At 59.6% G+C, this 57,671-nt stretch carries 44 protein-coding genes and 1 pseudogene (1 of these 45 running past the window's edge); 24 read left to right on the forward strand and 21 right to left on the reverse strand.

Annotated elements, in window-relative coordinates; all coding sequences use genetic code 11:
• The 3 genes and pseudogenes from ABIB66_RS40335 to istA form a co-directional block, all read left to right on the forward strand.
• Positions 1-1,056 (forward strand): thioesterase domain-containing protein (locus tag ABIB66_RS40335; protein ID WP_354259267.1); only part of this gene is annotated, 1,056 nt, incomplete at its 5' end.
• Positions 1,057-1,342: 286 nt separating this feature from the next.
• Positions 1,343-1,798: pseudogene (locus ABIB66_RS40340) on the forward strand (IS110 family transposase); the annotation flags it as partial.
• A 111-nt stretch (positions 1,799-1,909) separates the two neighbouring features.
• Positions 1,910-2,626, forward strand: a complete 717-nt coding sequence (gene istA, locus ABIB66_RS40345; RefSeq protein ID WP_502918360.1) for an IS21 family transposase — start codon at positions 1,910-1,912, stop codon at positions 2,624-2,626.
• Between the two features lie 325 nt (positions 2,627-2,951).
• Here istA and ABIB66_RS40350 read toward each other — a convergent pair whose 3' ends face one another.
• The 8 genes from ABIB66_RS40350 to ABIB66_RS40385 all read right to left on the reverse strand — a co-directional run bounded on the left by ABIB66_RS40350 (position 2,952) and on the right by ABIB66_RS40385 (position 11,084).
• Positions 2,952-3,569, reverse strand: a complete 618-nt coding sequence (locus tag ABIB66_RS40350) for a shikimate dehydrogenase family protein (protein ID WP_354259270.1) — start codon at positions 3,567-3,569, stop codon at positions 2,952-2,954.
• Between the two features lie 268 nt (positions 3,570-3,837).
• The gene (locus ABIB66_RS40355) at positions 3,838-4,299 is read right to left on the reverse strand and encodes a nuclear transport factor 2 family protein (RefSeq protein WP_354259273.1); all 462 of its coding nucleotides are present in this window, start codon (positions 4,297-4,299) and stop codon (positions 3,838-3,840) included.
• Positions 4,300-4,303: 4 nt separating this feature from the next.
• Complete coding sequence (locus tag ABIB66_RS40360) at positions 4,304-5,032, reverse strand: RraA family protein (RefSeq protein WP_354259276.1); 729 nt, start codon at positions 5,030-5,032, stop codon at positions 4,304-4,306.
• A gap of 35 nt (positions 5,033-5,067) precedes the next feature.
• Positions 5,068-6,213, reverse strand: a complete 1,146-nt coding sequence (locus tag ABIB66_RS40365; protein ID WP_354259279.1) for an NAD-dependent epimerase/dehydratase family protein — start codon at positions 6,211-6,213, stop codon at positions 5,068-5,070.
• A gap of 22 nt (positions 6,214-6,235) precedes the next feature.
• Entirely contained in the window at positions 6,236-7,222 is a 987-nt protein-coding gene (locus ABIB66_RS40370) for a mandelate racemase/muconate lactonizing enzyme family protein (RefSeq protein ID WP_354259282.1), read from the reverse strand.
• 138 nt (positions 7,223-7,360) lie between these two features.
• The gene (locus tag ABIB66_RS40375; protein WP_354259285.1) at positions 7,361-9,016 is read right to left on the reverse strand and encodes an IclR family transcriptional regulator domain-containing protein; all 1,656 of its coding nucleotides are present in this window, start codon (positions 9,014-9,016) and stop codon (positions 7,361-7,363) included.
• Positions 9,017-9,543: 527 nt separating this feature from the next.
• On the reverse strand, positions 9,544-9,960 hold the full coding sequence (locus tag ABIB66_RS40380; RefSeq protein WP_354259288.1) for a hypothetical protein: 417 nt from the start codon (positions 9,958-9,960) through the stop codon (positions 9,544-9,546).
• A gap of 557 nt (positions 9,961-10,517) precedes the next feature.
• Complete coding sequence (locus tag ABIB66_RS40385; RefSeq protein ID WP_354259291.1) at positions 10,518-11,084, reverse strand: flavin reductase family protein; 567 nt, start codon at positions 11,082-11,084, stop codon at positions 10,518-10,520.
• A 1,132-nt stretch (positions 11,085-12,216) separates the two neighbouring features.
• On the opposite strand from ABIB66_RS40385, the gene sfnG reads away from it, so the two are divergent.
• From sfnG to ABIB66_RS40420, 7 genes are all read left to right on the forward strand, one after another.
• Entirely contained in the window at positions 12,217-13,323 is a 1,107-nt protein-coding gene (sfnG, locus tag ABIB66_RS40390) for a dimethylsulfone monooxygenase SfnG (RefSeq protein ID WP_354259294.1), read from the forward strand.
• Between the two features lie 170 nt (positions 13,324-13,493).
• A complete protein-coding gene (locus ABIB66_RS40395) occupies positions 13,494-14,267 on the forward strand; it encodes an ABC transporter ATP-binding protein (RefSeq protein ID WP_354259297.1) in 774 nt (257 codons plus the stop codon).
• On the forward strand, positions 14,267-15,157 hold the full coding sequence (locus ABIB66_RS40400) for a branched-chain amino acid ABC transporter permease (RefSeq protein ID WP_354259301.1): 891 nt from the start codon (positions 14,267-14,269) through the stop codon (positions 15,155-15,157). Before ABIB66_RS40395 ends, ABIB66_RS40400 begins: the two co-directional genes overlap by 1 nt.
• 3 nt (positions 15,158-15,160) lie before the next feature.
• Positions 15,161-16,210: a branched-chain amino acid ABC transporter permease gene (locus tag ABIB66_RS40405; RefSeq protein WP_354259303.1), complete on the forward strand. Its 1,050-nt coding sequence runs from the start codon at positions 15,161-15,163 to the stop codon at positions 16,208-16,210.
• 27 nt (positions 16,211-16,237) lie between these two features.
• Entirely contained in the window at positions 16,238-17,569 is a 1,332-nt protein-coding gene (locus tag ABIB66_RS40410; RefSeq protein WP_354259306.1) for an ABC transporter substrate-binding protein, read from the forward strand.
• A 67-nt stretch (positions 17,570-17,636) separates the two neighbouring features.
• Positions 17,637-18,431 carry an ABC transporter ATP-binding protein gene (locus ABIB66_RS40415; protein ID WP_354259309.1) on the forward strand — a complete coding sequence of 265 codons (795 nt, stop codon included), beginning with the start codon at positions 17,637-17,639 and terminating at the stop codon, positions 18,429-18,431.
• A gap of 21 nt (positions 18,432-18,452) precedes the next feature.
• Positions 18,453-19,649, forward strand: a complete 1,197-nt coding sequence (locus ABIB66_RS40420; RefSeq protein ID WP_354259312.1) for an acyl-CoA dehydrogenase family protein — start codon at positions 18,453-18,455, stop codon at positions 19,647-19,649.
• A gap of 93 nt (positions 19,650-19,742) precedes the next feature.
• Here the strand turns inward: ABIB66_RS40420 and ABIB66_RS40425 are convergent, their stop codons facing one another.
• Both ABIB66_RS40425 and ABIB66_RS40430 read right to left on the reverse strand, forming a co-directional pair.
• A complete protein-coding gene (locus ABIB66_RS40425) occupies positions 19,743-19,934 on the reverse strand; it encodes a hypothetical protein (protein WP_354259315.1) in 192 nt (63 codons plus the stop codon).
• 165 nt (positions 19,935-20,099) lie between these two features.
• The gene (locus ABIB66_RS40430; RefSeq protein ID WP_354259318.1) at positions 20,100-20,345 is read right to left on the reverse strand and encodes a hypothetical protein; all 246 of its coding nucleotides are present in this window, start codon (positions 20,343-20,345) and stop codon (positions 20,100-20,102) included.
• A 366-nt stretch (positions 20,346-20,711) separates the two neighbouring features.
• Here ABIB66_RS40430 and ABIB66_RS40435 point away from each other — a divergent pair, with 366 nt between their 5' ends.
• The 6 genes from ABIB66_RS40435 to ABIB66_RS40460 all read left to right on the forward strand — a co-directional run bounded on the left by ABIB66_RS40435 (position 20,712) and on the right by ABIB66_RS40460 (position 25,877).
• Positions 20,712-21,401 carry an ABC transporter permease subunit gene (locus ABIB66_RS40435; RefSeq protein WP_354259321.1) on the forward strand — a complete coding sequence of 230 codons (690 nt, stop codon included), beginning with the start codon at positions 20,712-20,714 and terminating at the stop codon, positions 21,399-21,401.
• On the forward strand, positions 21,398-22,126 hold the full coding sequence (locus ABIB66_RS40440) for an ABC transporter ATP-binding protein (protein WP_354259324.1): 729 nt from the start codon (positions 21,398-21,400) through the stop codon (positions 22,124-22,126). The genes ABIB66_RS40435 and ABIB66_RS40440 overlap by 4 nt, the downstream gene beginning before the upstream one ends.
• Before the next feature lie 17 nt (positions 22,127-22,143).
• Positions 22,144-23,226, forward strand: a complete 1,083-nt coding sequence (locus ABIB66_RS40445) for an ABC transporter substrate-binding protein (RefSeq protein WP_354259326.1) — start codon at positions 22,144-22,146, stop codon at positions 23,224-23,226.
• Positions 23,227-23,258: 32 nt separating this feature from the next.
• Positions 23,259-23,687, forward strand: a complete 429-nt coding sequence (locus tag ABIB66_RS40450; RefSeq protein WP_354259329.1) for an OsmC family protein — start codon at positions 23,259-23,261, stop codon at positions 23,685-23,687.
• Positions 23,688-23,690: 3 nt separating this feature from the next.
• On the forward strand, positions 23,691-25,022 hold the full coding sequence (locus ABIB66_RS40455) for an LLM class flavin-dependent oxidoreductase (RefSeq protein ID WP_354259332.1): 1,332 nt from the start codon (positions 23,691-23,693) through the stop codon (positions 25,020-25,022).
• Between the two features lie 231 nt (positions 25,023-25,253).
• Entirely contained in the window at positions 25,254-25,877 is a 624-nt protein-coding gene (locus tag ABIB66_RS40460; protein ID WP_354259335.1) for an NUDIX hydrolase, read from the forward strand.
• Positions 25,878-26,362: 485 nt separating this feature from the next.
• Here the strand turns inward: ABIB66_RS40460 and ABIB66_RS40465 are convergent, their stop codons facing one another.
• From ABIB66_RS40465 to ABIB66_RS40475, 3 genes are all read right to left on the reverse strand, one after another.
• Positions 26,363-30,769, reverse strand: coding sequence for a HEAT repeat domain-containing protein (locus ABIB66_RS40465; protein ID WP_354259338.1), 4,407 nt, complete (start codon positions 30,767-30,769; stop codon positions 26,363-26,365).
• A gap of 68 nt (positions 30,770-30,837) precedes the next feature.
• The gene (locus ABIB66_RS40470; RefSeq protein ID WP_354259341.1) at positions 30,838-31,518 is read right to left on the reverse strand and encodes a hypothetical protein; all 681 of its coding nucleotides are present in this window, start codon (positions 31,516-31,518) and stop codon (positions 30,838-30,840) included.
• Between the two features lie 121 nt (positions 31,519-31,639).
• Positions 31,640-31,987 carry a hypothetical protein gene (locus ABIB66_RS40475; RefSeq protein ID WP_354259344.1) on the reverse strand — a complete coding sequence of 116 codons (348 nt, stop codon included), beginning with the start codon at positions 31,985-31,987 and terminating at the stop codon, positions 31,640-31,642.
• Positions 31,988-33,084: 1,097 nt separating this feature from the next.
• Between ABIB66_RS40475 and dpdE the strand changes: the two genes are divergently transcribed.
• Genes dpdE through dpdD form a run of 8 tightly spaced genes read left to right on the forward strand, consistent with a single transcriptional unit; the run spans position 33,085 to position 50,950 of the window.
• On the forward strand, positions 33,085-36,342 hold the full coding sequence (gene dpdE, locus ABIB66_RS40480) for a protein DpdE (RefSeq protein WP_354259347.1): 3,258 nt from the start codon (positions 33,085-33,087) through the stop codon (positions 36,340-36,342).
• Entirely contained in the window at positions 36,329-38,896 is a 2,568-nt protein-coding gene (dpdF, locus tag ABIB66_RS40485) for a protein DpdF (protein WP_354259426.1), read from the forward strand. The genes dpdE and dpdF overlap by 14 nt, the downstream gene beginning before the upstream one ends.
• Positions 38,893-39,795 carry a protein DpdG gene (gene dpdG / locus ABIB66_RS40490; RefSeq protein WP_354259350.1) on the forward strand — a complete coding sequence of 301 codons (903 nt, stop codon included), beginning with the start codon at positions 38,893-38,895 and terminating at the stop codon, positions 39,793-39,795. The genes dpdF and dpdG overlap by 4 nt, the downstream gene beginning before the upstream one ends.
• A complete protein-coding gene (gene dpdH / locus ABIB66_RS40495) occupies positions 39,795-42,896 on the forward strand; it encodes a protein DpdH (protein WP_354259353.1) in 3,102 nt (1,033 codons plus the stop codon). The genes dpdG and dpdH overlap by 1 nt, the downstream gene beginning before the upstream one ends.
• Entirely contained in the window at positions 42,893-43,621 is a 729-nt protein-coding gene (locus tag ABIB66_RS40500; protein ID WP_354259356.1) for a hypothetical protein, read from the forward strand. The genes dpdH and ABIB66_RS40500 overlap by 4 nt, the downstream gene beginning before the upstream one ends.
• Entirely contained in the window at positions 43,621-48,168 is a 4,548-nt protein-coding gene (dpdJ, locus tag ABIB66_RS40505) for a protein DpdJ (protein ID WP_354259359.1), read from the forward strand. The genes ABIB66_RS40500 and dpdJ overlap by 1 nt, the downstream gene beginning before the upstream one ends.
• Positions 48,165-48,704, forward strand: coding sequence for a phospholipase D-like domain-containing protein DpdK (gene dpdK / locus ABIB66_RS40510; RefSeq protein WP_354259362.1), 540 nt, complete (start codon positions 48,165-48,167; stop codon positions 48,702-48,704). Before dpdJ ends, dpdK begins: the two co-directional genes overlap by 4 nt.
• Positions 48,701-50,950 carry a protein DpdD gene (gene dpdD / locus ABIB66_RS40515; protein WP_354259365.1) on the forward strand — a complete coding sequence of 750 codons (2,250 nt, stop codon included), beginning with the start codon at positions 48,701-48,703 and terminating at the stop codon, positions 50,948-50,950. Before dpdK ends, dpdD begins: the two co-directional genes overlap by 4 nt.
• On the opposite strand, the gene queD is transcribed toward dpdD, so the two are convergent.
• The 8 genes in view from queD to ABIB66_RS40555 are tightly spaced (at most 57 nt apart) and all read right to left on the reverse strand, a layout consistent with a single transcriptional unit that may run on beyond the window.
• A complete protein-coding gene (gene queD / locus ABIB66_RS40520) occupies positions 50,951-51,376 on the reverse strand; it encodes a 6-carboxytetrahydropterin synthase QueD (RefSeq protein ID WP_354259368.1) in 426 nt (141 codons plus the stop codon).
• 57 nt (positions 51,377-51,433) lie between these two features.
• Positions 51,434-52,144 carry a 7-cyano-7-deazaguanine synthase QueC gene (gene queC, locus ABIB66_RS40525; protein ID WP_085394565.1) on the reverse strand — a complete coding sequence of 237 codons (711 nt, stop codon included), beginning with the start codon at positions 52,142-52,144 and terminating at the stop codon, positions 51,434-51,436.
• A complete protein-coding gene (locus ABIB66_RS40530; RefSeq protein WP_162496278.1) occupies positions 52,141-52,515 on the reverse strand; it encodes a 6-pyruvoyl trahydropterin synthase family protein in 375 nt (124 codons plus the stop codon). Before ABIB66_RS40530 ends, queC begins: the two co-directional genes overlap by 4 nt.
• A complete protein-coding gene (queE, locus tag ABIB66_RS40535; protein WP_354259372.1) occupies positions 52,512-53,144 on the reverse strand; it encodes a 7-carboxy-7-deazaguanine synthase in 633 nt (210 codons plus the stop codon). The genes ABIB66_RS40530 and queE overlap by 4 nt, the downstream gene beginning before the upstream one ends.
• A 4-nt stretch (positions 53,145-53,148) precedes the next feature.
• Entirely contained in the window at positions 53,149-54,234 is a 1,086-nt protein-coding gene (gene dbpB / locus ABIB66_RS40540) for a DGQHR domain-containing protein DpdB (protein WP_354259375.1), read from the reverse strand.
• Positions 54,231-55,520 (reverse strand): tRNA-guanine transglycosylase DpdA, encoded by a 1,290-nt coding sequence (gene dpdA / locus ABIB66_RS40545; RefSeq protein ID WP_354259378.1) that lies wholly within the window; start codon positions 55,518-55,520, stop codon positions 54,231-54,233. Before dpdA ends, dbpB (ABIB66_RS40540) begins: the two co-directional genes overlap by 4 nt.
• The gene (gene dbpB / locus ABIB66_RS40550; protein ID WP_354259381.1) at positions 55,520-56,662 is read right to left on the reverse strand and encodes a DGQHR domain-containing protein DpdB; all 1,143 of its coding nucleotides are present in this window, start codon (positions 56,660-56,662) and stop codon (positions 55,520-55,522) included. Before dbpB (ABIB66_RS40550) ends, dpdA begins: the two co-directional genes overlap by 1 nt.
• Positions 56,662-57,671: the 3' portion of a hypothetical protein gene (locus ABIB66_RS40555; RefSeq protein WP_354259384.1), read on the reverse strand. It continues 64 nt past the right edge of the window; 1,010 of the gene's 1,074 nt are visible here — the last part of the coding sequence; its start codon lies off the right edge, out of view; its stop codon occupies positions 56,662-56,664. Before ABIB66_RS40555 ends, dbpB (ABIB66_RS40550) begins: the two co-directional genes overlap by 1 nt.

Below are 57,671 nucleotides of genomic sequence, written 5' to 3' on the forward strand. Positions count from 1 at the left end.
GTCGAGACGGCGCTGGCGCGGATCTGGGCCGAGCTTCTCGGTGTCGAGCGCATCGGGCGCCACGACCACTTCTTCGAACTGGGCGGCCACTCGCTGCTGGTCGTGCAGGTGCTCAGTCGAGCATTAAATCTTGGGCTGAGTTTTAGCGCCACCGACCTCTTCCAAGCCCCTGTTCTGAAGGAACTTGCATTGAAGATTCATTTGGAGCCGCAGCCCAGTAGCCCGGCAGTGATTTCCGCTCGACCGACCGGATCGCAGCCACCGCTCTTCTTTGTCCCCACAGGTTTTGGAGATTGTTCGTATGTCCTCGGTTTGGCGGCAGAAATGGATGCAGACTGCTCCGTCTACGCTCTGCCATGGCCGCCCTTCGATGACGTTTGTCCACCGACTCTTGAGGCGATGGCCGCGGAGGTGATCCTTGCGATTAAACAGATCCAGCCACGGGGCCCATACCGCTTTGCTGGATACTCATCAGGTGCAATCCTGGCTTATGCAATTGCCGAGCAATTACTGAGTATCGACCAAGTTGTGTCATTCATGGCGTTCATCGATGTTAGTCTACCTGCAGATTCTTCAAACGCATCACTTATCAATTTGGCGCGAGAATTTGTTTTGGAGCGTTGTGGAATCTTGCGCGATGAATACGGCGAGGTTTTGGAACGCTACACTGAACAATGTTCCATTTCTGAGTTGCTTGAAAAGGCGCAAAAAATAGGAGCATTACCTCCAGATCACGATCTCCCCAGTGACGTTTCGATGTATCAAAGGGCCGCGAAATTTCACCAGGCGCTACAATCGTATCGCGTTCCGTCGCTCCCGATTGAGATACATCAGTTTTATGCCAGTGAGCCTCTCATCAGTCGTTGGGTACCACCTGACAAACAACTATATCGCGGGGCAAACTTGCCAAAGGAGGGTTGGGACCCGGTCTTGAATGCGGGGGCCATTCATGCGGTACCGGTTCCAGGCAACCACGCGACAATGGTGAGCAATCCAGAAAACCGCCAAGTTCTGGCTCGAGCCATTTCAACGGCCTTAATCGAGACTCTTAAATAGACCCAAAGAACTTTCTCCGAAAGGTTCTGGGTTCGAAGGTCAGTCTCGAGCCCCAAATACCCACAAGTCGGGAAGCGGCTCGGCGGTCCAAGTTGGGAAGCGGTCCGTATGTGGACCGCCCGCCCGCTCTGATCGACGCCGAAGTGTTCGAAGAGCTCAACGGCGCACGAGAGCAACACCGTAAGACCGTATGTCCGCCTCTGCCGATGAGGTGGCTCGCCCTACACTGCGCGTCCGAGGGTTGCTCGGGCGAACCGAGCCGATCCTCATCACAGGAGGATGAGCCGTGGCAGATTATAGGGAAGCATTCGTCGGAATCGATGTGGCCAAGCTGAGAAATTCCGTCGCGATTGCGGATGCAGGCCGGGAGGGGGAGGTTCGGTTCTTCGGCGAGGTTGATGCTTCGGCCACCAACATGCGCCGCGTCTTAGGGTAGATCGCGAGCCGGTTTGGCCGTGCACATTTCTGCTACGAAGCCGGCCCGACCGGGTATGGTCTTTATCGCCTGATCCGGTCGCTCGGCCACCAATGCACGGTGGTGGCGCCATCGCTGATTCCAAGGAAGCCGGGCGATCGTGTGAAGACGAACCGCCGGGACGCCGTTTCTCTCGCGCGGCTGCTACGCGCCGGCGAGCTGACGGCTGTGTGGGTTCCCGATGAAGGTCACGAAGCGATGCGCGACCTCGTTCGCGCCCGATCGGCAGCGGTTGAGACGCTGCGGATCCACCGGCAGCAGGTGAGCGTGCGTGTTCCAGCCGATCGTGATCACGGATTCCAGGCCATCGTGATCACTCATTCCAGAGCATCGTGATCACCGTTTCCAGCCGATCGTGATCGTTATTTCCACGCGATCATGATCGGATGGGAGGAGTATTGCGATGCGAACTCCGACGGCTTCAGTTATTCATGGTTCTGCGAACGCTACAAGGAATGGGCCGGCCGCCTCAAGCCGACCCTGCGCCAGGTCCATGTCGCCGGCGAGAAGCTGTTCGTCGACTATTCCGGCCATACGATGGAGGTAGTTGACGGGCTCAGCGGCGAAGTGCGCAGCACGCAGGTCTTCGTCGCCGTACTCGGCGCCTCGAACTACACCTACGCCGAAGCCAGCCTCAGCCAAAGCCTGCCGGACTGGATCGCCTCGCACGTTCGGGCATTTGCCTATTTCGGCGGCGTGGCCCGACAGACCGTTAGCGACAATCTGAAGGCCGGCATCACCCGGGCTTGCTTTCACGAGCCAATGGTCAACCGGACCTATGCCGATCTCGCCCGCCATTACCGCACCGCCATCCTCCCGGCGCGGCCGTATCGGCCAAGGGACAAAGCCAAGGTCGAAGTCGGGGTCCAAATCGTCGGGCGATGGATTCTGGCGCGCTTGCGCAACCGCCGCTTCTTCTCGCTCGCCGCCCTCAATGAGGCGATCCACGCGCTCCTTGTCGAACTGAACGATCGACCACTGCGTAGCTGGGGACGAGGCCGCCGCGAACTGTTCGAGGAACTCGATCGTCGTCGACGATCGAATAGGGCGGCGCGGCAGGGTCGATCGAGATACGAATCTTGCCCTTCGCCTTGATGTCGGCGAGCAAATCCGCCTTGCACGGCGTCGTGCACAGGCAGAGACATGCGACAATCGCACTTGAAGCGACCTGCGTGATGATGTCGGCGAAACGGGCCAATTCGTCCTCCCATGGAATACGGCTTGTTCTCGTTATGCGCGACGTTACCGAGCACCGTTTGCGATGAGAAGCGGATCGATCGCCTGGCGAAAGGTACCGTCTCACGTTGTGAGACTCTGACGGCAGATCGCGCTGACCGGATTTCTCGAAACGGGAAATGACGGCGCGCCCGCCGCGTTGTCGCAACGCGACGGCACCTACGCCGATAAGCTCCCCGACAGGTCAGCGCTTGCCGAGCATAAAGCCGAATAGCAGATCGATTTGCCCATCCAGCATGTGGGTGCCGTCCCTCGTCGGGCAGCCAATCTTCGTGGCCTCGACGAGGAGCCGCGTCGGCACCGGGTCGGTGATGACGTCCGCAACGACCATGCGCGGGGCGAGTTGGTTCGGATCGACCGGCAGAGGATCGCTGTCCCGCAAACCTGCCGAGGTCGCATTGACGACGATGTCACTATCCGGCGGGACAGTGGTAGCTACCGAGACCCTGCCGGGATATGCTCTATGGAGCTTGTCCAGCAGCGCGGCCTGGCTGTTCGCGTTGACGTCGTGGAACGTCAGATGACGTGCACCTTCCTCGAGCATCGAGACGCCGATCGACGAGCCGGCGCCGCCGGCACCGATCATGAACACGCTCGTGCCCTTGATGGCATGTCCCGCTTTTTTCAAGCCGGCCGTCAAACCAGCGCCGTCGAAATTGTCACCGAACCAGCGGCCGTCCGCTTCACGTCGCATGGCGTTGATGGCCCCGAGCACACGCGCGCGGTCCGAGAGGTGGTCGCAATGCATGACTGCGCCGAACTTGTGCGGCAGGGTGATGAGAATGCTGTCGATATTGGGCATCGCCTTGAGAGCGGGGAGCGCCGAGTCGAGATTGCCCTTTCAATGTGCAGGGGAACCAGCACGCCGTCGTAGTCGGCCTTCTGCATCCGTTCGGTCAGCCAACCCGGGGCAAGAACCTGCGCTATGGGCGAGCCGATCAGCGCATGAACCCGTGTCTTTCCCGTGAGAGGCATTTTTCAGATCCGCAAATGGGTTGGGGTGCCTGAGCATGCACCGGATGTATCCTGCGATGTCGGCGGCCGACGATGTTTGGCCGTCGCCGATGGACTCAGGAAATCTTGGGTGGCGGCGAAGGCGGCGCCATGGCGTAGCCTCTCGCCGCGTAGTCGAAGCCGTGCAGCTTGTTGATGGCCTCGGCCTTGTTGACGGGGGAAGCGTAGTAGGCTCGGATTTCGGCGATGCGCGTGATGTCTTCATTGAAGATGTACCATTCGTCGCCGCGCAGCACTTCACCGATGGCCGTCTTCCAATGGGTCCATTCGATCACCGCCTCGCGACCGTTCTCGCTTGCGAGCACCTTTTCGATCGTCCAGCGGGAGCCCATGTTCTTAACGCACCCCACCCAGCCATCCGCTATTGCCTTGGCGCCGCGCCAGGGGGCGCCGGGTAGGCCAGGAGGGAAGTAGTGAACGGCGTCGCCGGTAAAGCAATCGAGGAGGGCGTCGTGATCGGCGTCGTTGCAGGCCTCGAAATAGCGTCGAATCAGCGCTTCGGCTCGCTGTGCTTTCATTGCGTTACCCCGCCGCTTGCCGGGCGCGCCATTCGGCGTATTCCTGCATCATCGCTTCATTCGGAGGATAAGTCCCCCAGAGCGGCGCACCCGCATCGATCTTCGTGAAGAGGAATTTCTCGCGGAACTCCTGTTCATGGGAGTCGTCGGCCAGTTCCCCGGCGATCGCGCGCGGTACCACCACGACGCCATCACTGTCGCCGACGATGATATCACCGGGGTAGACGGCGACGCCGGCGCAGCCGATTGGCAACTGCATGTCGACTGCGCGGTGATAGGCCGGCCGGGTCGATGCCGTATTAGCCGTGCAGTAGGCCGGGAATGGCATCTTGGCGATCTCACTTCCATCGCGGAATGCCCCGTCCGTGATTGCGGCAGCAACGCCCTTGCGCATCATCCGCGTCATTAGCATGTTGCCGGCGGACGCCGCGCGGTGATCGTTGCGGCTGTCAATCATCAGGACCTGGCCCACGCCGATCGCTTCGACAGCCTCCCACTGCATGTTGTCCTCGCCGCGCTTGCGCAAGTCGGACAGATCCCAGTCTTTGTCCTCCCGCGACGGGATGAAGCGCAGGGTGAATGCTTCGCCGGCGAACGAACCGGCATTCGGATTGAGTGGCGTCACGCCGACGAGAAACTGCTGGCGATAGTTGCGCTTGAACAACTGCGTGGTCAGCGTCGCGGTCGAGCAGGACTTGAGCTTGTCCAGCGTTTGCGATGAAATCGGAGGCATCGTGATTTTCTCCAGGTCAGTCTGCGTTTGGAACGTCAGGAAGCGGCGGCGACGGCCTCGTCGACCATGTCGAACATCGAATAGCGCGGTGCATAGCCCAGGAGGGCGCGTGCCTTCGCACCGCTGCCGTGGGTCCGCCCGAGTTCAACCGGAATTGTGGCCTCGACGACGCGGCGGCCGGTTTTCTTCGCGAGATATGGGATGAACTCGCCGAGGCTTACCGGGCTGGTCGGGGCAAGGTTGAAGGTCTCGCCGATCGCCTCTGGCTTGTCGAAGATCAGGAGCAGGCCCTGGACGATGTCGCGAACGTCCACCAGTTCTTGCGTATGCGGTATACCGTTCGCGTCCATTGCCAGCAGCAATGGTTCATCGGGACTGACCAGCGGCTCGAGCACGGCGAGCACCTGGGCAAGCTCGCTGTTGGAAGTGGCGCCGGCATGGTGCGTGCTGCTGGCCTTGAGGCTACGGACCCGACTGTTAACGTAAAACGCAGGACCCGCGTACTCGCCGTTGGGGTCGATGAGCTCTCTTGCGGCCTCGGTGTGGGAGAATACAGCCGTGCTGATGTCGAGCGACTTTTCGGTGCGGTGGTAGAACTTGACCATGTCCTCACCGAGGACCTTGCTCAATCCATAGAATGCGTAGGGTTCCCTAGGGTGGTTCTCGTCGGTCGGCCGGTAGCGGGCGAAGCGTGTCGGATAGACCTGGTCGCTGGATGCAAAGACCATGCGCACCTGGCGCTTCTGCGACTCTGCCGCCGCAGCCTGCAGCACATTGTAGGTTCCGACAACATTGACGTCCCAGAGAAGATCGCGCGCGGTGGGTTGGAACGATATGACCGCGGCCATGTGGAAGACGGCATCGACGCCATCGGCGACCTTTGCCACGTCCTCGAAGTTGGCGAGACTTCCGGTGTGGCACCTGATTCCTGCCGCTTCGGTTGCGGCCCGGTTGGCATCGCCGGCAATCGCGATCGTACGAACCTTGTGACCGCGCTGCATCAAGGCGGCAGACAGCACGCCGCCCACGCGGCCGGTTGCGCCGGATACAAAGATCTCCATGTCTCCACCCCGAAGTTTGTCTGCTTTGGAACGACGCGCTGTTGCGCGTCTCACGGCCTCGATGGCAGTACCATAGCGTTCACCGCCATGGGAGAAAGCTCCGCGAGCGAAGCGGGGCACGAAGGCGTCTCACATCGTGAGATCATGCCCGGACAGCATACCGCGCGATGACATTGAGGTCGGGTTCAAACGCGATACCGAGATCGTTCGATGCGCCCACGAGGCCTTTCATTGGCTGCGGGGTCGTGGCAACCCACGCCTCCGGCTCGACGAACAGGTATTCAATCAGTGTTCCCGGCGGCATGAGAGGCAACATCGCCAGCGTCGCGAAATAGCCGGGCCCGAAATAGGGTGTATGCGGCATCGCGATCTTGTCGGCACGCTTGCAGGCCTCGAGAATTTGGGAGAACTCGGAAACGCCTCCCGCTTTCGTCATGCTTGGTTGCGGATAAGTAACGGCTTCGATGATCCGACGGAAATCGAAGGCGGTGCTGGCATTCTCTCCCGTCCCCACGGCAAGTCCAAGCTTCTCGATCTCGGCCATGCTTCGATAGTCGTCAGGCGGGAAGACGGGTTCCTCCACCCATAGAACGTCGCAGCTTCTGAACGTATCGCGTAGCGCCGCTGTCTCCTGCATCGACCAGGCACAATTGGCATCGACCATGAGAGAGACATCAGGTCCGATGACGTCGCGCGGATGCTTGATGACCACCGGATCGATCTCATGCAGCTTGATGTGGCGATAGCCGAGCTCGAGGGCGCGCTCGCACTGCTCGGCGACGAGGCGGCTGTCGCCGTATCGCACTAGGCTAGCATAGGCCTGCCGCTGCGCCGGGGCATTAGCGCCCAACAGGCGCCACAGCGGCAGACCGCTTCGCTTAGCCTTCAAATCCCACAACGCGATATCGACCCCGGAGAGGGCGAACAGGGTGATGCCGTAGCGCCCAAAAAGATGCAGCCTTTTCTGGACGTCCAGATTCCATGCGGCGATATCGTCAATGCTCGCATTTGTGACGAACGGTGCGATCATGTGATCGACGGCCGCTTTCACTGCGTCCAGACAGAAATAGGCGAAAGCGTCACCCCAGCCGACAATGCCGGCTTCATCCTCAACCCGGATCAGAACCATGTCGAGCGTATGCCATCGCGAGGGCGTTCCGCCTGTTCCTGACCCGCCATCGGCGAACGGAATTCGCACTGGAAAGGTCTTGAGCGAGACAATCTTCGGCGCGGTGCTGCTGTTGTCTGGAGCTGGCATGATTTTCCTCTAGAGTTTAGCGATGGTGTCCGCCAAGCCGCGTTCACCGATGTCAATCGACAGCAGTTGACCGGACAGGGGAGCTTTCGCCAGGCTTTCGCGAGACAGGCCGGCCCGTGCGCTCGTGATGAACAGTTCACTCAGGTTTGCCCCGCCGAAACCGATCCCCGTCGGGCTTGGGACCGGCAGTGCGACGGTTCGCTCGATTTCCCCGCTGTCGTTGAGCTTGACCACGCTCCAGCCGTCGGACAACCCGACCCACGGACCGAAATTTTCGTCGACCGCGAGAGCGCAGGGCGCGCCCGCGACCCTGGGGATGTCGGCGAACCTTCGTTTGCGACCGGTCTTCAGCTCCAGCAGATAAACGCACTGGCGGGAAGGCAATGCGGCAAATAATCCGGCATCACCCGCAAACGTGATGTCGGTAACGTGGCCCTGCAATTCAAAGACGGCCTGTAGACCCGATTGCTTCCGCCACGGGCCGATGCGGCTCAGATTAGCTTCCACATCGAATGCCGCGGCCCAAATCTCGTGTTGGGGGGAGGCGCGCAGCACCTTGAGCGAAAGATCCGGCTTTCCCTCGATGCGCTCGCGCAGGCCGGAAAGGTTGTCGATGACGACGTCGCTGCCGACCGAGAAAACGGCTCCGTTCTCAAAGAGGCACAGCGAGTTGATGCTCTCGGACAATTCGTGGAGTGCGATCGTGCACGGATTTTGGCCTTCCATCCGGATCGCCGGCGCCAGCAGATCTGCCCAGACCAAGGTTTGCGTGCGCGCATCCCAACGCGGTGCCGCACCGACAAACGCGGCGGTCGTCGACCATACCCTGTAACCGCCAGCATCATGGCGCCGGGCGCTCTTGATCGTCGGCGCGAGCAGGTCGGAGATCCGCTTGGCGACGTCGACGAGCTCCCGTCCCAATTGTTCTGCGCGAAGGGCGGTGATGCGGAATGTCGGGCCTGCCACGCTGATGGCGGCCAGCGGTTTCCCGCCGGGATCAAGAATAGCCGTCCCGACGCAGCGCGTGCCGAGAACGATCTCCTCGTCGTCGATGGCGTAGCCGCGGGCGCGAACGATCGAGAGATGGGCCCTCAATTGTGAGGGGTCGCAGATCGTATTGTCCGTGAACCGCGCCAGCTCGCCGCGCAGGGCAAGGCTGAGTTGAGTCTCAGAGAGATGAGCAAGTATGGCTTTGCCATGGCTCGTGCAGTGCATTGGCTTCAGTGCGCCGAGCTTGGCATTCGAGCGTTCCGAATGGGCGCTTTCGAAGCGCCCAAGGGACAGAACGTGGCTGCCCTCTTGCACGGCGAGATAAGCAGTCTCGCCCGTCAGATCGCGCAATCGTCTCAGTTCCGCGGAAGCGATTGACGCCAGATCCGATGACGACCAAGCGTTCTGAGCGAGATCGAGGAAGTTGAAGCCGAGCGTATAGGTTTGAGTGCGAGGATCGGCCCGGATCAGACCGCGCGAGATCAGTGCGCCCAGAATTCGGTAGAGCGTCGCTCTGGGGATGCCCGTTTGGTCGGCAAGAAGCGCTTGGTCGAGCGATCCGGGAGATCTGCCTATCAGCTCGAGGATATCGCAAGCCTTGCCCAGAAGCGCCGTTCCGGCGACGCTCCTGGGGTGGATCAGATCGGCAGACCACTCAACCTCGGGCTCATGCATGACCCAATTCTAGTCTCGATGGGTGAGACCATCCAGCTCACGATACGCGCAGAATGCGTCCGGCGGATCCACATGCCCACATATTGAGACTCACTCTTGACGTCGCCAGTGAACCTCGCGCGACCCGGAGTTTAGTGGGGAAACGACCAGCCGAGCGTTGCCTCAGCCAGCGATCGTCGGAGGAGGTTTTGCGTGACGTGTGCACCGCGATCCGAAGACGCGATTTCCGCTTCCAGTTGGATGGATTAAATAGCTAAAGTTTTTCAAGTGCTTAACTGGCGGCGTGTGCACGACGTCCGCGCCCGGACCGTCGCATGAACCATCGCGTGGGGCCGATCGCGGGGAGCTTAGTTGCCAGTTTTCACGCGAGACGTTTTTTGTAGCCACGACCATTTCGAAAGCTTCGCAGCGCAATTATCGATTGTGTCGCGCATCTAGCTAACGCCAAGGTCATGCGAATCAATAGTTTATCTTCAGCGAACTGCGCCGCTTCAAAGGTCGAGATTGCCAGTCGCTACCGACCTTCCTTACGACGCGCTCGCCTGTCTTCGCCGTACAGTGTCCCGTTGGCGGCGCTTTCGGTCGCGCTTGCGCCGAACTGGAGCTATCGAAGGCATCGGTGACAGAGTCGTGGCCTGCGTCGGCTCCTCGACCGTGCGGATGGGAGCTGGCTCCATTGCTTGGGCGGGTGTGGGCCGTGCCTCCATGGTCGCGAGAACCGAGCGTCCCTTGTCGGTGATACGCCAGCCGCCGTTCATCCGTTCGATGAGACCTTGGGAGAAGATATCCAAGTCGGGCACGCGGGCTGCCAATCGCTTCGTGCGTTCGGCCCAGTCCCGGCCGCTGGTCGCCAGAATCGCCATATCGCGCTTAAGGTCCGCCATGGCAGCGAACCCGTCTGGATAGCTGACTAGTACCTTGAGAACCGTCACCTGGAAGTTCACCGCCCCACCCGTACCCGGCTTCCGCGAACTTACTTCCTCGACATCTTATCACTTCCTCGACATCTTAGATGTATCCGTTACCCCTCTCGAGCCTGCGCATTCTGTCACACGGGGCCGCATATGAGAACTGTCGTTTTCACGATCTTCTCGCTTCTGCTTTTGGTGGCACCCTCTCTTATCAATGCAAGGTCGGCCCTGCGCTATGGGGCCGACCGATTCGAGGCACCTTCCACGGCACACTTCTCGGAACCGATCACCTACGGCGAGATCTACTCGTAGAGACCCTAACAGCCGGCCGTGAGAGTAGCGGCCTATACGGTTGTCACCTTCCGCGAGGTGCACAATGCCGAGGGTCCGACGCGACTGAGCTTCCGTGCATATTGGCGGCAGGTCAACTGCCATCCATTGCTGCGTCCGTGCCTCGACCTGCTTCGCGAGCGCTATCCGGACCTCTCTGCTGAATCACGACATCGCGTGCTTTGTGAGAGCGATGATGAAGGGCAAGCTGCCGTCGGCCCTTGAGTCTGCAGCGAGTTCGGTTCGTTACGAACCGCCTCTCACCGAACACGAGACAGGGGAATGCCGACATCGGCAATCACCTCCAAGTCGATGTCGTGGCTGATTTCAAGGTACTCTGAGTTCCAGTACACTAGGCCTGACAGCCGCCGTGACAGTTCGACAGCGATAAGACGCCCAACGATCATTCCGTGAGAGTATCGTTCGATGATCTCGTCGACTTCGCATTCGACGGCAGCGAGTGCGCCTCCAAGCAATGGTACGCCGCTTTTGCCTCTGGACCAGGCGATCGCCTCGAAGCGCTGTTTGCCTTTGAGGCGGCCGTTGCTGAAGCGGTCGGCAACATCTCGCTGATCCGCGCCGAGAATATTGACCCCGAAGACCCCGTGGCGCTCAATCAGTGGAAATGACGACGCCTGCCTGTTGATGTTGACTAAAAGCCTCGGAGGATCGGCGCTGAGCGAGGTCAGTGAGGTAACCGTCATCCCCGTGATCTCATCGTTCTTGCCGGCTGTGATGATGCTGACGCCGCCCGCGAGGCGGCGCATTGCGGACCGAAACTGGCGTCCTATGTCATCCGTCTCGCGGGATAGGTCCAGCCCGTTCATGCCTTACCGTACGTTGTCAAAGCCCGAATGGCTTTGATGGACCAAGATTGACGCAGTTGGCGGCGGTGGAACGTTATCCAATCACCGGCGTCGCGACTGCATCCAGCCATCGTGTTGCTTGCGGGTCAAGCGCAGCGCGAAAATAAGAAGATGTTGCCTCTCAACGCCACCACTGAGTTGAAAACTGAATCTCACCGACGACTAACCGTGTAAAAGCCTTCCATGAACGGTGGTTCGTTTCCAAGCCGAAACATGTTGCCGAGATGGGACGCGCTTGCCCGACTATTCTCTGTTGTCGCCAAAATCGGTGCCGCGAGAAGGCCTCCAGCTGTGACATCATCACCTTGTGGGATGAGCGTGGCGACGGCCCGGCTCCGCATCGCGCGTAGCGGGACGTTCTTTTTCGTTCGATCGCCACTGTTCGGGAGCGCGTGCCTCTAGCGCTCGCTGGAAGCCAGCACAACATGACGCGTGTTGCGGATGTCGGCGAGAGTTGGAAACAGATCCGAGCCGACGAAGTTGCATGCACAATTCGTTCAAATGAACGATAGATGAAGCCGCGACACGCGGGCTCGCGACGGTGGTGGCTGCAAACTCAGTTTGACAGGATGGTGGACAATTATCATCGGATGAACAGGAACGACGCTCGCTTTCAATCGCGAGCTCAGCGAACACGAACTCGTCAGGTGACGAGTCCCGTACACGCTGTTTCTCACCGCGCAGCAACAAAACAATGCGTTCGCTGCGAAATAAGAAAAATTGATTATCTCCGTACTACGAAAAATAGTGCGTCTTAGACTCGCGGGTTCGCACATTCTCTGAGAGGATTGATCATCAGGCAATGATGCCGGTCAGGGACACTCATGATGCGCAACAACATCTTCGACAAGGTGAATGGTTCGCTTACGCGCAGAGCTTGTCGATGACTTGTTTTCGTCCTCCTGTTGACGCTGCGCTAGATGCGCGGACGCGATCGCACCGAAGATCGCTGTAGCTCTCCGAAGTCAATAGCCTAAGCGACGGCTTGAATTGCAGCGGCGCGCGTCTGTGCTGAGCGGCGCGCGCCGATGTTGCTGCCTGCCTCAAGTCGTCGTCCATTTCGCCGCAGACCGACTTCTTGAGGGGTAAATAGATGACTGCGAACAACGATCCGATCAAATTCGCTTACTGGGTGCCGAACGTGTCGGGTGGCCTTGTCATTTCATCGATCGAGCAACGCACCAGCTGGGACATCGACTACAATCGCAAGCTTGCCCAGATCGCCGAGAAGGCCGGATTCGACTACGCTTTGAGCCAGATTCGCTTCACGGCGGGCTACGGAGCTGACAAACAGCACGAATCCGTCAGCTTCTCGCACGCGCTGCTCGCGGCAACCGAAAAGCTCAAGGTGATCGCGGCTCTCCTTCCCGGGCCTTGGACTCCGGCGCTCGCAGCAAAGCAGATTGCGACCATCAGCCACTTCACCAATGCGCGTGTTGCGGTCAATATCGTGTCGGGCTGGTTCCGCGGCGAATTCCATGCCATCGGCGAGCCCTGGCTCGATCACGACGAGCGCTATCGCCGCTCGGAAGAGTTCATCAACGCGTTGCGCGGGATCTGGACCGAGGAGAGCTTCACGCTCAAGGGCGACTTCTATCGGCTCAACGACTATTCGCTGAAGCCGAAGCCGCTCGATCCGCTGCCGGAGATCTTCCAGGGCGGCTCCTCGCGGGCAGCCCGCGACATGGCTGCTCGCGTGTCCGACTGGTATTTCACCAATGGCAATACGCCAGACGGCCTGAAAGCGCAGGTCGACGACATTAGGACCAAGGAAAAAGCCTTCGGCAAGAGCTGGCGAACCAAGATCGGCATCAATGCCTTCGGCATCGTTCGCCAGACGGAGAAGGAAGCCAAGGACGTCCTGCAGGAGGTCCTCGACAAGGCGATCCCGGACGCGGTGCGCGGCTTCCACCACGAAGTCCAGAATGCGGGCAACGCCAGCCCCGAGCGCGAGGGCAATTGGGCCAAGTCCACCCTCCAGGATCTCGTTCAGTACAATGACGGCTTCCGCTCGAACCTGATCGGCACGCCGCAACAGGTCGCCGAACGCATTATCGAGCTCAAGCGTGCCGGCGCTGACCTGATCCTGCTTGGCTTCCTGCATTTCCAGGAAGAGGTCGAATTTTTCGGCAAGCATGTAATCCCGCTGGTCCGCGAGCTCGAGGCGAAGGCGCCCGTGCGCGTCCAAGCTGCCGAATAGATTTAAGGAGAAACAGCCAGGTGTCTGCGATCGCGACAGGGGCGGGCGTGCTTCGTCTGGAGGAGGGTCCTCCAGCCGAACAGATTCATGAATCGACCCGAGAACGCGATAACGCCACAGAACGCCGTACGGAGCGTGCCGCCCAAACGCTCGCAAGTCCAGCACTTGGATTGGCAAGGATTTCGCTGACATTTGGCGGTGTCGCTGCGCTGCGCGATGTCGACCTGGAAGTTGCGCGGGGCGAGATCCGGGCAGTGATCGGACCAAACGGCGCCGGCAAGAGCTCGTTGCTCAACATCGTCAGCGGGCTTTACCGGCCCGACCGGGGCCAAGTGCAGTTCGGCGAGCACTCATTCGATCAGGTGCCGACTGCGAGGCTTGCCGCCCATGGCGTGGCACGGACGTTTCAGAATCTCGCGCTGTTCAAGGGACTTTCCGTCATCGACAATGTGCAGATGGGGCTCGCGCACCGCATGCGCGCGGGATTTCTGCGGCAGATCATGGGCACGCCCCTGGCGCGGCGGATCGAGGAGGAGAACCGCGCGGCGGCGAAAGAGGTCATAGGCTTCCTGCATCTCGGCGACGTTCAAGACTGCTTTGCCGGAACGCTGCCCTATGGCGTGCAGAAGCGGGTCGAGCTTGCGCGTGCGCTGGTGGCTCGGCCAAAGCTTCTGCTGCTGGATGAGCCGTTTGCCGGCGTAACGCTGGCTGAGAAACAGGAGCTGTCGCAGCATGTGCGCAACGCCCGCGACAGCCTTGGCGCCACCATCGTTCTGATCGAGCATGATATCGGCGTCGTGATGGGGCTATCCGATCGCGTGGCCGTGCTCGATTACGGGCGGAAAATCGCCGACGGCACGCCAGACCAGATCCGCGCCGATCCGGCGGTGATCGATGCCTATCTCGGCGTCGCGCATGAGGACGATACGGAGCTCGCGGTCTGATGTTCGATTATCAGTTTTTGATTGAGGTGTTGATCGGTGGCCTGCTCTCGGGGGTCATGTATTCGCTGGTCGCGATCGGGTTCGTGCTGATCTACAAGACGTCTGGCGTGCTCAACTTCGCGCAAGGCGCGATGCTGTTGTTCGCGGCGTTGACTTTCGTGAGCCTGGTCGAGCGCTGTACGCCGTTCGCCGCGGCGCTGGCGGCAACGCTGGCGATTATGATCGTGCTGGGCATCGCTGTCGAGCGGACGGTGCTGCGGCCGCTGGTTAACCAGCCGCCGATCACGTTATTCATGGCAACCCTCGGGCTCTCCTATGTCATCGAGGGTGCCGCTCAGCTCCTGTGGGGCACGCAGGTGCATGGCCTCGATATCGGGATCAGCGATACTCCGTTCGAAGTCGCGGGCGTGCTGATCAGCCGGCTCGATATGTTCGCGGCGGCGGTCGCAGGCGGTCTGGTCGCTCTGTTTGCGCTGTTTTTCCGCTACACCCGCACCGGGCTCTCGTTTCGTGCGGTAGCTGACGATCAATTTGCAGCGCTTGCGGTCGGCCTGCGGCTCCCGCGGGTCTGGGGCGCGGTCTGGGCGGCAGCCGGGATCGTCGCTCTGGTCGGTGGGCTCTTATGGGGCGCGCGGCTCGGTGTGCAGTTCTCGCTGTCGCTCGTCGTGCTGAAGGCGCTGCCGGTGCTGGTGCTGGGCGGCTTCGATTCGATCGCCGGCGCGATCGTCGGCGGACTTCTGGTCGGCGCAATCGAAAAACTGGCGGAGGTCTATGTCGGACCATTCTTCGGCGGCGGCATCGAGGTCTGGGCAGCTTATGTGGTGGCGCTCGGGTTCCTGCTGATCCGCCCATCCGGTCTGTTTGGACAAAAGCTGGTGGAGAGGGTGTAGCCAATGGCTCTTCTGGCTCGCACCAAAACGGGTCGGCCCACCGCCGAGACGCTGTGGATCGGGATCGGCATCGTGGTCGCCTATGGCGTCGTTCCACTCGCCGGTTCGGATTATCTGCTGGATGCGGTGCTCACGCCATTCCTGGTGCTGGCGCTGGCCGCCGTCGGGCTGAACGTTCTTACCGGCTATGCCGGGCAGGTCTCGCTAGGCTCGGCGGCCTTCCTCGCGGTCGGCGCCTACGCCGCGTACAATCTTCATCTCCGCGTCCCGGGATTGCCCCTGCTGGTCGATGTGGTGCTGGCCGGCGGCATCGCGGCGGCCATCGGCATCGTGTTCGGGCTGCCGAGTCTGCGGCTACGCGGGTTCTATCTCGCGGTGTCGACGCTCGCCGCGCAATTCTTCGTGCAGTGGGCGCTTACCAAATTCGGCTGGTTCTCCAACGACAATCCATCCGGCGTCATCGATGCGCCGGTCCTTCGTATTGGCAGTGTCTCATTCACCACCGCCGCGGAACGTTACGTCTTCTCGCTTACGATCGTGGTTGTCTTAACCCTGCTGACGCTACGGTTGCTGCGCTCCCAATCCGGCCGCAACTTCATCGCAGTCCGTGACCATGAGATCGCGGCCAAGGTGATCGGCGTGCCGCTGCTGCGCACCAAGCTTCTGGCCTTCGCAATGTCCTCCTTCCTCATCGGCGTGGCCGGCGTGCTCTGGGCGTTTGCGTACCTGCGCACGGTCGAGCCGGCCGGCTTCAATCTCGATCGCTCGTTCCAGATCTTCTTCATCATCATCATCATCGGTGGGCTCGCCTCGCTGCGCGGCTCCTTTATCGGCGCAGCGTTCATTGTGGTGTTTCCGCTCTTGCTGTCGCGTATCGGCGCCGCCTTGCTCGGTCGCGTGTTTGATTCCGGCGTGCTGGAGATGAGCCAGCATATCGTAATCGGCGCACTCATCATCGTCTTTCTGATCGCCGAGCCACGCGGGCTGATCGCCCCGTGGGACCGCGCCTGGTCGGCGGTTCGGCCCGCCAGGCGCCCGGCGATACCGACTTGAAATTTGCCTAACCCAATGGAGCTTGCAATGAACATGTTCAGACGTCTGAAGGTGACGATGGGCGCGGCACTTGCCGTCGGCCTTGCCAGTACGCTTGCGGTCCACGCCGACGAACAATTCTTCCCGCTGCAGAGCTATCGCGTCGGTCCCTATGCTGCCGGTGGCACCGGCTTCTTCGGCGGTTTCATCGATTATCTCAATCTGATCAACATCCGCGATGGCGGTGTCAACGGCGTAAAGCTGACCTGGGACGAAGGCGAGACCCAGTATGAGGTCGAGCGCGGCGTCGAGGTCTATGAGCGCATGAAGAGCCGTCCCGGGATCGCGGCCTGGAACCCGCTGTCGGTTGGCATTGCCTATGCCATGATCGACCGCATCACCAAGGACAGGGTGCCGCTGATCACGATCAATCATGGCCGTACCGACTCGACCGACGGCCGCGTGTTCCCCTACGTCTTTCCGCTGCTGCTCAATCCCTACAGCGAGACGTCCGGCATCGTGAACTACATTGCGTCAAGAGAGGGCGGTCCGGACAAACTCAAGGGCAAGAAAATCGTCGTGCTCTATCACGGCTCGCCCTACGGCAAGGAGACGATCCCGATCTACAAGCTGCTTTCAGACAAGTACGGCTTCAGCCTGGAGCAGATCGAGGTCCCGCATCCAGGCAACGAGCAGCAATCGCAATGGCTTTCGATCCGTCGGGCGAAGCCGGACTACGTGGTGCTGCGCGGCTGGGGCGTGATGAATCCGGTGGCGTTGAAGACCGCGCAGAAGGTCGGCTTCCCCGCTGACCACATCATCGGCAACGTCTGGTCCAACTCCGAGGAGGACGTCATTCCCGCTGCAGATGCGGCCAAGGGCTATATCGCGATTACGACCCAGGCCTCCGGCGCCGAATATCCGGTGCTGCAGGAGGTAATCAAGACCGTCTATGGCGCGAACAAAGGCAATCTCGATGACAAGAAGCGGATCGGCAGCGTCTATCATAACCTCGGAATCGTGAACGGTATCCTCAATGTCGAAGCGATCCGGATTGCGCAGGCCAAGTTCGGAAAGCGCGCCCTGACCGGCGACGAAGTCCGCTGGGGCTTTGAGCACCTGCAGCTCGATCCGGCCCGGGTGGAGGCACTGGGCGCGAAAGGCCTGTTCCACTCGATCAATGTCACTTGGGACAATCACGAGGGCGACGGCCGCGTCACCTTCCAACAGTGGGACGGCAGCAAGTGGAAGGTTGTGTCGGATTGGATTGCGCCGGATTGGGCGTTCCTCCGGCCGATCATCGAGAAGTCGTCGACTGCCTATGCCAAGGAGCATGGCATCAAAATCCGTACCTCCGGCGATGATCCCGTGAGCCAATAGCGCAACGCAACGCTCCCTACCTGCGGGCGCCGTCGGCTCCCGCAGGTCTCAGACGGATGGATCAGGCATGAGTGACGTTCTGCTTTCGGTCGAGGGATTGGCCGCGACCTACAATCACGCCATCCGCGCCGTGAACGACGTCTCGTTCTTGGTTCGGCGCGGTGAGATCGTCGCTGTGCTCGGCGCAAACGGCGCGGGCAAGTCGACGACACTTCAGGCGGTCTCAGCGCTCTTGCCGGCGCGGCGCGGCCAAGTGGCTGCCGGGCGTATTGTCTTCGATGGCCACGACATTGCATCCGCGTCGCCCGCGAAGCTGGTCCGAGCCGGGATCGTTCCAGTGCTTGAGGGCCGGCATTGCTTCCGCTCGCTGACGGTGGAAGAGAACCTTATCACCGGTGCTATCGGCCGGGACGCGAGATCTCGCGTGATTCGCTCTGATCTTGACCAGGTCTATGAGCTGTTCCCGCAGCTGAAGGATCATCGCGGGTCGATCTCCGGGCTCACCTCGGGTGGCGAGCAGCAGATGACCGCAATCGGCCGCGCCCTGATGTCACGACCGCGCCTCCTGGTGCTCGACGAGCCGTCGATGGGGCTAGCGCCACTGGTGGTCCAAGGCATTTTCCGGGCGCTGAAGCAACTCAACCGCGAGCAGAATCTCTCGATCCTCGTTGCGGAACAGAATTCGAGGGTCGCGCTGCGTTTTTCCGATCATGCCGTCGTCCTTGAGAACGGCCGCAGCGTGCTGTCCGGGCCGTCTGACGCGTTACGCAATCACGACGATATCAAGGCGCTTTACCTCGGCGGCTCGCCGCAAAGTGACGTCGGCGAGAAGCCGCATATCCATGCCGTAGCTGGACTTTGATCGACACAGGAGAGACTGACCATGGTAACCCCCAATCTGGTGCGCAAGATCGATGAAGACGTCTATTCCCGACTGGATGCCGCGATCGATGCGACCGTCAAGGTCAACGCCGATCGCAACGATTTGGACAGCCGCTTTCCGAGAGAGAATCTGAAGGCGTTGGCGCAAGCCGGCTGGACCGGCGTCTTGAATGAAACACGGTTTGGCGGCCTTGGCCTTGCTCATGTCGATTTTGCGGAAGCCGCTTACCGTATTGGACAGGCTGATGCGTCGACCGGCCTCATCTACGTCATGCATGTCGGCGCGGCCCAGACGATCAATCTGTTTGGTAACGATGACCAGAAGGAGCGCTGGCTCAAGGCGAATAACGGAGGTCTGCTTGGCACATATTCGACCAGCGAGCGCGCCACCGGGGGACACTGGTGGTATAACCTCTCCGAAGCATCACGCGATGGCGACAACTATCTGCTCAACGCCGAGAAATCGTTCACGACAAGCTCCGGTCAAGCCGATTTCTATGTGGTGCAGACCCGCACCCCTGGCGCCAAAGACCAGGCCGACATCATCTTCTTCATTGTCGACGGCAAGTCTCCAGGTATCGAATCCAAGCCCTGGGATGCGCTCGGTGTGCGCGCCAATCACTCGGGTCCGATCCGCTACAGCAATGTGCGTGTGCCGCAGCGGGATCGGCTCGGCGCAGAAGGGCAGGGGAAGGAGATCATCTACGATGGGGTGTCTCCGGTCTATCTGATCGGGCTCGGCGCTGTCTGGGAAGGGGTGGCCCGCGGCGCCTTGAATGAGGCGGTCAAGCACGCCACGCGTTTCGTGCACAAGGATCGGAACAAGAGTCTATCCGACTATCAGGCAATCCGGCAGGAGCTCGGCGCCGCTAAGGTCCTGGTCGAAACGTTACGGCCGTGGCGGCTCGAATTGGCAGCAAAGCTCGACGAGCTATGGCGAGCCCGCAAGCCGCAGAGCGAAATCCTGATCCCACTGACCGAGTTCAAGGTTCACGCCGCCGAGGTCGCGAACAAGGTCGCAGCAGCGGCACTGACCGTGACGGGAGGGTATGGCTATCATCGCGGGCCGATCGAGCGTTCCTTCCGCGACGCGCGCGCAGCCATCGCAATGGGGCCGTCTAACGTGATTGCTCGGGACTGGATTGGCAAATCGCTGGTCGGCCTGCCGCTCGAGCTGTTCTACGAAGGGGGAGAGTAGTCTGAATCCGCCGGCCAGAGCCTCGGAGACCCGAATCTCTGAATGGGGGTAGACGCACTGGACGCCTGTTCGTTTCCTGAACCACTCGGCCCTTCACGTTGCTTCGCCTTTCTCTTCGTTGGGTCGGTGGGTGAGGGCGATCACGATTGCGTTCGCCACCTTTGTCGGCCGCCACCTTGGCAGCGGGTCCTCCGGATCGACGAAAATGTCGGGCAGCAAGGCGCTGGCAGGATCGTTGCGGTGATGCGGAGGCTTTGCAGACCCGGTGACGCGGCGCTGGTTCATGCTGCACGCGACGGAACGCTCATGCTGCTTCAAGAACGGGGCAAATGCGCTCGGTGCGCGTGTCATCGACACTGCCGGGTCCGGGATGTCCCACAGCAATGGCACAGACAATCGATGCCGAAGTGACTGGCGACAGACGTTTCGACCGGAAGGATCGCTCGCTCGTCAGTTGTTCACGCTCTCGAAAGTCAGACCGACAACGTCGCTCGCTTGTCGATGTCTCTGGATCGGGGCAATGAGCGCGACAGCCGTTTTGTCTCCAGCGCGGATGCGCGCGATCGCGGTTATCCGTTGACTGAGAAACCCATCGATTGCCGCCTCGGTCGCGCGTTCTTTTGAGTTCAGCCAAGACAATCCTTTCGCGCGCGTTAAGTCGCGCGGCGCATCATCAATTGAAAAGACATTCTGCAAAGTCCTGAGCTCGGTAGAACGGCAACAATGCCGATGAGCGAAAAATGAATTTTGCTACCATCGAATTGCGCGCCGGAGTTTGCGAAGGTGGCGCCGTCTCAGGTGAGACGGAGCAAAGTCGAATTCATGACGGATGCGTCGCTACTTTCCAGGCCTGTCGATGCGACAGCGTCGCCTGCGGCCGGTCGCACGGAACCATTCCCCCGTGCCGGCGAACCCGTGGTGACGGTGGTAGCCGACGTTACGCGACCGTCGGAGACATCTGCATCGCGCGCGCGCGGCCTGGCATGGCGCTCATTTTTTCTACCCTGGCTTCTGCCGTTTGGCCTGCTTCTGGTCTGGCAATTCCTCTCGACGACGGGGATTGTGTCTACGGCGATCGTGCCGGCTCCGTCCGACATCTGGGACGCTGCGCGGCAGCTTGCCGAGCGCGGCGAATTGCAGCACGACGTCCTTGTCAGCCTTCGCCGGGTTGCCATCGGCTTCAGCATTGGCGCCCTCGGTGGACTGCTGTTCGGCTTGGCCGTCGGGCTGTTCGAGCCGCTGCACCATCTTTTCGATCGGTCGCTGCAGATGATCCGGACCATTCCGCACCTGGCGTTGGTGCCGCTGATGATCCTCTGGTTCGGCATCGGGGAGGAGCCGCGGCTCATTCTCGTCGCGATGGGGTCGCTCTTCCCGGTCTACATCAACACGGTCGGGGGCATCCGCAACGTCGATCCCAAGCTGGTCGAACTCGGAAAATCCTACGGCCTTGGCCGCGCCGAGCTGGTCTGGTCGATCATTCTGCCGGCGGCGCTGCAGCCGATCCTGGTCGGCATGCGCTATGCGCTCGGCGTGGCCTGGCTCACGCTGGTCGTGGGTGAAACGATCGCGTCGCGGGACGGGGTTGGATATCTCGTGCAGAACGCCCGCGAGCTGCTGCGCATCGACATCATCGTGCTGGCCATCATCCTTTACGCCATCGCGGGCTGGCTGTCGGATCTCGTCACGCGCTTGATCGAACGCCGGCTGCTGCGCTGGCATCCGAACTATGCGGATCGGGTGAAGGCATGAGCGGAGCCAGCGTCAGCCTGCGTTCGGTCGGCAAATCGTTCGCCGGCCGCATGGTCTTGAACGGCGTCGATCTCGACATCGCCTCCGGCCAGTTCGTCTCGATCATCGGGCCAAGCGGAGCCGGCAAGTCGACGCTTCTGCGCCTCGTAGCGGGGCTGGACGCCCCCTCGCGCGGCCGCATCGAGCTTCGCGCGATAGGCCGTAAGGCGGACGTGCGCCTGATGTTCCAGGAGGATCGTCTGCTGCCGTGGCGGAGCGTCCTCGGCAATGTGCTACTGGGCATCAAGGGCAGGAAGCAGGACGCGGGGCGCATCCTCGACGCAGTCGGGTTGCAGGGACGCGAAAGCGAGTTTCCGATCGGGCTGTCGGGCGGCCAGCGCCAGCGTGTGGCGCTGGCGAGGGCGCTGATCCACGAGCCGGGCCTGTTGCTGCTCGACGAGCCGTTCGGGGCGCTCGATGCCATCACCCGGGCCGCGATGCAGTTGCTGCTGGAGCAGTTGCTCGTCGCGCGGCCACGCACCGTCGTGCTGGTGACGCACGACGTCGAGGAAGCGTTGCTGCTCTCCGATCGTGTGCTCCTGGTCAAGGATGGCGGCATCGCGCGCGACCTGATCTTCGATCAGCCGCGTCCCCGGCATCGCGCCGATCCGGGGCTGGCGACCCTGAAGGAAGAGCTGCTCGACGGTCTGCTGACGGCCGAGCGCGACTTGGGTGCCGTCGCATAAGACGAAAGGAAGACGATATGACCTTTGGTGGCTCGACGGGCGATCGCAATGGCATCTCGCGGCGAACGGTGTTGTCGGTCGGCGCAGGGCTTGCCGTGGCCTCGACAGGCGTCGGCGGATTGCCGCGCGCGAATGCTGCCGATGCGGCGCCGCCGCAACTGACCGTCGCGGTCATCGGAGACGGCCGTACCGGCGTCTGGGCATCACTGCGGGCAGGCGTGGGTGGCCGCAATCTCGAGCAGGAACTCGGAACCAAGATCGTCTGGCAACCGGGCTTCACGGCATCGCTCCCGGTGATGGAGGCGATCAAGGCCGGCTCGGTCGATTTCAGTTTCGCAACCGCGACCGCGGTCGTGAATGCCGTTCCGGCGCGTGTCCCGATCGTGCCGCTCGCGGCCTATCCGTTGCCCGTCAATGAAGTTGATTTCCTGGTGCAGGCGAATTCCCCGATCAAGACGGCGGCCGATCTGAAGGGCAAGAAGATCGCCCATCAGAACGGCACGACGGGCACCTACAGCCTGATCAAATATCTGGAGACCGCCGGCCTCAGATTGTCTGATGTCGCAGCCGTCAGCCTGAGCGGGGCAGATGCGTTCACGGCATTCGCGCAAGGAAGCATCGACGGCTGGATTCACTGGCAGCCGGCCACGGCGCTCGCGTTGACAAAGCTCAGTGGCAAGGCGCGCCTGCTGCCCAACGTGAAAACCTACGACTATGCCTTCTACGTGGCGCGAAGTGACGTCGCTGTGAAGTATCCGCAGCTCTTCGCCAAGTTCGTGAAGATCATCCGGGAAACCCAGGCCTATATCTTCGCGCATCCGGCCGACTCAGTTGCGCTTTGGGCCTTGCAGGGCGGCTTTCCGCCGAACGGGACCGAGCAGGCCGTCTACGAGAAGCTTGTCCGCGATGCCAGGCTGTCCGAGTCGACCGCGGTCGCGCTCAAACCGATCGATGAGGCGGCTGCCGCATCGACCCAGGATCTCGCCGACAATTTCCAAGCGCTCGGCGTTCTGCCGAACAAGGTCGATGTTCGATCGTTCCTGCTTGGCACGCAGTTCGATGCCGCGAAGAAGGCCGTCGCGCTGGAGCTCGGCGCATAAGCGGCGACGCCTAAACCAACAACAGAGAAATCATGATGAACGCTCAGACCGCCGAGACGGTGTCGATCACCTCTGCCACGATTGGCCAGTTTGGCCGCTATTTGCTCAGTGCAAGGACGAACCATTTCATCTCCGATCAGCGTGTGGCGGTCGGCGGCCCCGGCGAGGCGATTACCGCCGGAGAGTTGCTGCTGTCGTCTCTTGGCAGTTGCTCACTCGGCCTCATCCAGAAGACGGCGAAAGAAGAGGGGATCGCGCTACGCGAGGCCGGATCCGAGGTTTCGTTCCGGCGTCACGCAACCGATCCGACCCTGTACGAATGGATTCGTATCGCGGTGCGCCTGTCCGGCGTGACGGCGGGCGAGGCTGAGCGGCTTGTTGCCGGTTTCACCGCCAACTGCCCGATCTACAACACGCTGAAGCGTGGCGGTCCCGTCGAGATCTCCTGGACTGTGAGCTGATCTATGCCTGACAAGAAACTGCATCTTGCCGCCTTTGTCTCCGCAGGTCCCGTTTCCGGCAGCCATGCCGGGTGGCGGCATCCGGAAGCGGACGGCGACCTGCTGTCCGCGGCTTACTACCAGAATATCGGTCGGCTGCTGGAGCAGGGGCGGTTTGATCTTCTGTTCATCGCGGACATCCTCGCGATCCCGGACACGCTGGGCGGCAGCCTGGACAGCCAGCTTCGCTACGGCGCGCTGGGCGCGCTGCGGCTCGATCCGCTGGTGGTGCTCTCGATCATCGCAGGTGCGACCAAGCATCTCGGTCTTGGCGCGACCATTTCGACGACATACGCCCAGCCCTATGCCCTCGCGCGGGCGCTCGCGACGCTTGATCATCTCAGCGCTGGCCGCGCCGCCTGGAACATTGTCACCTCGTTTCAGGAGGCGGAGGCGCGCAATTTCGGCTTGACCGAGCAGCTCTCGCGTGAGGGCCGCTACGAGCGCGCCGACGAGTTTCTCGAGGTCGTGACCAAGCTGTGGAATTCCTGGGAGGATGGGGCGCTGGTCCGGGATCGCCAGACGCCATTGTTCGCCGACCCTGCGCGGGTGCACCGGATCGATCATTCCGGCAAATGGTTCAATGTGCGCGGCCCGCTTAATGTCAGCCGGCCCCCGCAAGGACGTCCGGTCTTCATCCAAGCCGGCGCTTCGGATCGTGGCCGCGATTTCGCTGCGCGATGGGCTGAGATCATTTTCGTGACGCCGGGCCTGATCGATGTCGCTGTCGAATTCCGCAACGATTTGCGCGGCCGTGCGGTCCGTTTCGGTCGCGACCCTGATACAGTCAAGGTGTTGCCCGGCATCGTCCCGGTCATTGGCGACACGGACGAGCAGGCGAAGGCGCTACACGACCAGCTCCAAGAATTGTCGCATCCGGAGTCCGGTCTCTCGACTTTGTCCTATCATCTTGGCGTTGATCTCTCGCGCTTCCCTCAGGACCAGGTCCTGCCTGAAAATCTCGATGTTCCCGGCGTCGAAGGGCACTACCGTGAGGTCGCCGAGTTGACGCGGCGCTCCGGCTTGAGCCTTGCTGACCTCGGACAGCGCTACGGCGCCGGGAGAACCACGAGCGGCTTCGCCGGCACGCCCAGCACGGTGGCTGATCGCATGCAGGAGTGGTTCGAGGCGGGGGCTTGCGACGGCTTCATGTTGCAGGTCCCATATCTTCCAGGCGGTCTGGAGGAGCTGGTCCACGGCCTCGTGCCGGAGCTGCAACATCGAGGGCTGTTCCGCACTGAGTACGACGGCTCGACCTTGCGCGATTCGCTCGGCTTGCCCCGACCAGCGGGCTGAGGCCCCCTCTCGAGTCTACCAATTTGGCGTTGCCAATGGTGCGCACGCTATATGCGCCTTTCGCTGAAAAAACGGCGCGTTTCCCTCTGATGTAGCTGAAATGGTGCAATCCGTTCTGGAATCCCCGCGGTCTTCGACCAAATCCCCAAGCGTATTGCACGAGCTGGCATGTGCTTTCGTCCTTAGCCATCGTTTGTTAGGATCTCATCGTAATAGAAATGGAGTGGCACCATGGAGCCTCAGTGGCTTACGTATGGCAAAAGGTTGCAAGCTATTGCCTCTAGCGGGCTTCATTTTGCGCGAGATCAGTTCGATCGAGAACGATACGAGGAAATTGCTCTCATAGCCAATGAGATGCTTGCCAAATTAGGAAACGTTCCCATCGAGAGGATAGACGGACTCATCTCCGATTTCGCGCGCGGCTATGCAACTCCGAAAGTGGATGTGCGTGGAGCGATAGTGGAGGGGAATAAGGTGCTTCTAGTGCGCGAGAAGAGCGATGGCCTTTGGGCCCTGCCCGGCGGCTTTGCAGAAGTCGGCCTCTCTGCGGCCCGCAACATTGAAAAGGAATTGTACGAAGAAGCTGGATTGAAAGTGTCTGTTTCCCGTCTCTATGGTGTCCGACACAAGGCCAACGCCTCATACTCGCCTGATGCCCGTGAATTTTACAAGATGTTCTTCCTTTGCGACCCGCTCCCAGGTCAGAAGGTGCAGCCGACATCGGAGACTAGCGAGGCTGTCTTTTTTCCAAGAGATCAGTTGCCGCCACTATCGCGAGGCAGGACAATCGAGAGTGACGTTGAAGCGGCTTTCGCATTCGCAACTGACGTCAACAGGCCCGCGTTTTTCGATTGAGAACGCAAGCTCGATGTTTGTGCGAGAGCTAGTCTAGAATTTGAGGCGGACTTGCTGACCGGCAGGCGGTGCCGAATCGCCTGGCACTGCGGAACCAAACTTGGGCTAGCCTGTAAATCGACGTGAGGTCCCGACGCCGATCGGCGAACCAAGATACTGATCCAGCAAACGGTTAAGGGGTTAACCTTGGACGCCTGGTCACAGGTTGCTCGGCTGTCCGGCAATCCAATGAAATCTGACGGCGAAATGCGACGGACAGATTATGGCTGATGACCATGCCGAGTCACGGCTTGCGGTGGACATTTTTGAGAAAAACACGCTGCCGGCCGATTGTTGGCGAAGCAGGCCCGTCATCGTGTCTATCTCATGGACCTTGTCGAGGCGCTCCGTGCAGGTGAGGGCGTTGCTCCGCCCCTTGAGCGAAGAGACCAGCTTTGCCGTCCAATTCGACCCTCGCGGTCAACCAGGAGCATGTCTCAACGAGATTATGGCCCAGCGTTCGGCAGTGTCTTGAACGATTTACTCTCGATCAGCCCGAGCGCCTGCCTCGCCGCCTCCGCCACCTGCGGCAAAGGCGCCGCGGCGAGATATTGAAGTTCCATCGAGAGTTCGCCATCAGCATAGAAGGCCGCTGACTGAGCTGCCGAAGAACGCGTTTCCGCATCATCATCCGCAAGCGCGAGCATCAGGCCCGTTCGAATGACACGCCTTGGCATTGAAGCGAGTACCTCCAGTGCCCGGGCGGAAATCGGTGAGGCGAGGTTCCGCGCCTTCAGCAGCAAAGGCACCGCAAACTCGTCTTTCATCTGACGAATGGCGACCGTGACGGAAAGCGCGCTTTCCTGATTGGAATTCATCATCGTTGCCAGAGCACTCGCGGCCGTCCTTCCGCCGATCCGAGCTAACGCGACGGCGAAGTATCGTTCGGCGTCGGTTCGGGTACTTCGCCGATTGGCCGAAATAAGTGCGGGTATGGCAGCGTCATCTCCAATATCGCCCAGACTAAGTGCGACGTAGTCAAAAAGACCAGTGTCCTCGGTTTCGAGAAGCCGAACCAATACGGATAGGCCGGCGCGGTCGCCTAACTCGCCAATGGCTCTTATCGCGACGAGCCTGACGAAATTCGAGCTGTCTCTTTCAGCTAGCTCGGACAACCTGGGAATCGCCCTCAGGCACCTGTGCTGCTGAAGCCCCAAAACTGCCGAGCTACGTACCTGTTCCGAATCGTCGTCCGTCAACCGAAGGAGAAGCTCGGCGGATGCCTCCGATGGGATGATCTTCAACGCCTCGGCGGCGCCCTCTCGGACAGTCTCATCCTGCTCGCTCGACAGTAACGATACGGTTTCGAACGCGTCCGAGCCGAGAAACTCCGCCAGCAGCCGCGCGGCTTGTCCTCGCCAGCCGCAATAGGGGTCGACAAGACAGCTCCTGAGTATATCCACAAGCTTGGCCTGATCGAGATGCGCAAGCGCCCGACAGGCATTTTCGCGTACGCGGGGGTTTCGATCGACTGCGGCTAGCTGAAGCTTGTCCACAGCTTGAGCATCCGGAATTTCGATCAGAGCTTCCGCGGCGCTCGATCGGATATCGTCTGATGTGTCGCTCAGCGCGTCCAGCATGATAGGCAGGGACGCGTGATCCCTGAATTGTCCCAGGGCTGTGAGCGCATTCGACCTGACAATCTCCTCGTCATCTCGAGCCGCTGCCTCTATGGCGAGCCTGGCATTCGAACTCCCGATGACGGCTAGCGAGTGAACGACAGGCCAACGGATATTTCGGTATTGCGTTTTGTCCGAGAGAACACCCGTCAACGTGCGTTCGGCTGCCTCACCTCCAATGGTTGCGATCGCATCGACTGCGGGAGCAAAAACCAGATCATGCGAAGGATCGAGATAGCTCTGAAGCAGCACCGGAATTGCGGAGGGATCGCCCAAGCTACCCAGCGTTTCTGCCGCGATTTGGCGGACATATTTCTCGGCCGATGAAAGCGCTGGATAGACGATAGTGGCGCTACCCGGAAGACCGGAGGCGGCGACGAAGCGCAGCGCCCTGGAGGCGATTTCCCAATCGTCAGACGCCGCAAGCTTCGCAAGTCTGTTAGTGAGGGCCGTGGTAAGTGCTTGGCCCGATCCACGAAGCGAGCTGGCGACCTGGAGCAGCGGCTCCTCGGCCGCAGTCCAGGGTGAGGCGACCAGAATGGCAATCTCCGTTGACAGGCGCTCACAATAGGACAACGAAATGTCTGCGGCCAGCGCGGCAACCCGTGAGCGCAGTTGGAGCAGCACCAGATCGAAAGAGTCGGGAGCGGCTTTGATGGTGTCGAGGGTGGCTTCGATGTTACCCAGCTCGATGATCGCCATGGCGGCGATCTCGAAGTTTGCGTCGTCCGAAAACGCGATAGAGGCAATAGCGATCAGCGGCTCGGGCTCATGCGCGATGGCGACGGCGGCGAGATACTCCTGGATCGATCTGTGCACGAATGCGAAGCGATCTTCCTCCGAGGCCTGCATGACGAGCCGAGACGAGAGCGTGCTCGAGACAAGCTGATCGAAATCATCGGGCTTGGTCTCGAGCTGATCGTCGAGGGCCGTTTCCAGATCTGATCGTGAGAACGACACCTCGGTCCGTCGTTGCAGCGCCAGCGACGCAAGCGCCAGGAGCATCGGGCCTCGTTCGGGAGAGGGACCTAGCAACTTCACGATTGCCCTGTGCAATAGCGCAATCTTGCCAACGCCAGGAGGCGCTCCCCGGAAACTCCTTCCTTCGATGGCGGCGGAAAATAGGGCGGGAAAGCGGATCAGAAGTTCTGTTGGAATGATGGGGACGCCCGAAGGATCGTCAACCGTCGCGCTCTTGAGGACATCCAGAATGTCCGGCAGGGCGAACGGCAAAAGGCGGTAGCTGGGCAAGGTAGACGTCGTTGGCCTCGAGCTTACGAGTATCTTGTTTCGATCCGCGCTTACGAGATGTCTTTGAAGAGCTCTGGCGAACCGATCTTGCAGAGAGGGCACAAGGGCATCGAAACCGTCGAGCAAGAGAAGCACGCGGCCTTGGAAGAGCCGTCTCGTGAAGAGCCGCTTCAATGAGGCGATTTGCGGCTCGGAAAGCTCGCCCAATCCAGCCGCCTGGGCAAACATGCTCGCGAACAGAGAATTCTCGTCGAACTCAGCGGTCCCGAACAACGGGACGTAAAGCGGAAACAGTCGTCCTTCGGTCGCGGCTTCAACTGCGAGCCATTTCAGCAGCGTCGTCTTACCCGCACCGGCTTCGGCGACTATCAACGTCGCCGGCTCCCTCGAGCGCAGCCATTCCAGACGTACGGTTTCCGGGCCGGCCGTCCGGGGAGGCTGGTCCTTCGTCAGTCCTGAAAGAGGCACCACAACCCTTGTCGGCAACAAGGCCGTCAATTCGGCAGGCACCGCTGCGGCCAGCGCGGCGTGCAGGGTCTGCTGATACAGATGATAAGAAACGTCCGCGTCCTGGTCGAACCGCGCGGCGGTGACGGCCGACTGCAAGTGCTCGGGAGACACGCTGGGGGAAGCAGCCGCGTCCGCCGCCCCGGACTCGCTGCGAAGAAAGTCTGAGAATGCACGATCAAAAATTGGTTCTCGGGACGGATCGGGTGTCGTTCGGCTTTCCTTCTCGAGATTGGCGCATTGCGCGTAGATTTCCTTGAACGACGTTCGGATTGCGGATGTCGGTCCATGTCGAATGACGACGTCTTGGAAAGAAGCCTTCAATCCACTGGCAAAATGAACGTCGATCGTCTCTTTCGAAAGCTTCTCAGCTTTCTGCAGCGGTCCCTGAATGTATTGAGCGTCGGTCAGACAGAACAGGAAGCGGTTCAGCGGTGCTGCTTCAAGCGACAGTGGCAAAGTATTGGTCCCGGTCAGGATCGGGACGACATCCTTCCGAAGCGGGATCTGGCGCTTTGGCTGTATTGAATCCGCGATCCTGCGGAAGTCGAGGTTAAGCTGAGGAGCATAAGAACGCCCTTGCTTCCGCAATTCGATAGCCTGCGCCTCCGCAACGGCGAGTTCTTGGCGTACTCGGTTGAACTCCGGCCTGCCTAGCCATTCGTTCTCGAGCTGCTCAAGAACCCTGTCATGCCGAAACTCGCGAAAGGAAAAACGTAAGACATCGATAATGCCGCCGTCTCCAGTTCCTGAGACCAGGACAGTTGGAGCCGTCATTCCAGTCTGCCTGTACGCATCGATGTTATCGGCTTCCCAATAGGATTTGACGATCGGGAAGTTTTCGTTCGGCTCTTCCTTGCCGAAGCCCACGGCGATGATGACGATATCGAACAGCTCGACGTTCATTCGGCGCGAGCGTTCGCGCCAAGTCTGGCGCGGACTTTTCGGAGGCGCGCCGTTCCATTTCACGAGGTACTGCTCGTTGAGCCGCTCAACAGCAATCTCCTGTGCTCCAAGATGTTCCTCAATGCCATGCTTGTCCCGCAACAGGTACCATTGTTGACGTAGTGTATGGATTACCCGATTGGCAGGAGCGCTTGACCAATTGAGAATGCACAGATGGGCATCTGGGATTTCTTTGCCGAGGGCGGGCCATTCGTAGATATGAGGATGAAGCCAGCGCTTGGTGGTGTCCGCCCCGGCGAAGCTCAGGATGTCTCCATCAATTTTGTCGAATATCGAAACCGTCCAGCCGCAGATTGCGGCAGCGCCGGCCGCCGTGACACCTGCACCTCCGGCTCCGATCACCGCCAGGGTAGGCTCTGTTTCACCTTTCCGTTGATTCAGCGAATAGATGAGATTTAGCGCTCGCACCTGCTGCATATAGAGCGTCGCTGGCCGTTCAAAGCATCCGAGCACGAATAATTTTTCGTGGCTCGGCACGCGCATTCGCTCGAGGATAGCATCGGACTTCATGAACGCCTCTGGAACGACAATCCGACTAGGAGGCCCGGGACTTTAGTTTGTTGAGGCGCTTAATCGCGTCAATTGCCTCTGCGCTGGTTGGCCTGAACGATTTGCTGTGTGAAATGGGTCTGCAGTGCAGCGTAGTAGGTCGGACTGTTGGGATCGCCAGGTCCGAACGTGAGGATTAGATCGTGGGTGCGCGTGCGTCCGGCCGCAAGGAAGGGCGACCCGCCCGAGTTGGCGGACAGGCTGACCAGTTTCCACGACGGCGTGACGTTGCCGTTCGACACCACAACAAACTTGACGTCGTATGACAGCACATCGAGTTTGAGTCCATCCGGCTTTGCCGGCGCGGACGAATGAAGTTCGGCCTGGGCCTTGACCGCTTCAAGCAGATACGCACCTATCCCAAGATCAGACATCAGAAGTGAGCCACCGCTAACTTCAAGCGTATCGCACCATTGGTTCTTTGCCGGCGCGGCTATCTTGCCGACGTTATAAAAGGAATACGACGTGTCGGTGCGCGTGGCGGTCGAGGACAGGTTACCTCCGAGCCCAAGGGTTCCGTCTCGGATCGCCTGGTTGAGGACGAGGCCCGCGCCGAGAGCGCTGTTTTCCTCGACCGTGAGGGTGATCTGCATCTGCACTCCATAGGAGTCTGGAATGCTCGGTCCGTCGTTGATCCGCAGGTTCTTGTTGACGAATTTGATGGCGTGCACGAGTTCGCAGAAGATGTGCTTCTTGATGTCTACCGCCATGTTTCCAGTGATGTCGGGCCCCTCCCAAACCTCTTGCTGCTGCGGAACATAAGTGCCGCAACCACCCAGCGTAGGCAGAAGACAAGAGGCGAGCGCGAGGGCCCCTCGGCGGTTTGGCCGGCTACTGCGGAACACGGACCGCCCCCGGGCTTATGTTCAACTTGTCGAGTACCTTCGGAATGTCCGACCTTCTCAAGTCCTTGATCGTAACGCTGGATCCGCTGATTTGAGCCGAGCCAGTGCCGCTCAATTGATTGACGATTGCGGAGGCTGCTTTTGGATCGAGGCGTTTAAAGGTCATCGAATAAGCCGGGCCGGATTTGCCGATGAAGAGGTCGGGACAACTCCAGTGACAGGGAGGCGCCTCCGTGTAATCGCAGACCTTGATCTTGTGGCAGGCGACCGAAGCGGTCGATGACCAAATCAATGTACCGGCTGCTGTCGCCAAAACGGCGATGGCCCTTTTCATTCAATCCTCCAGAAAACAAACTATGCGAAAAAACTGGCTCCGATGGTAAGCCGTGCGTCGTCCACAAATCAACCGAAAGTAGATTTTCGGCACTGCCAGGCGACGAAATTCACGATGGCGTCGCGATTCGGCAACATTGGCGGTATCGTTTCGCGTTGGATCTGAGCCCTCACTCGGAATTGGGCGGCTGGAGACGCCCGATGCATCGATCGGCGAGAATGGCATCCGGAGGGTGCCGCAGGCTCTCAGCCTGATTAGGTTGGCGACCGCTCTTGATCCGAGAACCGAAAAAGCCCGGGGTGATCGTCGCGCACCGCATCGACACGATAGAGCCGGCCATCGACGTAGCGCCATTTAAGCGGGTGGTTCGGCTCGCGCCGCCACTGCTCCACACTGCTCGAGTGCACCGGGTGTGCGCCAGATGACCGCTGCCGCCTCTCATGCGGTCAAGTTGGACCAGCCCCCCGTATCGACATCGAACCGCGCGGGGGGGGCGGCATGCCGCCGTTGTTGCGACGGCGCTTTGCCGCGAGCGGCCTTTCCAAACTATCTCGCGCCTGCAATCCCTCGATCCGAGTCGCTTCGCCCTTGCCGCTCATGCCTCTGCCCTGGACCGTCGTCGGGTCCAGGGCATGAGGTTCGAGTTTTCTCAAGCAAGAAACGATCGAGAGCGCAGATATTGTGGCTGGATAGCTGTGGCGTGCAAATAGGACGAATCGTTCCTGTCCGCCGAATGGCTGGACCCGCGTCTCGGCGGCGCCAAGTGCGGGGTCCGGAATGGGACCTGGATCAGCTTCTCCAGGTCATTCCGCGCATAGCGGATCGGGCGCGAACTCGGCGGCAGGTCCGGGAAGGCTCCCGCACCGCACCTTCAATCATGAACTCGTCGGCCCCCATTACGAAGGCCGTGCGCTCGACGAAGAGCAACAGCCGAGGCGCCTCGAGTGTCGCCGCCACAAGGCCGGGACTCTGCCCAGTTGCTTGCAAAGCGGTGCCAAATTCGGACCTATATTGACAGACTTACGACTTTTGCTGGACTGGCTTAGGCCCTCGACTCACGTATAAACAGCAAAAGATAGAAGGCGCATGGGGGAATTGTGTTCGTACGTGTTCGGGAGGGCGAGGGGGCGTCGCTCGGCATCGGAAAAAAACTCAATACAAACGGGCAACGATGCTCGGTCGAGTATTTTGATGCTCCGGTCTCTAAGCCGATTGTCCTCGACTTGGATGTTGGCGCTATTGAAGCCGTGACCCTACCCGAGCAGACTCGCATTTACCATTTCAATGATGTGTCGGGTGCTTGGGAGATCGGCCGTCTTCTTGACGATCATGGCGACAAGCAGTTTATCCGGTTCCCGAATGGCGTTTCCAGATATCTCAGAATATCGGAGGTGTTCGTGCGGTGTCGCCGTGCGATCGAGGACCCGACCGCATTTCTCGGCGCCAAGATCAGCGAAACGCCGCGGTTTGTCGAAGGCCGTAGGAGATTTGTCCGGAGCGCGATCGCTCAGCGCGCTGCTGCTATGGGGATGTCGGCGCTGGCCTCGTCCTCGGTGGAGCTTGAGGCACATCAGATCGAAGTGGTCCGGCGCATTTTGCAAGATCCAGTACAGCGCTACCTACTCGCCGACGAAGTCGGCCTAGGCAAGACGATCGAAGCGGGGATTTTGATCCGTCAGTGTATCCTAGATGCAGGCGAGCGCGCGCTTGTTCTGGTGATCGTGCCCGAAGCTCTCGTTTCACAATGGCGATCAGAGCTCGAATCGAAGTTTTTCCTAGGGGGCTCTCTCGACAGAACAATACATGTCTTGGGGTTCAAGGAGAGGAACAGAATACAGCCACTTCTTGGCAAGGCCGCCATGCTGGTCATCGATGAGGCACACCACCTGACCGGCCATCATCCAGCGAATCATCCGGGTGGCCTGTATGACGACATTGCTGCCGCGGCCCCGAAGATCGAACGTGTTCTCCTGCTCTCGGCCACACCAGCGCTCCATAATGAGCGCGGCTTTCTTGAGATGCTTCATCTCCTGGACCACGACACCTACAAGCTAACCGATCAGGAGGGATTTCGGCTTCGCATCGAAAATCGGCAGGCCCTCGCCGGTATTGTCGCGGGTCTCACACCCGAAAACGTGCTTTATCTTGATCACCCGCTCGATTGTTTGGCGGAGATGTTTCCCGATGACACCTTGCTGCAGGAGCAATCGCGAGCGCTCCGCGCCATAAGTGATAAGATGCCGGTTGAGGATGACCCCGCCTTGGTCGAGGCGGTAGGCCGCCTGAGGGCTCATCTCAGCGAGTCATATCGCCTCCATAGACGTATCTTGCGGCATAGGCGCCGCAGTGTCGCCGGGCTAACGCCTGATCGTTCAGGCTCAACGGTTGTGAACTATGCGTCTCCGGAAGTACACTGGTTGTTCGAGGCACTCGAAGACTGGCGAATCACCGAAGTGAGCGCCGTATTCGGCGCCGAGAGCAATCCCGTCCGCAACGATCGGGTGGGCGTCTTTAATGGAGTCCTGAACCAGATACTTGAGTATGCCAATGAGAGCGGGGGCGCGGTCCAACTGCTCAGGCGAGACGCCCAGATCACCGCCCGACCCGATCTCTTTGGATTAGTGCTGTCGCGCTTGGAAAGCGGCGATTATTTTAAGGCGCGCTGCGCGGCGTTGGTAGAGAAGTTGCAAGAGCTTCTCGCGCCCAGACAGCAGTTTGTCATTTTCTGTTCCGACGTAAGCACCGCTGATGCGCTCGCGTTAGCATTGGCAAATCGGTTGAAAGTCGTGGTCGATCGTCACGATCCGGGAAACGATAACTGGCTGGCCTTCAATCTTGATCCGAGCCGTCCGATCTTGGTCGCCGATCATCGCGCTGAAGAGGGGCTCAACCTCCAAGGTGGGCGCAAGATCGTCGTTCACTACGATTTGCCTCTGAATCCCAACCGGATCGAGCAGCGGCTTGGCCGCGCCGATCGCTACGGTTCGGGCGATGCGGTCAAGTCGATCGTTTTAAATTGCTGTGACAATCCAATAGAGGGGGCCTGGATTGACTATCTGAATACCGGTCTGCGCGTCTTCGACCGCTCTGTCGCGAGCCTTCAGTATCTTATCGAGGGCACGACTCGCAGGCTGGCCGAATCGCTTTTCGCCGAAGGTACTGAAGCACTCGTGGATCTCACGGCGCAAAGTGCCGGCAAAGACGGTGTCACCGAGCGCGAGATTCGCAATATCGATGAACAAGACGCTCTCGATGCGCTTGGTACCCCACCAAGTCGCATGTTGGAAACGCTGACCGACGTCGATGATGATTGGCAGGCGATCGAGGGCGATGCCTCGTCTTGGATTGAGGCGACGCTACAGTTTGCTCGAATACCAGAGCCTACAGAGGGCAAAGGTGTCGAACTCTTCCGCTACCGTTACCTTACGTCGAATCGCCACACGCTCGTTCCGCTTGAGACGTTCTATGAAAGCTGTCAGTCTTCCATAGATGTCTCGCCGGCCGCGCATCTCGCTCGTATGGTGCGGACGGTACCATTTACCTATCGCAGGCGAACGGCGCTTAGTCGGCAGGGTCGTGCGGGCGGCACGCGCCTGCTGCGCTATGGGGACCCTTTCTTCACCGGGATGTGGGAGATAGCGCAAGCGGATGATCGTGGCCGCTCGACCGGCCTTTGGCGGCAGATGTCGGACTACCGGAGCGACGGAACTGCTGACCTGTTCTTTCGGTTCGACTTCTTCGTAGAGGCTGATGTTGAACGCTCATGCAAAGTTCTCGCCGGTGTGGATCGGCTGACGGATGCCTCCGCCGCTTCCATCGTTCGTCGCGGAGACATGCTTCTCCCACCGTTCTTTCGAACCGTCTGGCTTGATCAAGAGCTTAACCCCGTTCTGGACTTTGCAACGCTTGAGCGGCTTGGCTTGGCCTATCGTCCTGAGGCGGATAAAAACGGCGATCGCGACTTCAACCTAAACTCCAAGCGTTGGCAACAAATGGGTATGCTCGACGTACCACAGCTGGAGCACTGGGCTGACCTATGCGCCAAGGCTCGCGTCAGCGCGGAGGCCTATTTGCGGGATCTTCCGTCCCTTACCGCGAGCCTCGACATCGCCGTTGGCCATGCCATAGAGGTCGACAGGGCCCGCCTCGGCCAACTGCGCGCCCGTGCCGAACGAGCCAACAGCGCCGCGGACAGCCTCGAATGGACGCTCGAACGATCCCTTTCGCAAAATCTCATCGACGGCATCCGCGAACCAAGTATTCGCGTCGATGCAATACTTGCCTGTTTTCTTTCAGGTAATCGGGCAGCCAGTGCCGTCCTGGATGCAGCGCGTGAGCCAAATGCTCACTTTTGAGACGCTCTACGACACCCTCGCCGCGTGGCCATCCCGAGCCCCGCCGGCCGGCAGTTCGGACGGGGTGTTCGATCGCATTCGCCAGATACTCGACCTTGCGGTCTCTGACGGCGAGCGAGTTCAGATGGGAGATCTCGTGCCGCTGCTCCGGCATGTGCTGCGCCGGCATTCGATGCAGACAATGAACGTGGCGAGGCTACGCGTCCCCTCGGCAGGCGAATGGCCGAACCGCGATCGCTGGGCCGAATTCGGAATTCGCGCGCAAGCCGTCGCAACCGGCCAATGCCTGATAGAGGCGCTGCCTTGGTCACCCGCTTGGATGGCTGATACTGACACCCCATTGTTCGAGGACGCTTTCGGCGAGGCCGACGTGCGGCTCGATTGGCAACGGCCGATCGACCCGTTTCTCGCCGAAGCTAGTGGATTTGGAACATACGTCTCGCCAGGTCAGCGCGAAGCTGTGCGTAGCGCCTTCCTGCTTCCTTGTGGCGAAACGCTCATCGTCTCACTGCCGACAGGATCGGGAAAAAGCTTCGTTGCACAGGCACCAGTGCTGGTTCGGGGCCTTGAAGGCGGCCTGACTATTTGCGTCGTGCCAACCACAGCGCTTGTTCTCGATCAAGCGCGTCAGATGGCCCAATTGCTAAGGGCGCGCCACCCACGACGTGAGATTCCTGAGCTTGCGTGGCACGCCAATCTGACTCCCGACGCGCGCTTGAACATCAAATCGGCAATCCGCGAAGGTCGGCAGGGCATTCTTTATTGTTCACCCGAAGCTATGACTGGCGCGCTGCTGCCTGCGCTCTACGACGCCGCGAGAAACGGGCTGCTTTCTTACCTCGTCTTGGACGAAGCCCATCTCGTCAGCCAATGGGGCGACGGCTTCCGGCCCGCCTTCCAGATGGTTGCAGGCGTCCGGCGCGGCCTGCTCAATGCCTGCAAGGGTCCTGGCTTCCGAACTATCCTTATGTCAGCTACGCTGAGCCCGGACACCGTTGACACCATTGACGCGCTGTTCGGCCCGTCTCACGCGGTCCAGATGGTCGCCTCTATTCATTTGCGTCCTGAACCGCAATATTGGGTCCACTGCGAAAATGTCGATGCGATCAAGGACCGTAAGGTCCTTGAGGCAATCCGTCACGCACCGCGTCCTTTCATTCTCTACGTGACCAAGCGCGACGATGCGCGTCGGTGGCTGGCGATTTTGCGACGTGAAGGCTTTTCGCGAACCGAATGCTTTCACGGCGAGACCGGCGATACCGACCGGCGGCGGATCATCGATCAGTGGTCACGCAACGCAATCGACGGGATCGTCGCTACTTCTGCTTTCGGCGTTGGCATCGACAAGCGCGATGTGCGCACAATCATCCATGCCGCGGTGCCCGAAACCGTCGACCGCTTTTACCAAGAAGTGGGCCGCGGCGGGCGCGACGGCCGGCCCTCGGCATCCATCCTGCTTTATTCAGAAACCGACCGCGAGATAGCAGACCGTTTGAGCGCTCCCGCTCTCATTAGCGAGGATTTGGCCTTCGAACGATGGTCGACGATGTTCGCACACGCGAAAAGCCTGGACGCGATGGGCAATCTCCTCGAGCTTGATCTCGACGTCGTGCCCCCAAGACTGCGCCAGCAATCAGACTACAATGCCTCCTGGAATATGCGGACCTTGATCATGATGGCCCGAGCCAAGATGATCGAGTTGGAATCGAGGCCGCCCGAGATGATATCGCGCACTGAAGATGAGACGGAGGCCGCCTTTGACCTCCGCAATGAGGAACATTGGGCACGGTATTTCAGGCAAACAGTCGTCAGCGTGCTCAAGTCGGGACACCGCAACAAATCGGTCTTCGATCAGCAAATTCGTGATGAACGCTCCCGCTCGTTCGATGCAGCCGCTTTGAACCGCAAACTCCTCGACGGTTTGCTTGGCGGCAAGATCGAAGTATCGGATCTGCTCGACCAGCTTTATCGTAATCATACGCCGGGGCGAACTCTGATCGTCTCCACGGCCTGTGGTGGCTGCCCAGTGCACCGTGAATCGGGAAGTAAAGATCTCAATTACTTGGAGCCCTTGGCTTATGGCATCGAACGAGTCGGCCCTTGCGATATCGGTTTTTTCCGCGAGCAATTTCCGCACCTCAATATTGCTGCGCCTATTATTCTGACGGTCCCAGAACCCGCGGATTCATCCTCGATGGTGGCAATTCTCGGCGATCTCGTTGCGAGTTTCGGAGTCCGCGAGATCGCCGCACCTGACGCTTTCAGGACAGGCAACCCTGAACTTAGATCGCTCCACACAAGGACCAGCGATGGAATGCTGTTCATGCAGTCGATCGAGGAGGAAGCCTCTCGCCCATCCTCTTATAGAGTTCCACGCGCCACCCTGCTGTGCGGCGGATCAGTTCCGTCGTACGTCTTTCTCCTCGATCGACCGCTGCACGTCATATTGGCGCCCGCGTCGACACCAGATCCTTTGCACGCCGGTCGCAAACTTGCTGAGACCGGCACCAATTTTCTTTCCTTCGACCAATTCAAGCTAGGGGCGCGAACGTGAGCATACTTAATATGCCGAGCGACGGGCTGTTCAACGTTTTGATTGTTCTAACGCGCGCGCTGGTGCGACTCGGTCCGAAATCTCGAAGCGAGCTCCTCAAGGCGTGCGGGGCCGAACTGGATGCGGTGGATCCGAAGCACCTAAACCAGTCGCTAACGAGGTGGACCGAACTTGGGCTGTTTTCGGCTGATGATGGCCTCGTTACGGTCCGTGAGCCGTATCGATCGTTGCTCGGCAGGGACGCTGATATCGCAGAGGCGCGGCTTCCAAAAGTCGCACGCGAAATAGCTCTTGCGCCCGACAACAACGCTCGCTTCTGGGAGGCCGAAGAAAATAGAAGTGCGGATTTCAGTCGTGGTCTCTCCTGGATTTTGGCACAAGACGTCTATGCGCTGGACACGAGTTCCCACCAAAGGGTTGCTACGCTCGAAAGCACGCAAGTCGCCGATGATGCCAAGCGCATGTTGCAGAATGACACCCGCTGGAACGGGCTCCGCACCTGGATGCTTTATCTGGGTTTCGCCCGCGGCGGGGCACAGATTACGATCGATCCGACGGACGCTGTCCGTGACATGCTTCCTAGCATATTCGGACGAGACGAATCATTGCCAGCGCCTATTTTTGTCGAGCGCGCCGCAACCTCGCTGCCTGTATTGGACGGCGGTGTATACCGGTTAAAGATCGAAGAGGTACTAAAGGACTCGAACTGGACGCGCCCGAGCGAGGGGCATCTGTCGAGCGCATTCTCGCGCGCCATCCAGCGCTTGGACCGAGAAGGTCTCATTGCAGCTGAGAAGAAGAGCGACAGCGAGGAGGGCATCATGCTGACAGGCGTGGATCAGCGGCCCTGGCGCAGCATGACGCATATTCGCCGAATTCAGACTAAAAAGGGCAACTGATGCTCAGGAACTATTGGCCTCAAGCCGCCGCAGTCAATGCTTGCATCAAGAATGAGGCTGAGACCGCGGACATCTCGGTGTTGCTGGCTGTCCATCAACCCTCAGCGCTAGTCCAACGCAACGCTGGCACCAACCTCACGACGCCGGCAACCGAGAAAGACCTGCTCGACGCCTTTTTGACGAACGATGTGCCTGGGGGAGCCCTGATAGTGCCGATAACCGGACCATCCGGTGTCGGTAAGTCGCATATCATCCGCTGGCTTGACGCCCAACTGCATCGCTCCCCGAAGAGCAAGCAGTTGCATATAATCCGGATTCCAAAGAGCGCTAGTCTGCGTACCGTCGTTGAGCTGATCCTAGCACCGCTTGCCAACGATCCTCGATATGCGAAACAGAGTGCAGACCTGAACCGCGCGGTAGCCGAGGTCAACGTAAAGGACGCGGTCATCACTTTCCGCGCGCATCTCGAGAACGCGCTCAGCGCGCGGCGCGAACGAATGATCGCCGAACTTCGTGAACACCCGAACCGTACGCATCTCAAGGCGCTGATCGGTCATGCGGAAAAGCTACCCCGTCTCTTCTCCGATGCGGCGCTCGATCAACATTTCATAGCCAATGTTCTAACTCGGGTTGTTTCTCGAGCGATTGGCGGTCGCTCCGAGAGCGACGATGAGACCCTGTCTCAATTTACCGCCGAAGATCTGATACTGCCACGAGAGATTGATCTCAACCAGGCAGCGAGGCAGGTTCGAGAATACTATCAGGTGCAAATCGCGATCGCGCCAGCCGAGCGCTTGAAGCCAATTGTAGACCTCCTGAACGATGCGGTCGACCCAGCGATCGCCAATGTCTTCCAACTCGAACAGAGCACCGGGGGAATGACGCTTCAGGACATCATCCTGGCGGTTCGCAAGATCCTGTTCGAGGACGGCAAAGATCTCGTGTTGCTGGTTGAGGATTTTCAAGCGCTCGCAGGCATTCAGGATGTCCTTCTTAAGGTCTGCATTCAGGAAGGCGAATATGAAGGAAAGAAGGTGCGTGCGACCATGCGAACTGCAATCGCTCTCACGGACGGCTATCTTGCCTTCCGGGACACGATTTTAACCCGCGCTAGGAGAGAATGGGTCATCGGTAGTCACGCGCAGAGCGATGAAGACATCAAAGCTGGCGTGATCGAAATGGTCGGCGCATACTTGAATGCCGCACGCTGGGGCGAACAGGAGTTGCGGCGGCTATTCAAGCAACGCGGCTCCGAGCGATCGATGGCGGATTGGATTCCCGTATGGCGTGATGAAGACCTAGGCGAGGAGGGCAGCGACGCTGTCCCCGCATTCGGCTTCAACGCCAACGGCGTTTCCCTGTTTCCATTCAATCGGAATGCCATAGAACAACTCGCAGAGCGGCATTTGTCTCAAGACGGCAGGCTCATTTTCAATCCGCGTCGTGTCATCAACGAAATTCTGCGTCACACGCTGCTGATGCGTCAGTCCTATGAGACAGGTCGTTTTCCGCCCTCGGACTTCCAAGATTTCCGTCCCAATGCCACCATTGCTAACTGGATTCGTCAGAGCCACCAAGCCGAGCAGACCAGCCGGCGCCTTGCTACCTTGCTGGCAGTTTGGGGTGGAAACCCTGTAGACGTCGCGGCGATCGGTCATATTCCGCCGGCAGTCTTTACGACTTTCAGACTGCCAACGCCGGCCGAAATTGCCAATATTCCGTTTGTACCCGAGCCGGCTCGAGTCGACGTCCCGGGATCCAATCCGATTAGACCATTGGAAGCAGAACGCGACGTGCGGACAAGCCCGGTTGTCCCAACCGTCGATCCCGAAATGGAGAAATGGCGAATTAGGCTCGAGGCTTGGGCCGCGGGTACACAACTCCCGCAGAAGGAAGCTAATGATGTTCGTAGTGCCCTCTTCGCGATGATCAAGGACGCAATGAATTGGCCCAGTCTGCGCATGCGCGAGCCGCATTTGCGGGCAAGCTGGATCACAATTCCCAATGCCCGAAGTAACCCGCAATCCGGTCGACAACTCAAGCTGTGCGAAGATCATCGCGACGAGAATGGGACCGTTCGCGCCGGAATTCTTGGTGCTATCCGCTTCGCCAAGGAGAAGCGTTGGACTTATCCAGGAGCTGATGACGACTATATTGTAAGTGCAGCTCTTGTCGATCATCTCCTCGCGCAAATGACGCCGCCAATGGTTGAGGACGCCAAGGCGGAAGCAGCCGCGCTTGCTCGATCACTAGTTACTCAATCGCGCATCGCCGGGCTCTCGCCACCTCTCCGCCCCTCAGGCGCCGATGCGACGCTCGCGGCTCTGTTCGCAAAGCCAGAGACAAAGGAAAGGCAAGCTTTCGAAGACAATTGGGACAAGGTCCGAGACGCCGCACTCGGTTATATCGGTGCAAGGTCTGCCCGCGACGTCCTTCAATCCGAGTTGCTGGAACGTGTGGCGAGCTTCCAGGGTACCGGCGGCAAAGCCTTTGCAGTTGATATCGTCCGCCTTCTTGACGTCGTTGCCGAAGACGCTGTTCCGGAGGCTGTCGATCGTTTACCTGATGAAGTCAAGGCTTTCATGCGTCCGCTGGGTGAGTCGCGCCTTTGGGGGCAATTGACGCATATCGTCGCTAGGTTGCGCGATTTTCGAACTCACATTAGCGAGTTCCTCAACGAGAAGTTTGACAAACCAGGTTTCGTTTCGGACCTTCAGGAAATTATCCGATTGCTCAGCGCGACAGGAAGCTTCCCGTCCGACTGGCCGACTAACTTGCGCGATTTCGAACGGCGCCTTGTCGAGTTTCAGGCGAGCCCAATCGTTGATCTCGTTACCAAGGCCGCCACAATTGTTGACGAGGCCGATCGCGAGCAAATTCCTAAATTGTTGAACGCACTTGGCTCGCTCGATCTCGGCCTCATCGGCCGCACCATGGAATTTCTCGCTTCCACCAACACGCTCATTGCCGCCGCCGAAAAGAGCGTCGCTCGTGAGGAGGCCGATCGCAGTCAGGCTGACCCCGCGACGCTTTGCAGTGAAATTACGACCCTGCTCGAAGTTGTCAGCGGTTCTGTTCAAACTGCGGAGACCGCCCAATGACAACTACACTGCCGGCTCGGGCAACGGCACTCCGTGAGCGACTTGTTCGGCTTGATAGGTTGGGCTCAAGCGTTGCCGAAGCAAGTGATCTTGAAGGTTTGCGCGGCGATCTCGCTGGACGAGCCGAGAAGCTGAACACTCATGTAAAGAATCAGGCTATGCTAGTTGATTTGGCTATTGCAGTGCCGCCGCCGGCTTCTTTGCTCGCCGCCCGTAAACGAGCGGGAGGCATCCTTGAAAGATTTCGCGTGCAGCCCAAGGCAGCAACTCTGAAGAGAGTGCAGGCCTGGAGGTCGATGCTCGATGAAATTGATACGGCATCGCGCGATCTCGCTTCGGCAGTTATAGCCGCTTGGCGGACATATCGTCAGCATGTTTTCGCGGGCGACGCCCCCGCAGTCATTAGGTCGCGTCTTGCCCGGACAAAGGCGAACGATGCCGCTTTCAGCGAGTATCAGAGGCTGTTCGATCGGCTCAAGGCAGCGTTCGAAACACTACCCTCTGATCGCGCAGCTATCGACCGCGTCAAACAATTGGCGGCGGATCTTGAAGCCGTTGCGCAGAACTTTGATTTTGCGGTGCCCGCCGAGGTAAAGCAGTTTCTCGAGGCCGTACTTTCGGTCAGCGGAGCGCCGCTTGCGCTGCTCACGCCGGAGGTCGTGAAGTGGCTCAAAGAAAACGATAGTTTTGACAATTATCGCGTAAGCGCGACGGGGCGCGGATGATGGCCGATGAAACCATCATCCTCGCAGCGCTCGATCAGATAGAGCAGCGGGAGGCGCGTCTCCTCACCTGGGGACTGGTCGACGGATTTTTAACGTCTGAGGAAATTGCCGATATCATAGATCCTCTGCTCGACGATCCTCGATACGTTGACCGAATCGGCTTCGTTCGCGCGTCTGAAGTGGTCGACGTGCTCAAAACTCGAGCATTGCTGTTCGATGTTGGTGAGACGCCCGGCACGCGATACCGCTCGCGCATGGCGGAGGCTGTACGACTCTTTTTCCGCTTGCGACAGCTTTTCCCAAAGCACAGCGGGTTGACAGGGTGGCAAAACGCACCAACGTTGGTAGCAGACTTTCGCTTTATCTGGCGCCGCCGCCGGTATCCAAAACGCGCGATCAATGCCAGCGATGCTTTAGCAGCGATCAGCACGGCCACGTCCAATGCCTACGCCCGCCGGGCGATCGCTTCGCTGATAGAGAGCTACGGGGCCCAATTTAAGCTTGCTCGGTTTCAGGTTGCTGCTGCGGCCCGCATCCTTGGCGGATTCGAAAGTCCCAGGTCTCTTGCGACGCTGGTGAGCGCGGGAACGGGCAGCGGAAAGACACTCGCGTTCTATCTGCCTGCGCTCGCTCGCGTCGCGTCCCACATCCAGCGAGACGCGACGACGAGCCGCTGGGTCAAAATCCTCGCGCTCTATCCGCGCAACGAATTGCTGAAGGACCAGTTTGCGGAGGTTTATGCGCAGGCACGGCGCCTCGATGGCTCTCTCGTCGGGCGCGGCCTTCGCAAAATTCTGATCGGTACATTCTTCGGGCCGACCCCCTATAGCGGTGCTACCGCTAGTGAGGCAAAGGGATGGCGATCGCACGCAAATGGCATTGTCTGTGAGTATCTGCGGTGCCCCCGCGATGGTTGCAATGGGGAGATGCTCTGGCGCGAGGCTGACCGTCGCGTGGGAACCGAACGCCTGTCTTGCGTTGAGTGCGAAAGGCGAATTGAGAGCGACGAAATCATCCTGACACGTGTCAGGCTTGAGCGGGAAAGCCCCGACATTCTGTTCACGACGACGGAGATGCTTAACCAACGCATGGGAGACGACCGGATTCGTCATCTATTTGGGCTCGGCGATCTTTGCCAACGGCCCGTCGAGATGATGCTTCTCGACGAAGTCCATACCTATGCCGGCGGCTCTGGCGCCCAGGTTGCTTACTTACTTCGCCGTTGGCGTCACCTGCTCGGCAGACCGGTGAGCTTTGTTGGCCTTTCAGCTACGCTTACCGATGGCGCGCGTTTCTTCGGACGGCTGACCGGGCTTGGCGAACACGCCTCCCTTGAGATCGCGCCGAGCGTTGGTGATATGATTGCGGAAGGCGCAGAATACCTGATCGCGCTTCGCGGTGATCCGGTTTCGCGCACAGCTTTGCTCTCGACCACGATCCAAGCCGCGATGCTGCTTTCACGCATACTAGATGCGCCCGATACACTGAAGAGCCGGGGTATTCTCGGCGAGCGTCTGTTCCTGTTTGCTGACAACATCGACGTCATCAATCGAATGTATTTCGCGATGCTTGACGCAGAAGGCCGGCGGAACACCGGTGTGGTTGACATGAGCCGCCACCCAAATGGCGGTCTTGCCGTTCTTAGAAGACCAATGTCGAGCCAACAGCGCAAGCTCCATGGGCAGGACTGGGAAGTGCCGGTCGAGATCGGTCATACTCTCCAGCCGAGTGATCGCAAATCTGTCGGACGGGTCATGGCCATGGACCCAGGGGTGGGCAACAATCTCGACATCATCGTCGCCACCGCGTCCCTTGAAGTGGGCTTCAACGATCCTCGCGTCGGCGGCGTCATTCAGCATAAAGCGCCTGTCGACGTCGCTCAGTTTCTGCAGCGAAAAGGTCGCGCGGGCCGATCGCGGCGCATGCGGCCCTGGACGGTCGCGGTTCTATCTGATTACGGTCGCGACCGTATCGCATACCAAGCCTATGACCTTCTGTTTGACCCCCAAGTTCCTGTCCGGACGCTCCCAATCGGTAATCGGTATGTCGAGCGAATTCAGGGTGTTTACGTAACGCTCGACTATCTCGGTCAGACGATCGGTTCGGGCATAAGGGGTAGTGTTTGGACAAATCTGTCGGGGCCGGCGTCAGCGCCGAACCAACGCGATAGGCAGGCGCGTCTGGCAAACGCCATACGGCGTATCCTCATCGATGCTCCTGAGCAGGAGCGATTTGCGACGTACATATCCAACGCGTTGCGTCTCGATCGGGACGAGGTGCAATCACTGCTATGGGATCACCCACGGCCGCTGCTCACGCAAGTCCTGCCAACGGCGCTTCGCCGACTCGAGACCGCCTGGCGCGCCAACGGAGAAGCCGGTGAAGACTACCAGATCCGGAATTCGCCACTTCCCGAATTCGCGCCAGCTAATCTCTTTAGCGATTTGAATCTTCCTGAGGTCGAGATCGCCTTACCCCGCGCGGGAGGTGTGCTGCCGGATCCGGTCACAATGCCGATCACCCAGGCGATGCGCGAGTTTGCGGCCGGCCGGGTGTCTCGCCGGTTCGGCCTTAGCCATGGACGCGAACGTCACTGGCTGTGCCCCCAACCTGATCAGAATCGTGCCCAAACATTTGCGCTCGATCCTCACGTGCAGGCGGATCTACTCGGCGATTGGCTCATTCAATCATTTGAGGGCCCAAAGCGTGTTCCGGTCTACCGCCCCCGGGTCATCGCGGTGCAGCCTCCTCCTGCAAACATTGTCGATACCTCCAACGCCAGATTGCGCTGGCGTACCCAGATCGTCGCACGTCAAGCAGGACTCGTTCTTGAGGCGCCGCAGGGCAGCCAGTGGGTTCGCTATGTTGCGGACGTGCGATTCCACACTCACCAGGGCCTCGGCCCCGTCGAACTGAGGCGCATGGCGCTCGTTAGCGACGCCACAATCAACTTTCAAAATGGGTCCGCCCTTCTAAAGGAATTTAGTTTTGAAATTGCGGAGGCGCCGGCTGCGCTGGGCTTTAGTTTGGCGGTTGATGCCATAAGCATCAGACTGCGCTTTCCACAAGCCATGTGGTCCGATCTCGGTGACGAATCGAATGTTCGCTACCGCGCAATCCGCACGGCTCGTTTTCACGACCAAGCTTTGCGCGGTGAGTACCTCGAGATGGTGGACAACCCGTTCGCCCGAGAATGGCTGGCGCATCTGCTGCTGGCTTCGCTCAGCAACGAGGCAATCGCCAAGTCGATCAGCTTGCAGGCGGCTATGGCTAATCTGGCCGGAGGCACTGCTGAGTTGAGCCTACAGCAGACCCTCGATATCCTCTTTCAATCGGCCGTGGTCGACGACATCAATGCACAAGCCAATGTTCAAGATCGATTGCGGCAGGACCTTGCAGCCCTTCTTGCCGATCCGAAAGTCAATGCAGGCCTGTTTGATCTAGCCGCGATTCTATGGACTCCCATCGTTGCCGATTGGGAGCCGTGGCTCCGCGAGCGCTTCACTGCGACGGTTGGAGCGGCCGCTTTCAGCGCGATCCTAAGCTTATGCCCGGAGATTGACGGTGATGCTCTGGTCGTCGACATCGACGCAGGACCGCGGGAGGAGGATGACGTCTTTGCTGGCGAGCCTAGCGCGGAAGTGTGGATCAGCGAACTCGCACCGGGAGGCAACGGTCACATCGAGGAAGCGGTTCGTCAATATGCAGAGGACCCCCGTCGCTTCTTCAACCTCATGACCGCGGCGTTACGAGACAACGACTTCTCACTAAGTGATTTTCAACTTCGCCAATATTTAGAGACTGTTGTAGAAAATGATACCGATGGTGGCGTGTCCTTGGCCGCCCAGGCCTTTCGCAGCGCCTACGGTGCGGACGAAAGCTACAGGGCCTTCACGGCGCTACGCCAATCTCTCGCGGAGGAGGGCTTTGCTACGTTTCATGCATTCATCGTGGCGCTCGCGAACAGAGTTCTCCGGCCGGGATCGAGTTCCGAAAGCGATTCCTTCTTCCTTGGAGCCATTCGGCAGTGGGATACGCAGGAGCAACGCCTTGGCGTCGAACTGGATGCACGCGTCATCGCCTATCGACTTGCTCGACGGGGCGATATCGATGCCGCGCTCGCCTTTGCAGGTATAGATGCACCGACCATAAATCCTGATCAATGGCGCTTCGGCGTCATATACGGATTGCTTTGGCCACGCGGAGCGCAGATTCGGCAATCAGGCCTTCGGCTCTACTCGCCCTACGTCGACCTCCCATTACCCGAACCGCTCCTGCTGCGGTCCTATCTAGAAGAAGGCGTGCATGCAATCGACGTTAACCAAGTGGGTTGGAAAGAGAGATGCCTTGAACGACTCGCCGATGTCGGTGCGGTGACCTTATCGTGCCCCACGGCTTCTTCAATGCGTCTCGCTGATGCCTTGAGCTTCATTGCAACCAATCCGGTTCAAGCCAACTATCTATCGGTCTTCGCACGTGTGCAGGCCGTGCGACGTGTGGCGGATAGCCTTCATGTCGACCTCGATGTCGCGGAGGCTCTTCAATGATTTTCGAGACCCGCCGCATCTTCAAGAGCGCGGTAACAAGCCAGAACCTTATTCGCGAGCTGTTACAACTGATGTTTCTCGGCGAGTTGCTTGCACCAGATCGCGACAGGGCGTGGCTGGTCAGCCCGTGGATCAGCAACGTTGTGCTTTTTGACAACCGCGCTGGAGGCTTTGACGCGGTCAATCCCGACTGGGGTAATCGCGCGATCCGACTCGTCGAAGTTGCGGTAGACTTGATGGCGCGCGGGTCTCCTTTAGGTATTGCAACGAGCTTCGACCAGCACAATGACACGCTGATCGCCGCAATCTCCGATGCCGCCGCTGAAGCGGGCCTGAGCGGCAAGCTCACGATTGTGCGCCGTCAGCATCTGCATACGAAGGGCGTGCTTCTCAAGCGCGGTCTGTTGTCGGGCTCGATGAATCTAACCTACAACGGACTTGAACTGAACGACGAGATGGTCGTCTATGACACCAGCTTGAAGAGCCTCGCTGAAGCGCGGCTGAATTTTGAATCTTATGCCGGGGACGGCGCATGATCGAAGGATTATCTCCCAGAGATCTCGCTTGGCTCCGCTTGTTTTTTACCGTTCCGAATGGGATCGATTGGGAGGCTCTTCAAAACGGGAGTGCTCCGGTCGCCATCGCCAATCACATTCGACCATGGCTTCAAAAACTCGCAGTTGATCCGCGCGCGCCCATTCTCTTACCTTTCGTTCGTGGGGGTAAAATTGCTGGTTGGTACGCAACAACCCAAACCGCAGAAGGCGGCCTCGAACTGGGCGCAGAGCTAAAGGCTTGGCTCGGCCCGGCGTATTTAAGCACCTTCGATGTCGTGCCGGTTAAGTCGAACGACGCGATGGCGAAAGCGATGCGCAGTCTATCCGGCGGCACGGTCTATAGGTTTGCCGGGCCCGATCCTCAGAGCAACGAGAGGATTGCAGCACGGATCGCCGATTATGGCGAAACGCTAAAATTGCGCCCTCCGATGGTCAAGCAAACTATTCGCCCGATCGGCAGCATCCGTGCAGATTTCGATCGTGCACTGCTTGCTCAGGATGAATCGCGCGCCGAGTTGATAATTGCCGAACTTCGGGCAACGGGGCGCCTCAACGAAGAGAATATGCGCTATCTCGATATCCGGCTCAAGGCAGGGCTTGGCTATTGGCCGCAGATCGCGCGTGATCACTGGCTGGTTTCGACGATGTCGGACCTCGCTTTGCCGCCTCAGGTTCTCGCTGATGTTATTGAGGCGCTTTACCGCACCTATATTGACCAAGTGGAGACGGGTTGCTCCATGGTGCAGGTCCGTCACGCTTTCGAACGGCACATTGCTGGTCGTTATCCGCGGCTGTTCGCGTCCCGCCGCGGGATCCGGACGCCGCGCGTTATCAAGGCCTTTGTACTACACGAGAGCCTGCAAGCCCGACCCGACATCAATATCCTCAGTCATCTTCTATCTCTTCTCCCGCACACCGACCGAGAGGGTCTCTGGGCGCAAGCGCTATCGTCAGCATCAGACGTATCTGCGGATGCCGGCATCAGCGAAGCCGAGGCTGAAGCGGCTTTCGATGATGCGCAGTATGACCGAGCTTTTGAGTTCTTTCTTGTCCTGCCTCTCAGTCGAAAATTGGTCAGCCGGCTTCTCTTCTGTGTCTCTTTTATAGATACTGAAGAGGCAAAGAGCCGCTTGCTTCGAGTCATCGATGCGGCTCCAGCCATTGTCAGCGATCTCGCTCCTGCGGTTCAGGCCAAGTTGGAGGACCTTCGCTCGAGCAAGTCGCCTACCGCCGCGACCGATGAGCATCCGCTTGCTTGGATGCGCTGGGCGAAACAAATCGCCAGCGGTCGCGATCTGGACGCAGCCGAACTCCAGGCGCGTGATGCCGTGAGTCGCTGGGACATAGCGCCATTCCGCGAGGACGAAAAGCTCTCGAACGCGTTTGCCGAATTGATAGGCGGTGCTAGCGGGGATGCGGCCGCACTGGTCCGCCGGACTGTACCGGATCTCATGGCCGCATTCTTTTCTCAGGAAAGTACGCCAACACCGGCTTTGCGCTCGATCGCTCAGATTCTGTTTCTCTTCATCGCCATGGAGGAGGCCCTCGGTCGCACGGACCTCGACTTGCTCGCTCAATTGCTTGATCGTCTTCTCGAAATCGGGCTGTCTGAGGCCGACTATCAGTCATTGATCGGCGACCTGGAAGATGTGCAACGACGTGTCGGCTCGTACGCGCATCTGCCTTGGAGCCTGGATATTTGCGAGTCATTTGCGATCGCGCCGAGCCCATCGGCATCCGCACGCGAGGCTAGGCTCCGCTTCTTTGTCCAAGTACTTGGACAGGCGCGCGGTTTCTCCCATAGAATTCGTCCGCAGGACCTACTGCCGATGGAGTTCCTGGCCAAAGATTATGGTATGGCGACAGAAACGCTCGATACCCTTCGGCGCTCAAGCGAAACCCAGAGCGTCGCGTCTCGGTCACCCGATCTCGCGGGCAAGACGCTTGGCATCTACACTTTATCTGAGAGCGCGGGCAGCCGCGCGAAGGACGCGCTCGAGCGAATGTTCCCTGGCTGCAGAGTTGAGGTCAATTCAGACTTGGTCTGCACGACAAAGCTGACCAATCTAGCGAAAGCCTCGGATATGTTTGTGTTTGCGTGGAAAAGCAGCAGTCACCAGGCGTTCTATTGCGTGAAGGATGCCTTACCCAAGGGTGAGCCGATTTGGGCTCTCGGCAAAGGGACTGCCAGCATCCTGAGAGCAGTGTTGGATAATCTGGAATAGTCAGGAGATCCTGACCTCGGCCCAACAATCGTCGTTCTCATAAACCCTCACGCTTTCGCAACCTGTGATCCGCTGGAAAAACCAAGTTGCAATGACCTCAGCCGTCGGATTTTCAAGGCCTTCGACCTCGTTCAACAACCGGTGATCGACCCTTCGTATGAGTGGCAAAATCTCGGCGTCCATTTCGGCGAAGTCCATCACGAAACCGCGTGTGTCCAAAGCGCCAGATATGACCACCTCCACTCGATAGTTGTGGCCGTGAACATTCTTGCACTTATGACCATCCGGCAAGAGCGGAAGGTGATGGGCTGATTCGAAACGGTAGGTACGGCCAATGCGGGTGACCAATTTGGAGGCCCGTGACTTTTGTTCAGGACTGGCCCGCGTGCGCGACTCAAGAGGGGGAGGCTTGACATGTGTTGTCATCCGCAGTGCTCCTAGATCAGAACGTTCCCAAAGATTCGCTTCTCGCTCACCGGAGTGCTAATCGACCGGCGACTCAGCAAACTCTCGAAATCCGCGTTCTCGTAGCTTGCAGGCCGGGCATTCGCCACACCCGCGTCCCCACTCATGCACCGTCGCGATGTCTCCCTGATAGCAGGTCACGGTGCTCTTGCGAATGAGATCAACAAGGGGGGAGCCTCCCAATCGATGGGCAAGCATCCAAGTCTGCGCCTTGTTTATCCACATCAACGGCGTCTCGAGAACAAAGCGGGTTTCCATGCCGAGGTTGAGCGCAACTTGCAAGGCTTTGACCGTGTCGTCGCGACAGTCCGGATAGCCGGAGAAGTCGGTTTCGCACACTCCGGTCACAATGTGTTTTAGCCCTCGTCGGTAGGCGACGGCCGCGGCCAATGTCAGAAACAAGATGTTCCGCCCGGGAACAAAAGTGTTCGGCAGTCCGGATGCCTCCGCGATGATCTCGACGTCTCGCGTCAGTGCGGTCTCGCTAATCTCGCCGAGCACGGAAAGATCCAGAACGCGGTCGGTGCCAAGTTTCCTAGCCCAGGAGGGAAACATCGCTTCCAGTTCGTGGCGGAAATCGTCTCGTGCGTCTAGTTCGCTGCGATGGCGCTGGCGATAGTCGAAGGCGATCGTCTCTACGCGATCGAAGCGGTCAAGAGCCCAGGCCAGGCAAGTCGCCGAGTCCTGCCCCCCCGAAAAGAGCACCAAGGCAGCGTTGTCGGGCATCATGCGGCCTCCCGTTCGAACACGCTGCAGGCGCCGGCGTCGCTGTCCCGGCGGACGGTGACACGCCAAAGGCTGGGACAAATGGGCTTCACCTTACGCCAAATCCAGGCAGCCAGGTTTTCCATGGTGGCAGGCCCAAGATCATTGATCTCGTCTAGGAACCGATGATCCAAGCCATGACGTGCTTCCTCGAGACTTCTCTCGAACAGGGACAGGTCCATCAGCATCCCCGTGCTAGCGTCCGGTTGACCGCGTAGAACGACCTCGGCCCGATAGGAGTGTCCGTGGATCCTAAGGCTCGGCTCCACATCTACGGTGCGATGCAGGGTGTGCGCCGAGTCGAACCGGAATTCCTTGCTGAGTTCGTAGATCATCTGATGCTCATGTATTTGTGCGTTTGAAGCGAGAGTTTCCACTTCGGTCGTTCGAGACAGTAGGCGATCGCACCTGCCATGTTGGAGTCGCGGTGGGGACCGTCCATCGGTTGCAGCAGGAAGTGCTCAAAAGCGAGATTTTCAAAGGAGATGGGATCGACGTCCTGTTGTGGAAACACGAGTTTGAGCTCGTTCCCGGACTTCTGAACCAGTCTCGTCGTGCCCTTGGGACTCACCGTGATCCAATCGATGGGCAACTGCACTGGAAGCGTCCCGTTGGTCTCGATCGCAATCTCGAAAGCGGCCTCGTGCAAAGCGGACACGAGAGCGTCGTCGACCTGGAGGAGAGGCTCTCCGCCCGTTAGGACCACGAAACGCTTCCCGCCGACGCCGGCCCACATGCTCTCGATGGCATCGGCCAGCGCCGTGGCTCCATCGAAGCGGCCGCCGCCCAAACCGTCCGTTCCGACGAAGTCCGTGTCGCAGAAGTTGCACGCGGCACGGGCCCGGTCAGCTTCGCGTCCGCTCCACAGATTGCAGCCCGCGAACCGGCAGAACACTGCGGGCCGTCCTGCATGGCGCCCCTCGCCCTGCAGAGAGTAGAACATCTCTTTGACGGCGTAGCTCACGTCGTCACGCCGCCTTCACGGAACCGGCGAGGCGCCGCTTCAGCACCTGCGTGAGATACAGGGTAAGCTGGCGCACGTCTGCCGGTACGTTCTGCAGCCCGTTCCATCTGCGGCGCTCGCTGCCGAAGTCCCATTCGCCCGAACTCCACGCGGTCTTTCCTTTCAGTAATTTTAGGCCGCGGGCGAATTCGTCACGCGATTCTGCACCCGTCGCTCCGTTCAGGTAATCCATTACGTAGCCCAGCGCGATGATGCCTGTACCGTGAACCAGGCGTGAAGTCTTGGGCGTCTTGCCGATCCAGTCGTCTGCGAACACGTGCTGCACGGCATGATAGAATTCGCTCATCATGGTGACGCCGTGCTTGAGCAGCATCTGATCCTCGCTGGCGTAGAGCCGCAGGGCGCCGTCGCTTAGCGAGTTCATGATTACGCGCTGAAGAACGGTGTCCCGGATCGAGCCCTTGGGATTGGTCTGCTGCTTGATCATGCCCTTTAGCGAGGAGCCAGGGCGGTAGTTTAGCGCCTCTGTCACGAGAGCTGCCTGCGAACGACCGGACATGCGGGGCGGCAGATCGCCGACTTTCGGAAGAAGTTCGTAGACCAGCGCCTTCGGCAGAGGACGGGTATTGTTGACCAGAATGAACTGCTTCTGAAGCTCCTCTTCCGTTTCGCAAAGGAAACCGGACACCAGAACTTCGAAGCTGCGGCCGCGGAGTTCGGAGAGTGCGGTGAAGCGCTGCTGGCCATCGACGATCCAGCCGGGCGGGCCGTCGGCGGTGTCGACGATCAATTCGCGGCGCCGGTCGCCAGAGGATCCGCCTTTGAGCTTAGCGTTTCCCATGAATGCGACGACGATCGGATTCGGAAGAATTGCGCTCGGCTTCTCGAGATAGTCTCGGATCTCGCGGATGTGTCCCGCAATCTGGGGACGCTGGAACCCTTGCAGAGCACCGCCTTCGTCCCGGCCAGCGCGCTCGATGCGCGCAATCTTGGATATTTCGTCGGCTCGCGCCACGAAGGTGAAGACTTTGAAGTTTGGGCTCTGCAGCGGCGCGAGGGCGTCGAAATGGATATATCTCTGCTTGCTCATGCGAGCTCCTCGCGGAATTGGTTCAGATGGGTGTGAAATACGTGGAGATTGTGGATGCCGCGGCGCTTGTTGCGGTTCGAAGTTCGGAAGATCACGGCCTCGACGCCAGCTTCCCGGCAGACACGGCAGTCGCAACTCTCCCATGGCCGCTCGGAAAGAGTGCGCGAATAGACCTCGCGCTGCCGCAGGGCGGCCTGAGACCGTCTTGTCATCGACGGATCGGCGTCCCAATTGAGGGCTACCCAATACTCCATCACCGCATCAAGACATTCCTCGAGACCCGCTTTGCGTGCCGCGTAGTCGCGGACGCCTTCCAGCGCTGCGTTTTCCAGACGCTTGGCCAATTCCTGATTGAGACTGCCTTCGCAGGCCTTCTGTTTGAGCTTGTTGTTCTCGGTCGCCTGCGGGATGCGTATCGCGGTGTAGTAGGAAAGCTCACCGGAAGAGTTGCGGACCCAGTAATTCTTCTTGGCATCCTTGAATGCACGCAGCAGCGGAGACGTGGTATCGAAGCTGTACACCTTATTCCGCTCTAGGACCGCGAGCTCCTCGATCTTGCCGAAACCGAGCAGATGCAGACGAATGCGTGAGGGGATTGCGTCCCTCAAGGTGGAAAGAACCCGTTGGATCTGATCGATCTTGAGGGGTACGGTGCCTCCGATCGCAAGATAGCGATACCCCATCTTGACGAGCTTCAGCGCGGCGTCAGCCATGCTCTCAGCCGACCAGCCCTGGATGACACCCATCGGTGTGAAGTCCTTGCCGATCTTCTTGGATACCTTAAGAAATTCGACCGCGTTCTGCTGCGTGATTTCGAAGCGCTGCCGCACGTGTTGCGGCACATCGCGGAAGCGGCGTACGAGGCCCGCCTCGTCGAAATCGAAGATGACGTGGTCCGGAGAACAGCCGTGAGTAAAGCCGGCATCAGCGTAGAATTCGGCGGTATCGTCCGCGTGGTAGGGCGGCTCCGGAAGATTTCTGTAATTGAACGCTCCGCAATCGCCCACCAGCATGCTGTCTGGAAATTTGGCGAGCGGGTAGCGCAGGAATTTTCTCGCTCCCTCCCGCCTGAACCGCATCATCTGGGCTTCCGAATATTTTCCGGGAAACGCCGCGTCGCCCACGATCGCACGCGAGATCAGAATTCCGTCGTACGGAGCCTTCTCCAAGAACTCGTGCGGGTATTGATCGTCGCGATGGACCAGGCGGCCGAGGCCATTGCGGTCAGCAACGAAGTCGTACAGGGGATCAATGGTATCGATGCTGTCGGCAAATACAAAGCGCATCACGCAACCTTTGAGAATGCGTGAGCATGATCGAGACGGACCAAATATCCCGCGAGCATGCGGATATCCTTGCTAACGTTCTGAATCTCATTCCAGTCGCGTTGAAGCTCGTTCCAGCGACCCGAGGTCCAGCGGCACTGCGGAGCAAGCCGCGCGAGCGCCTCGGCCGCATGCCGACGCAAATCCGCGCCGGGCGCGGCGCGAGACATCACACGATCCATCAGTACGCTCATGGCGGCGATGCCTGCAGAATGCATCAACCGGCTCTCGGTCGCCGGCCGGCCCCACGCGTTAGGGAACACGTCTCGCACGGCGCACCAAAATCCGACGAGGAGACGGAACATAGCATCGACATCCGCCGGAGTGCCGCCGGACGCCCTATAGGGCGCCAAGGCGCCAAGCGCGCCGTTGATACTATTGCGGATCGCTTTCACCAGCGTGGTGTCCGTTACCACGGCTTCGGACGAGTCTTCGGATATCCGCTTGATCAGACCCTTGAACGGCGAGTTCTGCGATGTCTGTAGCAGATGCACCAGTTCGCTCGGAATCTTTCGCGCCGACAGATCGCGCGGAAATACGACGTCGTCCAGTTCGGGCAGCAATTCGTTGATAAGCCGAGGATCGAGCGGTCGCGCTTTATTGACCAGAATGAACTGTTCGCGATGCACCGATAGTTCTTCTGAGACGAACGCTACGACTGGCACCGGGAAGGATTTGTTCTGGGCCTGGGACAGCGCAATCGAGCGCTGTTGACCGTCGACGATCCAAGCGCATTTGGAGCCATCTCGCGGCATCGGAATTCGCAGCGTACCTGACTGACAAATCCGGGTGTCGCCCTCTGGACGCTCGCCACGCGATTGGATGAAGCGAGCTGACGGCGCTATGGCCAGGATGATCGCGTTGGGAAAGAGGACCGGGCCCTGATCCAAAAAATCTGTGATGGCTTGCACGTGGCTCCTGATCCCCCTGCGTTGAAAGCCGTGCAACGAGCCCTCGCTATCGCGATGGACGCGGCTGATCTCCGCGAACTTCAAGAGGTCCGCGCCCGCCATGAAGAAGGCATACACCGATTTGTCGGCTTGCCGGGTCCTAACCGCGCGTACCGCGAGCACCGGATCGTCGCTCTTCTTCGGGCGGGTCATCACATTCCCTTCTTTGCGGCGGCGATGCGGTACAGTCGCGCGAATCGGGACTGCTCGCAGGCAACCCCTTCCTCGTGGCGGAGAGCCGCGAGCATTCGCGCGGCGCCGGTCTGCATCCGCAACCGTCTCTTGATCACCGCGAGAATCTCCTCATCCGTCACTCGCGGACGCTGGACCAGCCGCGGCAACTTCAGATTCTTGAGCGAGGATCTCACCGCCGCAAAGTCGTCCTCGCGCCCCTTGCTCGGTTTTGTCGCCACGGACTTCACGAAATGGAGCATGGCGCGTTGCGCGAAATCCGTACGCGTGCCGGGAATGATTGCGTTGAGGCGTTCATCATAGGGAGCGATGGCCGCGTGCAAATTGACCGGCAATGCGGTCTCAAGCGAAGTGCCGAAGATCCTGAGCCTTTCGAGCATTCTCCGCGGCGCATTGGCGAGACTGGCGGCGACCATCTCCGCGTAGGGCCGTGACAACGCCGTGAGAATGCGCCCCGAGTTGCCGCCGGCGACATCACTCCATTCATCGGAATGAACGCCCGTCAAGAGGCTCGAAAACCACTCGGGGGGATCGAAGTCTCCGACGATCTTTCGAAGCACTGACTGTTCGTGCCGCGGCGAAATCGTCAATCCATATACGGGAATAGGCCGAGAGGCGGGCACGATGCCAAGGCCGGCCGAAAGAATGTAGAACCGGGCGGCTGAGAGATTGGCGGCTTCCTTTGCCAATCCGAATGCGCGACCCGCGTAGAAGGTCTCTGCAGCCCCCCACCTCGGGAGGCGGTCAACCTTGGTAATCCATTGCGTGGCGACAATCGGCTGATGGGCCCGTGACAGTGAAGAGGGGGTTGCGGCGCGAGTCGGCTTCACTGACTTGCGATGGGAGCAGGTTGTGATCACAACGGCGTTAGGTATTATGGAACCTTCAGTTTCCGAGCGGCTTTTTGCTCCGATTCGCATGAATAACTGTGCCCCCAGCAAGCCCGTAAATGGGCCGGTCGCATGACAGA

Source organism: Bradyrhizobium sp. F1.13.3, from assembly GCF_040548265.1.
Classification (GTDB): domain Bacteria; phylum Pseudomonadota; class Alphaproteobacteria; order Rhizobiales; family Xanthobacteraceae; genus Bradyrhizobium.

Excerpts from the sequence above, each read along its gene's own strand:
- istA (WP_502918360.1), top strand. The coding sequence starts at position 1,910 with ATGATCGGATGGGAGGAGTATTGCGATGCGAACTCCGACGGCTTCAGT.
- ABIB66_RS40350 (WP_354259270.1), bottom strand. The coding sequence starts at position 3,569 with ATGCCCAATATCGACAGCATTCTCATCACCCTGCCGCACAAGTTCGGC.
- ABIB66_RS40355 (WP_354259273.1), bottom strand. The coding sequence starts at position 4,299 with ATGAAAGCACAGCGAGCCGAAGCGCTGATTCGACGCTATTTCGAGGCC.
- ABIB66_RS40360 (WP_354259276.1), bottom strand. The coding sequence starts at position 5,032 with ATGCCTCCGATTTCATCGCAAACGCTGGACAAGCTCAAGTCCTGCTCG.
- ABIB66_RS40370 (WP_354259282.1), bottom strand. The coding sequence starts at position 7,222 with ATGGTTCTGATCCGGGTTGAGGATGAAGCCGGCATTGTCGGCTGGGGT.
- ABIB66_RS40375 (WP_354259285.1), bottom strand. The coding sequence starts at position 9,016 with ATGCATGAGCCCGAGGTTGAGTGGTCTGCCGATCTGATCCACCCCAGG.
- ABIB66_RS40385 (WP_354259291.1), bottom strand. The coding sequence starts at position 11,084 with ATGAACGGGCTGGACCTATCCCGCGAGACGGATGACATAGGACGCCAG.
- sfnG (WP_354259294.1), top strand. The coding sequence starts at position 12,217 with ATGACTGCGAACAACGATCCGATCAAATTCGCTTACTGGGTGCCGAAC.
- ABIB66_RS40400 (WP_354259301.1), top strand. The coding sequence starts at position 14,267 with ATGTTCGATTATCAGTTTTTGATTGAGGTGTTGATCGGTGGCCTGCTC.
- ABIB66_RS40405 (WP_354259303.1), top strand. The coding sequence starts at position 15,161 with ATGGCTCTTCTGGCTCGCACCAAAACGGGTCGGCCCACCGCCGAGACG.
- ABIB66_RS40410 (WP_354259306.1), top strand. The coding sequence starts at position 16,238 with ATGAACATGTTCAGACGTCTGAAGGTGACGATGGGCGCGGCACTTGCC.
- ABIB66_RS40415 (WP_354259309.1), top strand. The coding sequence starts at position 17,637 with ATGAGTGACGTTCTGCTTTCGGTCGAGGGATTGGCCGCGACCTACAAT.
- ABIB66_RS40420 (WP_354259312.1), top strand. The coding sequence starts at position 18,453 with ATGGTAACCCCCAATCTGGTGCGCAAGATCGATGAAGACGTCTATTCC.
- ABIB66_RS40425 (WP_354259315.1), bottom strand. The coding sequence starts at position 19,934 with ATGAACCAGCGCCGCGTCACCGGGTCTGCAAAGCCTCCGCATCACCGC.
- ABIB66_RS40440 (WP_354259324.1), top strand. The coding sequence starts at position 21,398 with ATGAGCGGAGCCAGCGTCAGCCTGCGTTCGGTCGGCAAATCGTTCGCC.
- ABIB66_RS40445 (WP_354259326.1), top strand. The coding sequence starts at position 22,144 with ATGACCTTTGGTGGCTCGACGGGCGATCGCAATGGCATCTCGCGGCGA.
- ABIB66_RS40450 (WP_354259329.1), top strand. The coding sequence starts at position 23,259 with ATGATGAACGCTCAGACCGCCGAGACGGTGTCGATCACCTCTGCCACG.
- ABIB66_RS40455 (WP_354259332.1), top strand. The coding sequence starts at position 23,691 with ATGCCTGACAAGAAACTGCATCTTGCCGCCTTTGTCTCCGCAGGTCCC.
- ABIB66_RS40460 (WP_354259335.1), top strand. The coding sequence starts at position 25,254 with ATGGAGCCTCAGTGGCTTACGTATGGCAAAAGGTTGCAAGCTATTGCC.
- ABIB66_RS40465 (WP_354259338.1), bottom strand. The coding sequence starts at position 30,769 with ATGAAGTCCGATGCTATCCTCGAGCGAATGCGCGTGCCGAGCCACGAA.
- ABIB66_RS40470 (WP_354259341.1), bottom strand. The coding sequence starts at position 31,518 with ATGGCGGTAGACATCAAGAAGCACATCTTCTGCGAACTCGTGCACGCC.
- ABIB66_RS40475 (WP_354259344.1), bottom strand. The coding sequence starts at position 31,987 with ATGAAAAGGGCCATCGCCGTTTTGGCGACAGCAGCCGGTACATTGATT.
- dpdF (WP_354259426.1), top strand. The coding sequence starts at position 36,329 with ATGCTCACTTTTGAGACGCTCTACGACACCCTCGCCGCGTGGCCATCC.
- dpdH (WP_354259353.1), top strand. The coding sequence starts at position 39,795 with ATGCTCAGGAACTATTGGCCTCAAGCCGCCGCAGTCAATGCTTGCATC.
- ABIB66_RS40500 (WP_354259356.1), top strand. The coding sequence starts at position 42,893 with ATGACAACTACACTGCCGGCTCGGGCAACGGCACTCCGTGAGCGACTT.
- dpdJ (WP_354259359.1), top strand. The coding sequence starts at position 43,621 with ATGGCCGATGAAACCATCATCCTCGCAGCGCTCGATCAGATAGAGCAG.
- dpdK (WP_354259362.1), top strand. The coding sequence starts at position 48,165 with ATGATTTTCGAGACCCGCCGCATCTTCAAGAGCGCGGTAACAAGCCAG.
- dpdD (WP_354259365.1), top strand. The coding sequence starts at position 48,701 with ATGATCGAAGGATTATCTCCCAGAGATCTCGCTTGGCTCCGCTTGTTT.
- queD (WP_354259368.1), bottom strand. The coding sequence starts at position 51,376 with ATGACAACACATGTCAAGCCTCCCCCTCTTGAGTCGCGCACGCGGGCC.
- queC (WP_085394565.1), bottom strand. The coding sequence starts at position 52,144 with ATGATGCCCGACAACGCTGCCTTGGTGCTCTTTTCGGGGGGGCAGGAC.
- ABIB66_RS40530 (WP_162496278.1), bottom strand. The coding sequence starts at position 52,515 with ATGATCTACGAACTCAGCAAGGAATTCCGGTTCGACTCGGCGCACACC.
- dbpB (WP_354259375.1), bottom strand. The coding sequence starts at position 54,234 with ATGAGCAAGCAGAGATATATCCATTTCGACGCCCTCGCGCCGCTGCAG.
- dpdA (WP_354259378.1), bottom strand. The coding sequence starts at position 55,520 with ATGCGCTTTGTATTTGCCGACAGCATCGATACCATTGATCCCCTGTAC.
- dbpB (WP_354259381.1), bottom strand. The coding sequence starts at position 56,662 with ATGACCCGCCCGAAGAAGAGCGACGATCCGGTGCTCGCGGTACGCGCG.